Raw genomic sequence first — 57,671 nt, 5'->3', positions numbered from 1 at the left:
CGTGAGGGTAGGACGAGGTCGCGTCATTTCTCATCAGGTTTTTCACCCCTGACAGAACGCTTCGGCGAGAACCGGCCACCTGTACGGGTGGGGCGCGGGTGAACAAGCGGGGCGGGTGGGGCCGGTCGCACGGGCCGAAGTGCGCCGCACGCGCGGCCGACACCGCTCAGTTCGTGGCGGCGGGCGCGCGCAGCAGCCGCAGCGAGCGCCCGGCCAGCAGCGTCGCGCCCTGCGGACAGGGCTCGCCGCCGCCCTCGACGGCGGTGTCGACCACCGTCTCGTACGCCTCCTCCGGCGCGGCCCAGGGCTCGCCGGGGAGGGTGAACAGCACCGGTTCGTGACCGGCGTTGAGCAGCAGCAGGAAGCTGTCGTCCAGCGTCGGCCGCCCGGCCTCGTCCCGTTCGGACATCGCGGTGCCGGACAGCAGCATGCCCAGGCAGGCGGTCGGGGTGAACCAGTCGGCCTCGGTCATCTCCTTGCCCAGCGGCGTGAACCAGGCGAGGTCCGGCTGGCCGCCCGGGGCGGCGGCCCGGCCGGAGAAGAACGCCCGCTGCCGCAGCACCGGGTGGGCCCGGCGCAGCCGGATCAGCCGGGCGGTCAGCTCGGACAGCCCGCGCCAGCGGGGATCCGCCAGGAGCGACCAGTCCAGCCAGCCGAGCTCGTTGTCCTGGCAGTAGGCGTTGTTGTTGCCGCCCTGGGTGCGGCCCAGCTCGTCCCCGGCGGTGAGCATGGGGACGCCGGTGGAGAGCAGCAGCGTGGCCAGCAGGTTGCGCAGTTGGCGCAGCCGCAGGGCGTTCACCTCCGGGTCGGTGGTCTCGCCCTCGACGCCGTGGTTCCAGGACCGGTTGTCGTCGGTGCCGTCCCGGTTGGCCTCGCCGTTCGCCTCGTTGTGCTTGCGGTCGTAGCTGACCAGGTCGCGCAGCGTGAAACCGTCGTGCGCGGTCACGTAGTTGACGGAGGCGTACGGGCGGCGGCCGCCGCGCTGGTAGAGGTCGGAGGAGCCGGACAGCCGGTAGCCCAGCTCGCGCACGTCCGGGCGGGCGCCGCGCCAGAAGTCCCGCACGGTGTCCCGGTACTTGTCGTTCCACTCGGCCCACAGCGGGGGGAAGCCGCCGACCTGGTAGCCGCCCGGGCCGACGTCCCAGGGCTCGGCGATCAGTTTCACCCGGCTGAGCAGTGGGTCCTGGGAGACGGCGGCGAGGAAGGGGTGGTCCATGTCCACGCCGTCGGTGCCGCGGGCGAGGGCGGCGGCGAGGTCGAAGCGGAAGCCGTCCACGCCCATCTCGGTGACCCAGTACCGCAGCGAGTCGGTGACCAGCCGGACCACCTGCGGGCGGCGGGTGTCCAGGGTGTTGCCGCAGCCGGTGAAGTCCGCGTAGCCGCGCGGGCGGTGCGGGGCCGGGCGGTAGTAGGCGGTGTTGTCGATGCCGCGCAGCGAGAGCATCGGGCCGAGTTCGGAGCCCTCCGCGGTGTGGTTGAACACCACGTCGAGGATCACCTCGATCCCGGCGGCGTGCAGGGCGCGGACCATCCGCTTGAACTCGCCGACCTGGCCGCCGCGCGAGCCGGCCGCCGAGTAGCCGGCGTGCGGGGCGAAGTAGCCGATCGTGTTGTAGCCCCAGTAGTTGACCAGGCCGCGCGACTGGAGGTGGTCCTCGCTGGCGTACTGGTGCACCGGCAGCAGCTCGACGGCGGTCACGCCGAGGCGGGTCAGGTGGGCGACGGCGGCCGGGTGGGCCAGGCCCGCGTAGGTGCCGCGGAGCTCCGGCGGGATGTCGGGGTGGCGCATCGTGAAGCCGCGCACGTGCAGTTCGTAGAGCACCGTCTCGGCCCACGGGGTCTTCGGGCGGTGGTCGTCGTACCAGTCGTCGTCATCGTGGACGACCACGGATCTGGGCACGTAGCGGGCCGAGTCGCGGTTGTCCCGGACGGTGTCGGCGACGTCCGCCTCCGGCCAGTTGCGGACGGCGGCGCAGACCGCGTCGTGGCTGGTGTAACAGCCGTCCACGGCACGGGCGTACGGGTCGAGCAGCAGCTTCGCCGGGTTCCAGCGGGCGCCGGTCCACGGGTCCCACCGGCCGTGCACGCGGAAGCCGTACCGGGTGCCGGGGCGGACGCCGGGCAGGAAGCCGTGCCAGGTCTGGAAGTCCTGCTCGGTGAGGCGGTGCCGGCCCTCCCGGCCGTCCTCGTCGAACAGGCAGAGGTCGACCGCCTCGGCGCCGGCCGCCCAGAGCGCGAAGTTGGTTCCCTGGCGGCCCTGTTGGTCGGTCCGGAAGCGGGCGCCGAGCGGCTGCCAGCTGCCGGGCCACGGTGGCTCGGCGGTGTCCCCGCCGGGCGGCCGCACTCCGGCTTCCAGCTCCTGCCCTGACGCCATGGCCGCACCCTCCCTGGACGGGGTGTCCCGGACCCCGTTCACTTCCTCTTTCCCGGATTGCGCAGATCGGAAGCGGCTGAACGGGGGCTTACCGGCGGATGGCGGCCGATGGATGGGGGGATTTCGCGCGGCCGCGCGTGTCCCCGCCGCGATTGCCCTCGTTGTTCCCGGTATCGGGCGTTCCCGCTACCGGACGTTCCCGGCACCGGGACTTCCCGGTAGCGGGCGCCCCCGGTACCGGACCTTCCCGGTACCGGACGTGGACAGTGGGAGGCCCCGGTATGCGGCGCCGAGGACGGGTGTGGGCGCGGCGGGCGGCGGCGGTGGCCTGGGGCCTCGCCGTCCTGACGGGGTGCGGCGGCTCCCCGGCGGCCCCCGCGCAGGACGCCGCCGGGCCCGGGGCGCACACCCCGCCCCCGCCGCCGTCCCGGGCGGTCGTCACGGCGCTGCCCGCCGACGGCGCCCAGGACGTGCCGCCGGAGGGCCCGGTCCGGGTGACGGCGGCGCAGGGCCGGCTGGTCACCGTCCGGCTGGCCGACGGCAGGGGCACCGAGATCCCCGGCACGATCGCCCCGGGCGGCGCCGCCTGGACGCCCGACGGCCCGCTGCCGCTGGGCACCGCGTACACCCTGGACGCCGTCGCCGAGGACGACCAGGGCCAACGGGCGGCCCAGCACTCGGCGTTCTCCACGATGGCCCGGGCGCACACCTTCGTCGCCTTCTTCACCCCGGAGGACGGCTCCACCGTCGGTGTCGGCATGCCGGTGTCGTTGCGCTTCAGCCGGCCGATCACGGACCGGGCAGCGGTGGAGAAGGCCGTCCAGGTGAGCGCCGACCCGCCCGTCCCGGTGGCCGCGCACTGGTTCGGCAACCAGCGGCTGGACGTCCGCCCGCAGCAGTACTGGGCGGCCGGCACCAAGGTGACGGTGGCGCTGCGACTGAAGGACGTGCAGGGCGCGCCGGGCGAGTTCGGCACCCAGACCAAGGACCTGCACTTCACCGTCGGCCGGGCGCAGGTCTCCACCGTCGACCTGGACGCGCACACCCTGACCGTCCGGGCCGGGCAGGGCGGCAAGGTGCTGCGGGTGCTCAAGGTGTCCGGCGGCAGCCGTGACCACTCCACCTACCGGGGCGTCATGGTGGTGTCGGAGAAGTACAAGGTGACCCGGATGAACTCGCAGACCGTCGGGATGGGCGACGAGTACGACATCAAGGACGTGCCGCACGCGATGCGGCTGACCAACTCCGGCACCTTCGTGCACGGCAACTACTGGGCGGATCCCGGGGTGTTCGGCGCGGCCAACACCAGCCACGGCTGCATCGGCCTGGCCGACGCCAAGGGCGGTGCGAGCAAGGACTCCCCGGCGGGCTGGCTGTTCGAGCACACCATCCCGGGGGACGTGCTGGAGGCGAAGGCCTCGGCGGGGGACTTCGTGCCGCCGCAGAACGGCCTCAACGGCTGGAACATGCCGTGGGAGCAGTGGGTGGCGGGCAGCGCCCTCGGGCCGGTTGCCGGGCCGGTCTCCGGGCCCGCGGCCGACCCCGTCGCGCAGTAGTCGATCTTCACCGCCGATTCACCCCCGATCCACCCACCTCCCCCCGGGATCCGCTCGGACGGCCCGGCTATCCTGCTCCGGCGCGCCCCGGTCCGGCGCGAAAGATCGGCGCCCGGTGCAACTCATGGGGGCACTCAACGCGTCAAGAGAGTGGATACCGGGAGGGGAGAAACCGTGAAGACGGGGAAGACGGCCGACGCCGCGATACGTACCACCAGCCGCTACGGGCGCAGGGGTGCGATGGCGCTGGTCATGGGCGGGGTGCTGCTGCTCACCGCGGCCTGCGGCGACGACAAGGGCGGAACGGGCGGCGGGGGCGACAACGCGGCGTCCGCGGCGACGGCGGGTGCGGGCGGGACGGCGGCCCCGGCGGGCGCGTCGGGCGAGCCGAAGGCCTCCGCCGCGGTGCTGGCCGTCGAGCCGAAGGACGGCGCCCAGGACGTCGCACCGAGCAACGCGTTGCAGGTGTCCGTCTCGAACGGCAAGCTCACCACGGTCGAGGTGACCGACAAGAACGGCAAGCCGGTCGACGGGGCGATCACCCCGGACGGCATCGGCTGGAAGCCCGCCGCCGCGCTCACCGTCGGCATGGCGTACAAGGTGAACGCGCAGGCCAAGGACGCCGACGGCCTGGTGACCGCGTCCACCACGACGTTCACCACGCTGACGCCGGACAAGAAGGTCTCCACCAACGACAACATCAGCGACGGTGCCACCTACGGCGTCGGCATGATCGTCTCGGTGAACTTCAGCAAGACCGTCAAGAACAAGGACGCCGTCCTCAAGGGCATCACCTTCGAGACGAACAACGGCACCGAGGTGAAGGGCCACTGGTTCGGCGACAACCGGCTGGACTTCCGCCCGGCCGAGTACTGGAAGCCGGACACCAAGGTCACCATCAAGTACCGGCTGAAGAGCGTCGAGGTCGCCCCGGGCGTCTACGGCGACGTGGACAAGGACGAGCCGTTCACCATCGGCCGCTCCCAGATCGCCACCGCCGACGCCAAGACGCACCAGATGACGATCGAGCGGGGCGGCAAGAGCACCACCGTGCCGGTCACCCTGGGCGCGGACGCGACGCCGTCCTGGGGCGGGACGATGGTGATCATGTCCAAGGAGAAGGTCACCCGGATGAACTCGCAGACGGTGGGCCTCGGCGGCGAGTACGACATCCAGGACGTGCCGCACGCGATGCGGCTGACCACCTCCGGCACCTTCGTGCACGGCAACTACTGGGCCAGCCCGTTCGGCAGGACCAACGCCAGCCACGGCTGCGTCTCGATGGCGGACGAGAAGGGCGGCAGCGACACCTCCGTCGCGGGCAAGTTCTTCAACGACTCGATGGTCGGCGACGTGGTCAAGATCGTGAACACCAAGGAGAAGACCGTCGCGCCCTCCAACGGGCTGGGCGGCTGGAACATCGCCTGGGCGAACTGGTAGATCCTGCCCGCCGACCGACCGGATAGTCCCGGTTCGTCGGCGCGGTGCGGACGAGCGGCCCGATCCTCACCCGTTGGGGTCGGGCCGTTCGCGTTTTCGGAGCGCACCGGGCCCCGGATGGCGCAACCTTTCCGGAGGCCGGCGCGTGTAGTGGTCGGGTCCGCCGTGTGCGCGGGGGTCTTGTGCGGGGTTTCGGGTCGTGGGGTGCGGTCCGTGGGGTTCGGTCCGTGGGGTTTCTTTCGTGGGGTTTCTGAGGGAGGGATCGACGTTGAGGTCGATACGCAGAGTGGTGGCCGTCGGTCTGGTGGGCGGCGCGATGGCGCTGACCGCCGCGTGCGGCGGCGGGAGTGGCGGGAGCGGTAACGGGGGCGGGAGCGCGGCCAAGGCGGACCTGGGGGCCGGAGCGGCCGCCGGAACGGCCTCCCCGGGCGCCGCGGCGGCGAGCAGCGCGGCGCCGAAGGTGTCGCAGGCCGTGGTGAACATCGAGCCCAAGCCCGGCACGGTGGACGTCGCGCCCGACGCGCTCAAGGTCGGCGCGACCGGCGGCAAGCTCACCACTGTCAAGGTCAGTGACAAGACCGGCGCGGAGGTGCCCGGCACCATCGCCGCCGACGGCTCCAGCTGGACCCCGTCGGCCGGCCTCGCCGTGGGCAGCACCTACCAGGTCAGCGCGATGGCCGCGGACGCCAACGGTGTGGTCGCCAGCGCGGACAGCAACTTCTCCACGCTGACGCCGACGGCCCTCGCCAAGGCCGCCGACAACGTGGACAACGACGCGACGTACGGCGTCGGCATGATCGTCTCGGTGAACTTCAGCAAGGACGTCAAGAACAAGGACGTCGTCGCGAAGGGCATCACCTTCGAGACCGACAACGGCACCGTGGTCAAGGGCCACTGGTTCGGCAACCGCCGGCTGGACTTCCGCCCCGAGCAGTACTGGAAGTCCGGCACCAAGGTGACCGTGCACTACCGCCTCAAGAGCGTCGAGATCGCCCCTGGGGTGTACGGCACCGACCGGGACGAGCCCTTCACGATCGGGCGATCTCAGATTTCGACGGTTGACGCCGCCGCGCACCGGATGACCGTCGAACTGGACGGCAAGCCGTCGGACATCGACATCACCTCCGGCTCGCCCGAACACCCGACCTGGAACGGCACGATGGTCGTCATGTCCAAGGAGGGCGTGGTGCGGATGCAGTCCAGCACCCTCCCCGGCATGAGCGGCTCCCCGTACGACCTTCAGGTGCCGCACTCGATGCGGCTCACCGACAGCGGCACCTACCTGCACGGCAACTACTGGAGCAAGCTCATCGGCGAGGACAACGTCAGCCACGGCTGCGTCGCCCTCAAGGACGTCGAGGGCGGCGGCGAATCCACCTCGATGGGCAAGTTCTACGCCGGCTCGCTCGTCGGCGACGTGGTGGTCGTGAAGAACTCCACCAAGAAGGAGACCCTCGACCCGGCGAACGGCCTGAGTGGCTGGAACGTGCCCTGGAGCGCCTGGTAGGCCGACCGGTAGCCGCCCTGGTCGGGGCGGTTCCGTGGCAACCCGGGATTGACGCGGACGCGCCCCGGGTTGCCTGCTCTCCACCCTCTCCCCACCGTCTGCCGGCCCCCTCCAGGCCTCTGCCTGGCACTCTCCGCGGGGTCTCCTTGCACGCGGCATATGCCGACTCGGAGGAGATCGTTTGCTCATTGTCCGTACGCGGCCGCTTGCGTTCCGCAATGATGGACCGCATGGCGGGTTGGGGCGAAACAGATCAGTCATCAGTTCCCGGGGCCGGATTGGTCGCCGAGGCGTCGTGGATCGATGTCCAGGGCGCGCTGGCGGCGCTGGAGCGGCTCAGCTCGGAGGAACTGGAGGAGATGTATTGCGGCAGGCTGAGCGATCAGTCCGTGCCGAACGAGGTACGACTGCCGTCCAGGCCGGAGACCGGCCCGGTGGCCCGCCGGCTGGTGCTGTCGGTCCTGGAGTCCTGGGACCTCCACCAGCACCTGGAGGCCGGTGAGTTACTCACCAGCGAACTGGTCTCCAACGCCGTCCGGCACGCCGCCGGACGCACCATCGGACTCCAGGTGATCCGCAAGCCGGGCTGGCTCCGCGTCGAGGTCCGCGACTCCTCCCGGGCGCTGCCCTGCATGATCCTCGCCGAGCCGAAGCCGGTGACCGAGCGAGGGCGGGGGCTGCGGGTCATCGACGACCTGGCCGACCGCTGGGGCGCCGACCTGCTGCCGCGCGGCAAGGGCGTCTGGTTCGAACTGAAGGTCCGCGAGCGGCACTGATCGTTCCGGGCTTTCCCGGGTCTTTCTCGACTGTCCGGGTCTTTCTCGGTCGTCCGGGCCTTCCGGGCTTTCCCGGGAAAACGCGCAGGGCCCCCGAAGTCGCCGTGGTCCGGCGGATGGGGGCCCCTGCAAGTCATCGCGCCGGCCAAGGGGGTGCGTGCCGCACGATGGGCGTCGGCCGTGCCAGGTCGGGCCAGCCGAAGTCTCCACGCCCAGGCCGGCGTGCTGTGCCGCCCGCCGTTGGGCTGCTTCGACTATCGCACGAATCTCAGCATGTGGGCAAACCAGGTGACTTGGATTAAAAGGTTTGTAACCTAGTTCACCTTTGGATTTTGCATAGGTTCACGCTGTTGCCTGTGAATATTCACCATCCTCGCCGTCGGGCCTCCGGTGCTTCGTCGCCCGGCCGCCAATTCCTCCGTGAGCCCCACCCCGCCGGAACTGCCGGGTAGCATCGGGCCCGTGAACCTGTACTGGCACGTCGTACTGCCACCGCTCAGCGCCTGATCGGGCGCACACGCCGGCGGCTCGACCCCCGTGCTCCCTGCCGCGGCCCCCTTCGGCCGCCAGGGGTCCGCAGCGTGCGCCCGGTGCGAAACCAACTCCCCTGACGGTCTTCGACGACGGAAGTTCACGACTGTGCCGAACCGCACCTCCACGCCCGCGCCCACCCGGCCCACCGCCACCCCCGCCGCCCGCCGCGCCGGCCCGCTCGGCGGGCCGGTCCCGATCCTGGTCGCCGCACTGCTGTGGGGCACCACCGGGACGGCCAGCTCCCTCGCACCCGACGGCGCCCCCTCGGCGGGCATCGGCGCCGCCGCGCTGGTCCTCGGCGGACTCCTCCTCTTCCTCTCCACCCGCAGCGCCCGCGCGCTGCCCCGGGCCTGCGGCCGCCGGGAGCGGTGGCAACTCGCCGTCGGCGCCGTCGCGGTGGTCGGCTACCCGGTCACCTTCTACCCGGCGGTGACCCGCGCCGGGGTGGCGGTGGCCACCGTGATCGCCCTGGGCAGCGCCCCCGTCTTCGCCGGCCTGCTCGGCTGGCTCACCCGGCAGGGACGACCGAGCGGCCGGTGGGCCGGCGCCACGGTGACGGCGGTCGTCGGCTGCGCCGTCCTGGTGCTGGGCCCCGAACTCACCGGCGGCGGCGCGGCGGTGGACGCCGTGGGGGTGGCGCTGGCCGCGCTCTCCGGCCTCTCGTACGCGGTGTACTCGCTCATCGGCGGGAGGCTCATCTCGCGCGGGCACCCGTCCGCCGGGGTGATGGGGGCGATGTTCGGCGCGGCCGCGCTGCTCGTCCTGCCGGTGCTGTTCCTCGGCGACCTGCGGTGGCTCGCCTCGCCGCGCGGTGCGGCGGTGGTGCTCCACCTCGCGGTGATCACCACCTTCCTCGCCTACCGCCTCTTCGGCCACGGCCTGCGCCGCACCTCCGCCCAGACCGCCACCACCCTCACCCTCGCCGAACCCGCCGTCGCCGCCCTCCTCGGCGTCGCCGTCCTCGGCGAACGCCTCCCCGCAGCCTCCTGGTGCGGCCTCGCCATCCTCGGCGCGGGCCTCGCCGTCCTCACCGTGCCCGTGGGCACCCGCCGCCGCTGAACTGCGGGCGGCCCCACGTGCAGGAAGTCGGCCGGCGGTCGGCGGGCCAACACGCCTTGCTTTCCGGACTCTTGCGCCGAGCCGCTTGCCGCCGGGCGCCCCGCTTGGTGGGCTTGGCCGCATGGAAGAGACCGCGAACAGCCGACCGCAGGCGACGTACGACCGCATCGGGGTCGGCTACCGCTCCATCCGGCGGCCCGATCCCCGACTGCACGCCCTGATCGGTGCCGCCCTCCGGGGGGCCCGGTCGGTGGTGAACGTCGGTGCGGGCGCCGGATCCTACGAGCCCGAGGGCGCCGCCGTCACCGCCGTCGACCCCTCCCAGGTCATGCTCGACCAGCACCCGGGGCGCCGGAAGGTCAAGGCCGGCGCCGAGCAGCTGCCCTTCCCCGGCGGCTCCTTCGACGCGGCGATGGCAGTCATGACCGTCCACCACTGGGCGGATCCCGAACGGGGCCTCGCGGAGCTGCGGAGGGTCGCCCGGCGGCAGGTCGTGTTCACCTGGGACCCGGCCCACCGTCCGCAACTGTGGCTGCTGGAGGAGTACCTGCCCGAGATCCGGGAGCTGGAGGAGAGCCGCTTCACACCGCTGGCCCAGGTCGTCGACGCGCTGGACGCGCACACCGTGCTGCCTTTCCCCGTCCCGCACGATTTCACGGACGGTTACCAGATCGCCTACTGGCGGCGGCCCGAGTTCTACCTCGACCCGGTCGTCCGGCAGGCCAGCTCGACCTTCGCCGAGTTGCCGGCCGCAGTGGTGCAGCCGGCGATCGCCCGCTTGCGCGCCGACCTCGAATCCGGTGCCTGGCACCGGCGCCATGCCGAACTCCTCGACCAGGAGCACATGGACTACGGGTACCGGCTGCTCATCGCGGGGGAGCTCTCCTCGGAGTAGGAAGTCGGACGGGTCGACTTCCTGCGCGGGAGGTGCGTGGGGGTGCGCTGAAGAGGTAGACCGGTCTGCATATTCCGCGCATGGAATGTAGACCGGTCTACATAATTTTCCCCACCGGGGGCCGGGGCGCGCTCGGTTGTTCAGGCGCGTTCAGATGCCGAGGTGGGTGGCGATGCCGGCGAGGACGCAGTCGAGGCCGGTTTCGAACTGCCAGGTGGGGTCGTCCTTGCGGGTGGCCTCGTGGAGGTAGCGCTGGTAGGTGGGGTAGCGGCCGGTGCCCATCAGGAAGGACATCCGGGGGGCGAGGCCGGCGCGGGTCTCGTCGCCGTCGGACCAGCCGTGCTCGCGCTGGAGGGTGCGCAGGGCGAGCTCGGCGGCGACGGAGCCGTGGACGTAGCCGGTGACGGTTCGGAAGACCGCCATGGTGGTGTCGGCGTCCAGGCCGTGGTCGGCGAGGGCGGCGAAGGCGCGTTCGGGGATGGCGAGCTGGTTGGGGGTGAGGGGGACGGCGCCGGCGCGGACGATCCACGGGTGGGCCAGGTTCATGGCGCGCAGGTGGAGCGCCAGGGTGCGCATGGTGTCGCGCCAACCGGTGGAGGGAGTGCCCGGGGAGAGTTCGCCGTAGACGAAGTCGACCATCAGGTCGATGAGTTCGTCCTTGCCGGAGACGTACCGGTAGGCGGCCATCGGGGCGACGCCGAGGGTGGTGGCGAGCCGGCGCATGGTGACGGCGTCGAGGCCTTCGGCGTCGGCGATCGCGATCGCGGCCTCGGCGATCCGCTGCGGGGTGAGGGTGGTGCGCGGCGCGGGGGCCGGGCGGGCGAGGCGCTCCCAGAGTGAGGCCGGGGGCGGGGGCTTGGTCTGGTCGTCGTCCCCGGTGGGGGCCTGCTGGGCGGGCATGACGGCGGGCTCCTTCCGGTCGGGGCTCTTACCGTACCACCGGCGTGTACGCCGTATCGGAAGTGGACGGCGTACACGTCGATGTGTACGTTGTATCCAGCAGATACGGTGTACACATCGTCCCGGAGGGGGATTCCCATGGCTACGGAGAGCGCGGACATCGCGGAGAAGGGCCTGCGGGTCGCGGTCGTCGTCGGCAGCACTCGGAGCGGCCGGTTTGCGCCCGTCGTCGCCGACTGGCTGCTCGGCCACCTCGGCGCGCGCGGCGACATGACCGCCGACCTGATCGATCTGGTCGAGACCCCGCTGCCGACCACCTTCCCGTCCTTCGGTGGTGAACTGGAGCCGGGCGCCGCCGAGTTGCTCGCCGCCGTCACGCCCCGCCTGGAGGCCGCCGACGCCTTCGTGGTCGTCACGCCCGAGTACAACCACAGCTTCCCGGCCCCGCTGAAGAACGCCATCGACTGGCACAACAGCCAGTGGCACGGCAAGCCGGTCGGCTTCGTCTCCTACGGCGGACTCTCCGGCGGTCTGCGCGCCGTCGAGCAACTGCGAGTGGTGCTCGCCGAGTTGAACGCCATGACGATTCGCAACACGGTCAGCTTCCACGGCGCCGCCCAGTGCTTCGACGCCGACGGCAAGCCGCTCGACCCGGCCGCCGACGCCGCCGGCAAGACCATGCTCGACCAACTCGCCTGGTGGGCGGAGGCGTTGCGGGACGCCCGGCGCCTCCGCCCGTTCGCGGCCTGAGCGGGCACCCTCGGGATGCCCCCGAACGCCCCCGAACGCCGAGAGCCCCCGGACGGGTCCGGGGGCTCAGGCGACAGCGGGTGTGATCAGCACTCGATGACGTTGACGGCGAGGCCGCCGCGCGAGGTCTCCTTGTACTTGATCTTCATGTCGGCGCCGGTCTCCTTCATCGTCTTGATCGCCTTGTCGAGCGAGACGTGGTGCCGGCCGTCGCCGCGCAGGGCCATCCGGGCGGCGGTGACGGCCTTGACGGAGGCCATGCCGTTGCGCTCGATGCAGGGGATCTGGACGAGGCCGCCGACCGGGTCGCAGGTGAGGCCGAGGTTGTGCTCGATGCCGATCTCGGCGGCGTTCTCGACCTGTTCGGGGGTGCCGCCGAGGACCTCGGCGAGGCCGCCGGCGGCCATCGAGCAGGCGGAGCCGACCTCGCCCTGGCAGCCGACCTCGGCGCCGGAGATGGAGGCGTTCTCCTTGAAGAGCATGCCGATGGCGCCGGCCGCGAGGAGGAAGCGGACGATGCCGTCCTCGTCGGCGCCCGGGATGAAGTTCAGGTAGTAGTGCAGGACGGCGGGGATGATCCCGGCCGCGCCGTTGGTCGGAGCGGTGACCACCCGGCGGCCGGAGGCGTTCTCCTCGTTGACCGCCATCGCGTAGAGGGTCACCCACTCCATCGCGTTGGCCGGGCCGATGCCCTCGGCGCGCATCGCGCGGGCGGCCGCGGCGGCGCGGCGGCGGACCTTGAGGCCGCCGGGGAGGATGCCCTCGCGGGACATGCCGGCCCGCACGCACTCCTGCATGACCTGCCAGATCTCCAGCAGCCCGGTCCGGATCTCCTCCTCGGAGCGCCAGGCCTTCTCGTTCTCCAGCATCAGGCCGGAGATCGACAGCCCGGTCTCCCGGGTGAGCCGCAGCAGCTCCTCGCCGGTGCGGAAGGGGTAGCGCAGCGAGGTGTCGTCGGGCTTGACCCGGTCCGCGCCGATGGCGTCCTCGTCGACGACGAAGCCGCCGCCGACCGAGTAGTAGGTCTTCTCCAGCAGCGTGGAGCCGTCCGCCGCGTACGCCCAGATGGTCATGCCGTTGGCGTGGTACGGCAGCGAGCGGCGGCGGTGCAGGACCAGCTGGGTGCCCGGGTCGAAGTCGATGGGGTGGGTGCCGAGGAGGTTGAGCCGCTTCTCGGTGGTGATCCGCTCGACGTCCTTGTCCGCCTGGTCGACGTCGACCGTGCGGGGGGAGTTGTTCTCCAGGCCGAGCAGGACGGCCTTGGGGGTGCCGTGGCCGTGGCCGGTGGCGCCCAGCGAGCCGTACAGCTCGGCGCGCACGCTCGCCACCTCGGCGAGCAGGTCCTCGGACCGCAGGCGCCGGGCGAACATCCGGGCGGCGCGCATCGGGCCGACGGTGTGGGAACTCGACGGGCCGATGCCGATGGAGAAGAGGTCGAAGACGCTGAGGGCCACGGGGGGACGTCCTTGTCTGTCTCGTGGAAGGACTGGCGGGCGGGGGACGACACGGGTCGGGGCACCGCGCGCACTGTCCAGTGTGCGCGGTGCCCCGGGATCCCAGGTGCCGCGGCGGGGTGAGGCCGGTCACCCCGCCCGAACGATCACCGAGGTGATCAGAGGTTCGGGTAGAGCGGGTACTTCTCGGCCAGCGCGGTGACGCGGGCCTTGAGCGCGGTGGCGGCGTTCTCGTCGAAGGCGGGCTTGAGCGCCTCGGCGATGATGTCGGCGACCTCGCGGAAGTCCTCGGCCTGGAAGCCGCGGGTGGCGAGCGCGGGGGTGCCGATGCGCAGGCCGGAGGTGACCATCGGCGGCCGCGGGTCGTTCGGGACGGCGTTGCGGTTGACCGTGATGCCGACCTCGTGCAGGCGGTCCTCGGCCTGCTGGCCGTCGAGCCGGCTGTTGCGCAGGTCGACCAGGACGAGGTGCACGTCGGTGCCGCCGGACAGCACCGAGGCGCCGGCCTCGGCGACGTCGGCCTGGAGCAGGCGCTCGGCGAGGATCTTGGCGCCCTCCAGAGTGCGCTGCTGGCGCTCCTTGAACTCCTCGGACGCGGCGACCTTGAAGGCGACGGCCTTGCCGGCGATCACGTGCTCCAGCGGGCCACCCTGCTGGCCGGGGAACACCGCGGAGTTGATCTTCTTGGCGTACTCGGCCTTGGACAGGATGACACCGCCGCGCGGGCCGCCCAGGGTCTTGTGGGTGGTGGTGGTGACCACGTCCGCGTACGGCACCGGGTTGGGGTGCAGACCGGCGGCGACCAGGCCGGCGAAGTGCGCCATGTCCACCATCAGCAGCGCGCCGACCTCGTCGGCGACCCGGCGGAACGCGGCGAAGTCCAGCTGGCGCGGGTAGGCGGACCAGCCCGCGATGATCAGCTTCGGCTGGTGCTCCTTGGCCAGGCGCTCGACCTCGGCCATGTCGACCTGGCCGGTCTTCTCGTCCACGTGGTACGCGACCACGTTGTAGAGCTTGCCGGAGAAGTTGATCTTCATGCCGTGGGTCAGGTGACCGCCGTGGGCCAGGTTCAGGCCCAGGATGGTGTCGCCCGGCTTGATCAGCGCGAACATCGCGGCGGCGTTGGCCTGGGCGCCCGAGTGCGGCTGGACGTTGGCGTGCTCGGCGCCGAACAGGGCCTTGATGCGGTCGATCGCGATCTGCTCGACCACGTCGACGTGCTCGCAGCCGCCGTAGTAGCGGCGGCCGGGGTAACCCTCGGCGTACTTGTTGGTGAGTACCGAGCCCTGGGCCTCCATGACCGCCACCGGGGCGAAGTTCTCGGAGGCGATCATCTCCAGGGTGGTCTGCTGGCGGTGCAGCTCGGCGTCGACCGCGGCGGCGATCTCCGGGTCGAGGGAGTGCAGGGACTGGTTCAGAACCGTCATGGTGTGGTCTTCCCGGGAGGAGAGAGACGGGAGCAGAGAGGGGGGAGCCTGGCGGGGCGGCCGCCGCGCTGCGGCCGCCCCGTCACGAGCGGGTCAGCCGCCGATGAAGGCGGTGTACTCGTCCGCGCTGAGCAGTTCGTCGGTGGACTCCACCTGGACCTTGAACAGCCAGCCGCCCTCGAACGGGGCGCTGTTGACCAGGCTGTTGTCGTCCAGGACGTCCTGGTTGATCTCGACGATCTTCCCGGTCACCGGGGAGAACAGGTCGCTGACCGACTTGGTGGACTCCAGCTCGCCACAGGACTCGCCCGCGGTCACGTCGGCGCCGACCTCGGGCAGCTGCACGTAGACGATGTCACCGAGCGCGTCGGCCGCGTGGGCGGTGATGCCGACGGTGGAGACACCGCCCTCGACGGCGGTCAGCCACTCGTGCTCCTTGGTGTACTGCAGGTGCTGGGGGTTGCTCATGGCGTCATTCTCCAGGATGGGAAGCGGGTACGACGAAGCGGGCCGCCGCACGGACGGCTTCGACGCGGATCAGGCGTGGTGCGGGCACGGGCCGGACCTGGATCAGGCGTGGCTCAAGCCCGGGTCCACCGGGTTTGCGGGAGGGCGGGGCCTCAGCGGGCGCGCTTGTAGAACGGCAGCGCCACGACCTCGACCGGCTCGTGCTTGCCGCGCACGTCCACCGCGACGGCGGTGCCGGGGGTGGCGTGGGCCGCGTCCACGTAGGCGATCGCGATCGGCCGGCCCAGGGTCGGGGACGGGGCGCCCGAGGTGATCCGGCCGATCGGGGCGCCGTCGGCGGAGACCACGGTGTACTCGGCGCGCGGGACGCGCTTGCCCTCGGAGACCAGACCGACCAGCACCCGCGGCGGGTTGGCCTCGGCCTCGGCGGCGGCCTTCTCCAGCGCCTTGCGGCCGACGAAGGCGCCCTCGTTGGTGGTCTTGTCGAAGCGCACGACCCGGCCCAGGCCCGCGTCGAACGGGGTCAGGTCGGTGGAGAGCTCGTGCCCGTACAGCGGCATGCCGGCCTCCAGGCGCAGCGTGTCGCGGCAGGACAGGCCGCACGGGACCAGGCCGCGGCCCTCGCCGGCGGCGGTCAGCGCCTGCCAGACCCCCTCGGCGTCGCCCGGGTTGCAGAAGATCTCGAAGCCGTCCTCGCCGGTGTAGCCGGTCCGGGCGAGCAGCACGTCGCGGCCGGCGACCTGGGCCGGGAGGATCGCGTAGTACTTCAGGCCGGGCAGGTCGGCGTCGGTGGTCCCGGCCAGGATCGCGGTGGCCTCCGGGCCCTGGACGGCGATCAGCGCGTAGGTGTCGCGGTCGTCCGTGACGACGGCGTCGAAGCCCTTGGCGCGGGCGATCAGCTCGTCCAGCACCAGCTGGGCGTTGGAGGCGTTGGCGACGACCAGGAAGGCGTCCTCGCGCAGGCGGTAGACGATCAGGTCGTCCAGGATGCCGCCGTCCTCGGCGCAGATCATGGTGTAGCGGGCGCGCAGCACGCCCAGCGCGGAGACGAAGCCGACCAGCGCGTGGTCCAGCATCTCGCCGGCCTGCTGGCCGGTGACGGTGATCTCGCCCATGTGGGAGAGGTCGAACAGCCCGGCCCGGGTGCGGACGGCGAGGTGTTCCTCGCGCTCGCTGCCGTAGCGCAGCGGCATGTCCCAGCCGGCGAAGTCGGTCATGGTCGCGCCGAGGGCGCGGTGCAGCGCGTCGAGCGCGGTGAGGCGGAGGGACGACATGGCCTGGAACTCCTCGGTCGGGGCACTCATGGGTGCACGCGCCGGAACCGGACCCGCTCGGGGGCCGACCCTGCGCGCGGGCATGCGGCGGCGTGGGTCTCCCCATCTGTCGTCGAACCTGAGAGCTTCACCGCCCACGCGCCCGCAGCTGTTTCCAGCATCCAGGACAGCATGGTGGCTTGCACCGTGGGTGGGCGCGCGACAGGGCCGTGCGCCACTTTCCAGATGTGCCTAACCCGTGCGGTAAGGGGGCCTGAGAGATTCCGGGGAGGAGTTGCTCCTTCGGCGCCGGCTGTGCCGCCTGACGGGGCACTCCGGGCTCTCCCGCGCGGGTTCGAGCGGCCGGTATGGAGTTGTCGGTCCGCCGGCGCGCCGCGCCGTCGAACGCGCACATCATGGCACGTCCGCGCCGACGACGGGAGAGGGGACCCGGTCACACCCCGCCACTTCGGACACAGCCCTAGACTGCTGCGCGTCGGCGCAGCAGAGGGCGGCCGACCGGCAGAGGGCGGATCAGGCGCGCATGGGGTACCCGGTGGAGCAGCAGCAGGGGTGGGGCGGGCCGGAGTCGGCGCCGCCGGGCGGCGGGTGGCCGGCCAACGAGCTGGAGCAGGTGCTGACCGCCGCGCTGGGCGACCCGGGTGCGACGCCGCGGGTGATCGAGGTGCTGGCCCGCAGCCAGGTGTGGATCCCGCTGCCGGCCGGCGGCGACCCGCAGGGGCCCGCGCTGGACCTGCCGACCATCGAGCTGGCCGGCGAGCCGTACGTGCCGGTGTTCTCCTCGCAGGAGGTGTTCCTGCGGCAGGCGCCGGGGATGGCCTTCGCGGTGGCGCCGGTCTGGGAGTTCGCCCGCGGGCTGCCGCTGGGCGTGGGCATCGCGGTCAACCCGGAGGCGGCGGTGGGCATCCCGGTGCCGCCGCAGGGTGTGGCGGAGCTGCGGCGCGGCCCGCGCGAGGAGCGCCTGGCCGACCAGGATCAGGGCCTGAACCAGGGACAGAACCAGGGCCGGGGACAGAACCAGGGCCAGGGCCCGGAGGCGCCGACCGGTGGCCGGGTGGCGCTGCGCGAGCCGGTGCCGGGGGAGGACCCGGAGCACTTCCTGGCCGCCTGCCGGGCCGAACTGTCCGCCCTGCCCGGAGTGTTGACGGCGCGCCGGGCGCTCGCCAGCATCGAGGGCGAGCCGACCGTGATGTTCGTGGGCGTCCAGCTGGACCAGACGGCCCCGGCCGACCCGGGCGCGGTGAACGAGGCGCTCGGCCGCGCGCTGGGAACCGCGCCGCTGCCGGGGGGCGTCCACCTCGTACTGCTCGATCTCGCCGATGACCCGGTGGTCGAGTGGCTGCTCACCCGGGTACTCCCTTTCTACGCGCGGGGTTGAGCGGGGTTCGTATCGGAGGCACGTCGCCGTGGCGGTGGTCGGTGCCGCGCCATAGGGTGCGTGCAGACGGCCGACGGGCCGGCAGGCTTGAGGAAAGAGGCGCGGCGAGGTGGGCGCATGAGTGCGGGAGCGGTAGCGGGCGGTGCACCGGGGCCCTGGGGCCAGGCACCCGCCGGGCGCCCCGGAGCGGATCCGGGCGCGCTGGAGCGCGCCCTGCGCGAGGTCGCGCCGGAGCGCTACGAGGCGTACGAGCAACTGCTGCACGCACTGGCCGACGGCCAGGTCTGGATGCTGCTGTGGCACGGCACGCCGGGCAGCGCGGACGCCCAGTACGGGAACATGGAGATCAGCGGCCACGGCTACGCGCCGGCCGTCACCTCGTCCGAGCAGCTGGCGTCGTCCGGCTGGGAGCGGGCCCACGAGGTCATCTCCGGGCGGGAGATCGCCGCTTCGCTGTACCGGACCCGCTGGGGCCTGTGGCTCAACCCGCACGCGCCCGGCGGCGGGGTCGGGGTGCCCTGGGCGGACCTGCGGCGGATCGCCGCGGGCCTGGAGCGGCTGCCGGCCGGGCCGTTGAAGCTGAGCGAGCCGCAGCTGAACGCCCAGCCGTTCTTCGCGCTGCTGGAGCGGCAGGCCGGTGAGGTGCGCGCGGTGCGGGCGCTGCGCCGGGCCTGGGTGCAGCCGGCCGTGGGGGAGCCGTACCTGGCGATCGGCCTGGAGCTGTACGAGAGTTCACCGCCGGCGGTGGAGGCCGTGCGGGCGCTGATGCAGCGGGCGATCGCGGTGGCCCCGGAGGGGCTGGCGGTGTCCACGGTGGCGATGGCGGACGAGTACGACCCGGTGGCGCTGTGGATGCGGGCCCACGCGCGCCCGTTCTTCGACCGGGAGGCGGGGCGGCCGCCGACCGGCCCGTACCCGCCGGTGCCGCCTCCGCCGTACCCCGCGCAGCAGGGGCCGGGCTACGGCTACGGCACGCAGCAGCCCGCGCCGGGCTGGACCGGGCAGCCGCAGCAGCCGTGGCCCGGATACCCGGGGCGCTGACAACCAAAACCTTTTTCCAGAAGCCGACTTGATCTTGCATCAGGTCGGCTTCGGTGCTTTCCGGGCGAACTTCCGGCCGTTACCGTCGATCACCTTGACATGCCAGTTGCGGCCGTGTGAAGAGGGATATGCCGAAGACGTAGGAGGTGCATGCGCACAGATCACAGTTGGGCATCTGTCGGTTGTCAGGGCTGGCGCAAGCCAGTTCGGATGGCAGAGAGTTCTGCGCAACGCACCGCGCGTACTGGGAACCCCACGAAGGTGAACGCGCACGCCGACCGCCAGAACCACGCGAAGCCCATCCCGCGTTGGGGCAGTACCCGTGCACGACGTACTGCCGCGAACACCCGTTCCAAGCACCTCCGCACGTCCGCAGCCGTACCGCCGAACCGGTGACCGGCGCCCGTGGGCCGGCCACCGTCGGCGAGGGGACCAACTGACCATGACCGCACCCATCGCAACCACCGGGAACGAACCGGAGGCACCCGCCCCCGCGAGCCCGGCCAAGAAGATCGAGGGCCGCTCCCTCGGCCAGATCGCCTGGACCCGCTTCAAGCGCGACAAACTCGCCGTCGCCGGCGGCGTCGTGGTGATCCTGCTGATCCTGCTGGCCGTACTGGCCAAGCCCATCGAGGCCCTGTTCGGCCTCGACCCCGACGCCCTGAACCAGGACCTGCTCGACGCCAACCTGGGCGGCATCCCGCTCGGTGACTGGGGCGGGATGAGCTGGGACCACCCGCTCGGCGTCGACCCGCTCCAGGGCCGCGACCTGCTCTCCCGCGTGATCGAGGGCTCCTGGGTCTCCCTGCTGGTCGCCTTCGGCGCGACCCTGCTGTCGAACACGATCGGCACCGTGCTCGGTGTCATGGCCGGCTACTACGGCGGCTGGGTGGACACCGTGATCAGCCGCATCATGGACGTCTTCCTCGCCTTCCCGCTGCTGCTCTTCGCCATCGCGATCTCGACCTCGCTGCAGGGCGGCGCGTTCGGCCTGCACGGCCTCCCGCTGCACATCATGGTGCTGATCTTCGTGATCGGCTTCTTCAACTGGCCCTACATGGGCCGGATCGTGCGCGGACAGACGCTGTCGCTGCGCGAGCGGGAGTTCGTCCACGCGGCCCGCAGCCTGGGCGCCCGCGGCCCGTTCATCCTGTTCAAGGAACTGCTGCCGAACCTGGTCGGTCCGATCCTGGTCTACTCGACCCTGCTGATCCCGACCAACATCCTCTTCGAGGCCGGCCTCAGCTTCCTCGGCGTCGGCATCCAGCCGCCGCAGGCCTCCTGGGGCGGAATCCTCCAGGACGCGATCAAGTACTACCAGGTGGACCCCCAGTACATGGTGGTCCCCGGTCTGGCGATCTTCCTCACCGTGCTCGCCTTCAACCTGCTCGGCGACGGGCTGCGTGACGCCCTCGATCCCAAGAGCAACTGACGCAACGTCAGGCCCTCCCTCCTTCCCATCCTCAAGGGGTTGATCTCACCCATGCGCAGGTCCCGTACCGTCGCCCTGACCGCGGCGGCAGCCGCCGCGGTCCTGATCGTGACCGGCTGCACCTCCGGCAGCAAGGGCTCCGGCTCGTCCTCCTCCGCCAGCGGCAGCAGCGCCGGTGGCGGCGGTGCCGACGCCGCCACCAAGGGCGTCGTCAACGCCTCGGACAAGAAGGGCGGGACGGTCACCTACGAGATGAAGGGCGCCCCGGACTCCTTCGACCCGGGCAACACGTACTACGCCTACATCTACAACTTCTCGCGCCTGTACGGGCGTCCGCTGACCACCTTCGCCCCGGGCGCCGGTTCGAACGGCAACAAGCTGGTCCCGGACCTCGCCGAGAGCCTGGGCAGGGTCAGCGCGGACGGCCTGACCTGGACGTACAAGCTGCGCGCGGGCCTGAAGTTCGACGACGGCACCGCGATCAGCTCCAAGGACGTCAAGTACGCCGTCGAGCGCTCCAACTTCGCGCCGGACGTGAACTCCAACGGCCCGACGTACTTCCACGACCTGCTGGTCGACAACGAGACCCCGTACCAGGGCCCGTACAAGGACAAGACCGGCGGCCTGAACTCGATCGAGACGCCGGACGACCAGACCATCGTCTTCCACCTGAAGCAGCCGTTCGCGGACTTCGACTACCTGGTCGGCTCCCCGCAGACCGTCCCGGTCCCGCAGGCCAAGGACGACGGCGCCGGCTACGTGAAGCACGTGGTCGCCTCGGGTGCCTACAAGTTCGAGTCCTACGAGGACGGCAAGCAGCTCACCCTGGTGCCGAACACCAACTGGGACCCGAGCACCGACCCGATCCGCAAGCAGCTCGCGGACAAGATCGTGGTCCGGATGGGCATGGAGCAGTCCACCATCGACAAGGACCTGATCGCGGGCAACGCCCAGGTGGACCTGGTCGGCAGCGGCGTCGACCCGCAGACCCAGGCGCAGATCCTGCAGAACCAGAAGCTCAAGGCGAACACCGACAACGCCTACGGCGGCCGCCTGGCGTACGTCGCGATCAACAGCAAGGTCGCGCCGTTCGACAACCTGGAGTGCCGCAAGGCCGTCCAGTACGCGATCGACAAGGTCTCCGTGCAGACCACGCTCGGCGGCCCGATCCGCGGCCAGATCGCCAACACGGTGATCCCGCCGGACGTCCCGGGCCACCAGGACTTCAACACCTGGGCGACCAACGGCAACAAGGGTGACGAGGCCAAGGCCAAGGACGCCCTCAAGGCCTGCGGCAAGCCCGACGGGTTCAGCACGGTGATCACCGCCCGCACCGAGCGCGACCCGGAGGTCCAGGCCGCGACCGCGATCCAGGCCGCGCTGAAGAAGATCAACATCAACGTCGAGATCCAGAAGTACGCGCAGGGCAAGTACTTCTCGGACGCCGCCGGTGTCCCGCAGTTCACCCAGGACCACAACATCGGTCTGATGATGATGCAGTGGAGCGCCGACTGGCCGACCGGCTACGGCTTCCTGCAGCAGATCTCCGACGGCCGCGCCATCAAGGCCTCCGGCAACAGCAACCTGGCCCAGCTGAACGACCCCGAGGTCAACAAGCTGCTCGACGACGCGATCACCAACACCGACCAGTCGGCGCGCGAGAAGATCTACGGCCAGATCGACAAGAAGATCATGGACCAGGCGGTCTACGTCCCGCTGACCTACTTCAAGGTCTTCCTGTACCGCCCGGACAACGCCACCAACCTGGTGTCCACCTCGGGCTTCTCGGGTGAGTACGACTACCTGAACATCGGCACCACCAAGTAAAGAGCCTGGCTCCACATCCCTGAAGGCAGGTGAAGGCAGCGGCCGCCCGCCGCCGTCCGGAAGACCCCGGACGGCGGCGGGCCGCCGGAGCCGCCCAACTGTGTTTGCCTACATCATCCGCAGGATCTTCGCGGCAGTCGTGCTGCTGCTGGTGGTCAGCGCGGTCACCTTCGCGATCTTCTTCCTGCTCCCGCGCATCGCCGGCGAGACCACCGACCAACTGGCCACGCAGTACGTCGGGAAGAACCCCTCGCCCGAGGCGATCGCCGCGGTCAAGAAGAACCTCGGGTTCGACCAGCCGCTGTACACCCAGTACTGGAACTTCCTCAAGGGCCTGGTCAGTGGCGCCGAGTACAAGTTCGGCCCGGACCCGGTCACCTGCCACGTACCGTGCTTCGGCTACTCCTTCAAGAACCACCTGGAGGTCTGGCCCGAGCTGATCAAGCGCGTCCCGATCACCCTCTCGCTCGCCGTCGGCGCGGCCGTGCTCTGGCTGGTCTCCGGCGTCGCCACCGGCGTCGTCTCCGCGCTCAAGCCGCGCTCGGTCTTCGACCGGATCGCCATGGGCATCTCCCTCGCCGGCGTCTCGCTGCCGGTCTTCTTCACCGGCGCGGTGCTGCTCACGCTGTTCAGCTACGAGTGGCCGATCCTGGACAACCTCCAGTACGTCGACTTCGCCGACGACCCGCTGATGTGGGCCCGCAACCTGATCCTCCCGTGGATCTCGCTGGCCTTCCTCTACTCCGCGCTCTACGCCCGGCTCACCCGCGCCGGAATGCTGGAGACCATGAGCGAGGACTACATCCGCACCGCCCGGGCCAAGGGCCTGGTCGAGCGCAAGGTCGTCGCCCGGCACGGACTGCGCGCCGCGCTGACACCCGTCATCACCATCTTCGGCATGGACCTCGGCCTGCTCCTCGGCGGCGCCCTCATCACCGAGCAGGTCTTCTCGCTCCAGGGCGTCGGTGCCTTCGCCGTCCAGGCGATCGCCGACAACGACCTGCCCAAGATCCTCGGCGTCACCCTGCTCGCCGCCTTCTTCATCGTCGCCTGCAACCTCGTGGTCGACCTCCTGTACGCACTCGTCGACCCCCGGGTGAGGCTCTCGTGACCGAGCTCCAGAAGACCGAGGCGGTCGCCGCCCAGGCCCCGTCCGGCGACCCCTTCCTCTCCGTCCGCGACCTGCGGATCCACTTCGACACCGACGACGGCCTGGTCCGCTCGGTGGACGGGGTCAGCTTCGACCTGCACAAGGGCCGCACCCTCGGCATCGTCGGCGAGTCCGGCTCCGGCAAGTCCGTCACCTCGCTCGGCATCATGGGCCTGCACCGCACCAAGCGGGCCCGGATCACCGGCGAGATCCGGCTGGACGGCGAGGACCTGATCGCGGCCGGCCCCGAACGGGTGCGCCAACTGCGCGGCCGCGAGATGGCGATGATCTTCCAGGACCCGCTGACCGCGATGCACCCCTACTACACCGTCGGCGCGCAGATCGTCGAGGCGTACCGGGTGCACCACCCCCAGGCGTCCAAGAAGCAGGCCCGGGCCCGCGCGGTCGAGATGCTCGACCGGGTCGGCATCCCGCAGCCCGACCGCCGGGTGGACGACTACCCGCACCAGTTCTCCGGCGGCATGCGCCAGCGCGCCATGATCGCCATGGCGCTGGTCAACGACCCCTCGCTGCTGATCGCCGACGAGCCCACCACCGCCCTGGACGTCACCGTCCAGGCGCAGATCCTGGACCTCATCCGCGACCTCCAGGAGGAGTTCGGCTCGGCCGTCATCATCATCACCCACGACCTCGGGGTGGTCGCCGAACTGGCCGACGACATCCTGGTCATGTACGGCGGCAAGTGCATCGAGCGAGGCCCCGCCGAGACCCTCTTCGACGCGCCTGAACACCCCTACACCTGGGGCCTGCTGGGCTCCATGCCGCGCCTGGACCGCGAACTCCAGGACCGCCTCGTCCCGGTCAAGGGCACCCCGCCCAGCCTGATCAACGTGCCGTCCGGCTGCGCCTTCCACCCGCGCTGCCCGTACGCCGACCGGACCGGCGGGCGCTCCATGAGCGAGCTCCCGGTGCTGGCCGAAGCCTCGCCCGGCCACTACGCGGCCTGCCACCTCCCGGCCGCCGAACGGCACCGCATCTTCGCCGAAGAGATCGCGCCCCGGCTGTGAGCCCGGCCTCGTACCACCTTTCTGGAGAGAACCGATGACGGACACTCAGGCGGCGACGGCCACCGCGCCCGCGCCCGCCCCCGACCGCGAGCCGCTGCTCCGGGTGACCGGCCTGACCCGGCACTTCCCGATCCGCGGCGGGCTGCTGCGCCGCCAGACCGGCGCGGTGCGGGCCGTCGACGGCATCGACTTCACCGTCAACGCCGGTGAGACGCTCGGGGTCGTCGGCGAGTCCGGCTGCGGCAAGTCGACGATGGGCCGACTGGTCACCCGGCTCGACGAACCGACCGGCGGGAAGGTCGAGTTCGAGGGCACCGACATCACGCACCTGGGCGTCGGCGCGATGCGGCCGCTGCGCCGCGACATCCAGATGATCTTCCAGGACCCGTACTCCTCGCTCAACCCGCGGCACACCGTCGGCACCATCGTCGGCGCGCCGTTCCGGTTGCAGAAGGTGGAGCCCGAGGGCGGCACCAAGAAGGCCGTCCAGGAACTGCTGGAACTGTGCGGGCTCAGCCCCGAGCACTACAACCGCTACCCGCACGAGTTCTCCGGCGGCCAGCGCCAGCGCATCGGCATCGCCCGGGCACTCGCCCTCCGGCCGAAGATGATCATCGCGGACGAGCCGGTCTCCGCCCTGGACGTCTCCATCCAGGCCCAGGTGGTCAACCTGCTGGACGACCTCCAGCGCGAACTCGGCCTGACCTACCTGATCATCGCGCACGACCTCTCGGTGGTCCGGCACGTCTCGGACCGGGTCGCGGTGATGTACCTCGGCAAGATCGTCGAGATCGCCGACCGCGACTCGCTCTACGCGAGCCCGCTGCACCCGTACACCAACGCGCTGATGTCCGCGGTGCCGGTGCCCGACCCGCGCCGGCGCCAGCGGGCCGGCCGCGAGCGGATCCTGCTCACGGGCGACGTCCCCTCGCCGATCAACCCGCCCAGCGGCTGCCGCTTCCGCACCCGCTGCTGGAAGGCCCAGGACGTCTGCGCAAGCCAGGAGCCGCCGCTGACGGCGCTGAAGACCGGGCACGAGGTGGCGTGCCACTTCCCCGAGCCGGGCGAGGGGAACTAGGGCGCGGGTGGGGCGTCGGCCCGCACGCGCGATGCGCCGCACCGGAACACCGGCTTTGATCAGCCGGTCGTTCCGGTGCGGCGCATCGTGGCGTCCGGGACCCTCATCCCGGTCGGGGTGGTGAGGTTCTGATCACGCGTCAGGGTCGGCGCCCTGGCCGGCGGGCAGCCGGGTCGCCGCGGGCATCGCGAGACCGGCCGCGAGGAAGACGGCCGCCAGCGCCACCCACCCGTACTGACCGGCCCCGACGACCGCGACCAGGGCGACCGGCGCGGCCACGTTGGCGGCTCCGCGGCCGATGGCCAGGACTCCCTGGTACTGGCCGGTGGCGTGCTCGGGAGCGAGCTGGAAGCTGAGCCCCCATTCGCCGGAGACCTGGTACATCTCCCCCCACGTGTGGGCGATCATCCCCAGGCCGAGGACGGCCGTCGCGACCAGGGTGTTCCCCCACCCGGCGGCGCCGTACAGCAGGCAGGCGCAGCCGAGGAAGAACCCGCCGAGGCGGGAGATCCGCCCCCACAGGCCCGGGGTGGTGTCGTTGCCCTTGGAGCTCACCTGGACCTGGAAGATCACCACCAGGACCGTGTTCAGGACGATCAGGGCGCTGAACAGCCAGGCGGGTGCCTTGGTGTGGGTGACCAGCCACAGCGGAACGGCGATCTCCATGAGGGCGCCGTTCAGCGACAGCACGGCGTTCAGCCCGGTGAACCGCAGGTACCGGAGGTCCTTGAGCGCCGCCCCCAGCGGCCGCTTCTCGCTGTGCGCGGGAGGCGGGTGCCGCACGGGCATCCGGTTCAGCACGAGGGCCGACCCCGCGTAGGCCAGCGCCGCGACGACCACCATCGCCTCGTACGCGGCCCGGGTGTCCAGGTACAGGGCCAGGCCGGCGGCTCCCGCACCGAGTGAGATCCCGACGTTGCTCACGACCTGCTGGTGCGCGCGTGCGGTCACCCGCTCCTCGGCCGAGGCGATCAGGGCCACCAGGGCGGGCAGGACCGTGCGGCAGCCCCGCTGCACGATGCCCACCGCGCACGCCGTGACGGCGAACGGCCAGAAGGAACCGACGGCCAGGTAGCACAGCACCGCCGGCCCCGCGGCGACGGTGAGGACGAGCAGGACCCGCCGCGGCCCGATGCGGTCGGAGAGGTGTCCGATCGGCAGGGCCGCCAGCAGGCCGGCCAGGCTGGCGACCGTGAGCCCGATGCCCACGTCCACCATCCGCAGACCCACCACCCGGGTGAAGAACAGCACGCTGACGGTGGCGAACAGCCCGTCCCCGAGGGTGGTCAGGAACGTGGACAGCGTCAGTCCGCGCACCGGCCCGGCCGGCGGGACCGCCCTGGCGAGGGCCAGCCGGGCAGCGCTCGTCCGGCTCGGGGGAGCCGTGGTATCCGTTTTCGTCACGTGGCGGCAGCCGCCTGGAAGGTGACCGGCAGCGTCGCCAGGTAGCGCATGGTCGCGGTGCGCTGGCGCAGCGGCTCCCCGGCCGTCCGCAGGCGTGTGGGGCGCCGCAGAATGGCCTTGATCAGCGCCTGCAACGTCACCTGGGTGAACAGGTTTCCGACGCAGGTGTGCGGGCCCCGGCCGAATGCCATGTGCTGGTTCGGTGTCCGGTCCAGAATGATTTCGTCGGGGCGCGTGAATTTTTCGGGATCGCGGTTTGCCGCGCCGAAAAGCACCACGACGACGTCTCCGCGCTTGAGCTGGACGGACCCGATGACGACGGGCTCGGTGACGATGCGGCTGGTCCCCTGAACCGAGGCGTCGTAGCGCATGAGTTCGTCGAAACCACTCGACAGCAGCGCCGGGTCGCGCATCGCCTCGAATTTGTCGGGGTTCTCCAGAAGCGCCAGCATGGCATTTCCGGCACCGGCGACGATCGAGCTGTAGCCGGATTGGAAGACGACTCGCACGGTGTTCCGGACGAAGGAGTCGGCGACATCCACCTCGGCGCGGTTGCCGGCGACATGGGCCAGCAGTCCGGGGCGCGGATTGGCCGTGAACCAGGACTCGACCATTTCGCTCAGCTGCCCGCGCGCCTCGATGCCGAGTTTCCTGAGTTCCACACCGGTCTCGATTCCGTCCCCGGCGGTTTCGGGCGCCAATCCGGCGTCCATGCTCCGCACGATGGCGTCCGATATCGCGGCGAAGGTCCTGACGTCCGGCTGCTCGATGCCCATGAGCTCCGAGATGGTCGCCAGGGCGAGCGGCTCGACGACCTCCGACATGAGGTCGAACTCCGCCCTGCCCTCCAGTCCGTCGAGCAGCGACCCGACGAGGGCCTCGCCCTGCTCGCCGACGGCCTCCAGGTCCTGGGCGCGCAGGGCGTTCATGAAGAGGCTGCGGAGCGGCCCGTGGTCCGGCGGGTCGAGGGTCTGCAGGCTCAGCCACGGCTCGGAGACCGACTCGCCGGCACGCCGCCAGTCCGTCGCGAACACCGCGGGGTCCTGCAGCACCATCTGGCAGTCGCGGTACCGGGTCAGCACCCAGCTCTGCATCTTCTCGTGCCAGTGCACGGGCTCCGACGCGCGCAGCTCCGCGTAGACCGAATAGGGATCGGCGAGCGTGGAGCTGTCGAGGGGGTCATAGCGGACCGGGAGTTTCATGGACAATTCCTAGGATTCTTGAACGGCCTGCCTGTGAGGCCCATGTTCTCGCTGGGCCAAGAGCGTGCGCCGGACCCGGACGCATCCGGGTCCGGCGCCAATTCTCGCCGACGATACCGGGCTCTGCCGCGGTTCGGGCAATATAATTAGTCGTTGTAACGCATGGAAATTCACCTACCCGAGCTAAATGTCCTGGCCATTGGCGCACGGACTGTCGACGTTCGGACATCGGGGATGCCGGTGCAATCGGCATCAGGGATTTCAGTCGTTGTAGCGCACGGAAGTCTCCTCTCCGGTTGTTCATGTTCGAAGCCCCAGTGCTTCTCTCGATGGAAATGAAACTACCACCGCCATTCGGCCTCGTCCATGAGTTATTTCCGGGATCAATTTCCCAAACCAGCCAACCCGGGCAAAGGGTGCATCGAATTCGGGAGGGAAATGCGAATTGTATTCTCCATACCGTACGACCCGCAGTATTTCGCGAATATGTCGAAATTTGGTGTTCACGTCAACTCTGCGCAGAGTGTCCGGACCGGCGGCGGTCGTCGCCCGGGCCCGCGCGTCCGAGGAGGGGCCCCGGACCGCGGCCGCACGCGGAGGGGGGGAGGGTTCCGAACGGGTCATAGTTGTTCGGTGACCTCGCAGATCTTCCCCTCCGACGTGCAGCAGTCGCTGGACCTCGTCGGCATCTTCGTCTTCGCCCTCTCCGGAGGGCTGCTCGCCGTCCGCAAGAACATGGACATCTTCGGCATCGGGGTGCTGGCCGAGGTCACCGCGCTCGGCGGCGGCGTGATCCGGGACCTGGTGATCGGGGCGACGCCCGTCGCGGCGTTCAGCAACCTCGGGTACTTCATCACCCCGCTGATCGCCGCGCTGGTGGTGTTCTTCCTGCACCCCGAGGTCGAGCGGATCAACCGGGCGGTGCAGACCCTGGACGCCCTCGGCCTCGGCCTGTTCTGCGTCACCGGCACCGCCAAGGCGCACGACTTCGGGCTCGGCGCGGTGTCGGCCGTCGCCCTCGGCATGGTCACCGCGGCCGGCGGCGGGGTGATCCGCGACGTGCTGGCCGGCGAGATCCCCTCGCTGCTGCGCTGGGACCGGGAGATCTACGCCGTCCCGGCCCTGGTCGGCGCCGCCCTGGTGGCGGTGCTGATCGGCGTCGACCGGCTGACCGGCGCCACCGGCACCGCCGCCGCGCTCACCGCCTTCGGGCTGCGGATGCTCGCGCTGAAGTACGGCTGGCGCGCCCCGCGGGCCTGGCGCCGCAACGGTTCTCGCACCAGCGAGGAGTAGGCGAGCCGCCGTACGCGAGCGAGATGGCCTCCGCCGTGCAGAGCAGTTCCGGCACCATCCGGGCGAGTTCGGCCGGCGGCACCTGGCTCGCCGGGGCGCTCAGCGCGCAGGCCGCGACCGTCCGGCCGCCGCTGCCCGCCACCGGCGCGGCCACGCAGGTCACCGGCTCCCGGTGCTCGGCCGACTCGGCCGCCCAGCCTCGCAGCCGTACCGCCGCCAGTTCGGCCGGCAACTCCTCGGCGGGGGTACCGTCCTCGGGCAGCCCGGCCAGCAGCACCCGGCCGATCGCCGTCCCGCCGGCCGGCGCCCGCCGCCCGATCCGGGACGCCCGGGCGGCGCCCGGCCCGGCCCAGCTGCCGGCCACCTCGTCCAGGTACAGCACCTCGCCGTCCTGGAGCACGGCCAGCTGGACGGTGTAGCCGCAGCGCGCGTTGAGCGCCGCCAGGTACGGCGCGGCGACCTGCCGGACGTCGATCTCCTCCAGCGCCCGGTGGGCCAGCGAGAGCACCCGGCCGCCGAGGCGGTAGCGCAGGTCGGGCTGGCGCTGCGCGAAGCCGTGCTCCTCCAGGGTGCGCAGCAGCCGCAGCGCGGTGGACTTGTGCACCCCGATGCTGGTCGCGGCCTGCTCCAGGGTGACCGGTCCGTCGCCGAGCGACCCGAGCAGGGTCAGGGCGCGGTCGACCGACTGCGACATGGCGCACCGCTCCTGTCCGCGCCGATGGGAAGTGAGAGTGGGACGTGATCCCGGGCCGTGCCCGCGGGCCGGGCCGGGGCCCGTCCGCGGGAGGCGTCCGTCAGGCTAACCGCTCGGCCGCGCGCCGGGTCAAACGGGTGCCGGACACCGGTGTCCGGTGGGCGCGCGGTCCGGGAACCGCCCGGGTGACGCCCGGGAGTCGTCCGGTGGCCGCCCGGTGGCCGGATCGGTGCGCACACCGGGACGGGGCCCGGGGAGCGCCCTCTACAATCGGATGGTTATGCCATACCTGGACCATGCGGCGACCACGCCGATGCTGCCCGAGGCGATCGCCGCGATGTCGGCGCACCTGGGGGTGGTCGGCAACGCCTCGTCCCTGCACGCGGCCGGCCGCCGGGCCCGCCGGGTGGTCGAGGAGGCCCGCGAGTCGCTGGCCGACTCACTGGGCGCCCGCCCGAGCGAGATCGTGCTCACCGGCGGGGGCACCGAGTCCGACAACCTCGCCGTCAAGGGCCTGTACTGGGCCCGCCGGGACGCCGACCCGGCCCGCACCCGGGTGCTGTGCAGCCCGGTCGAGCACCACGCGGTGCTGGACGCGGTGCACTGGCTCTCCGAGCACGAGGGCGCCGACGTCGAGTACCTGCCGGTCGACCCGCTCGGCCGGGTGCACCCGCAGGCGCTGCGCGAGGCCATCGAGCGGGACCCGTACTCGGTCGCGCTGGTCACCGTGATGTGGGCCAACAACGAGGTCGGCACCGTCCAGCCGGTGCATGAACTCGCCGCCGTCGCCGCCGAGTACGGCATCCCGATGCACGCCGACGCGGTGCAGGCGCTCGGGCAGGTCCCGGTCTCCTTCGCCGGGTCGGGGCTCACCGCGCTCACCGTCACCGGGCACAAGATCGGCGGCCCGTTCGGCATCGGCGCGCTGCTGCTCTCGCGCGGTGCCGCGCCCGTCCCGCTGCTGCACGGCGGCGGCCAGGAACGCGACGTCCGCTCCGGCACCCTGGACGCGCCCGCCGCCGCCGGCTTCGCCGCCGCCGCGGCCCTCGCGGTCGAGCGCCAACCGGAGCACGCGGTCGTGCTCGGCGCGCTGCGCGACGAGCTGATCGCCGCCGTGCTGGCCGCCGTCCCCACCGCGGTGCTCAACGGCGACCCGGCCGCCGAGGGGCGGCTGCCCGCCAACGCGCACTTCTCCTTCCCCGGCTGCGAGGGCGACGCGCTGCTGATGCTGCTCGACGCCCAGGGCATCGAGTGCTCCACCGGCTCGGCCTGCTCGGCCGGGGTGCCGCAGCCCAGCCACGTGCTGCTCGCGATGGGCGTCGACCCGGCGCTGGCCCGGGCCTCGCTGCGGTTCTCGCTCGGGCACACCTCGGTGCGCGAGGACGTGGCGGCGCTGGTCGAGGCCATCGCCCCGGCCGTCCAGCGGGCCCACAACGCGGGGCTGGCCTCGGTGCGGAGGTAGTTCCTTCGCGCGGCCGGGCATGGACGGCGGCCCCGTACTCTTGTAGTCACCATGACTGACTTCCCGGGTGCCCCGACCGCTCCGTCCACCGGCCGTCTGCGCGTGCTCGCGGCGATGTCCGGCGGCGTCGACTCCGCCGTCGCCGCCGCCCGCGCCGCCGAAGCGGGGCACGAGGTGACGGGCGTCCACCTGGCGCTGTCCGCCAACCCGCAGTCCTTCCGTACCGGGGCCCGCGGCTGCTGCACCATCGAGGACTCCCGGGACGCGTGGCGGGCGGCCGACGTGATCGGCATCCCGTTCTACGTCTGGGACCTCGCCGAGCGCTTCCGCGAGGACGTCATCGACGACTTCGTCGCCGAGTACGCGGCCGGCCGCACCCCCAATCCCTGCCTGCGCTGCAACGAGAAGATCAAGTTCGCCGCGCTGCTCGACAAGGCGATCGCGCTCGGCTTCGACGCGGTCTGCACCGGCCACTACGCCCGGATCGTCGACCTGCCGTCCGGGGAGCGCCAGCTGCACCGCGCGGTCGACGCGGCGAAGGACCAGTCGTACGTCCTCGGCGTGCTCGACGCCGACCAGCTCGCCCACTCCCTGTTCCCGCTCGGCGACACCACCAAGGACGTCATCCGCGAGGAGGCCGAGCGCCGCGGCCTGGCCGTCGCCAAGAAGCCGGACAGCCACGACATCTGCTTCATCGCCGACGGCGACACCCAGGGCTTCCTGGCGAAGCACCTCGGCACCGCCACCGGCGACATCCTCGACGCCGACGGCACCAAGCTCGGCGAGCACGACGGCGCGTACGGCTTCACCATCGGCCAGCGCAAGGGCCTGCGGATCGGCCGCCCGGCGGCGGACGGCAAGCCCCGCTACGTCCTCGACATCTCGCCGGTGAACAACACCGTCACGGTCGGCCCGCTGGAGGGTCTGGACGTCACCGGGCTCACCGCGATCCGGCCGCGCTGGTGCGGCACCGAGCCGCTCGCCGACGGCCGGTACACCGCCCAACTGCGCGCCCACGGCGAGGAGGTGCCGGTGAGCGCGTCGGTCGTGGACGGTGAGCTGCGGGTGCAGCTGGACAGCGCGGTGCGCGGCATCGCCCCCGGCCAGGCCGTCGTGCTGTACGACGGCACCCGGGTGGTCGGCTCCGCCACCATCGCCAGCACCGAGCGCCCGGCCGTCCGGGCGTAGTCCGGTTTCCCGGGCCCGGCCGTCCGGTGCGGACGGCCGGGCTGTTCAGTGCTGCGGAACGGGGTTGTCCGGGGAGTCCAGCCACACGCGCTGGCCCGCCAAGGTGACCGTCGGGCCGAACCGGTCGTGGTCCGCCCACCACCGGTAGGCGGCTTCCAGTTCGTCCCAGAGGTTCCGGCGGCCGGACTGGTACACCTCGTACTCCGTGCGGTCCCGCTCGTCGTCGGCGGAGGCCCACGACAGGGTGTCGCGGCTGTCGAGCCACAGCGTGTATGCGCTGTTCTCGTAGCGCTCCGCCCGCCAGAACGTACCGGGTACGGCCGCCCCGATGACGAACTGTTCGAACCACCCGCCCGTGTCTGGAGGGGACAGGCTGATCGTCCACACTCAGCCGCCTCGGGTATACCGGGCGGCAGTTCCCCGAGGGCACGTGACCGCCCTCGGGGATGCCTCTGCTGTCACCGTGGATTGCGTTTGGCCGGTGGGTTACTGCCGTCGCCTGTGCCGCCGGCCCGGCGGCACGGGCGGGGGTCAGTGAGAGCGCTTGATCAGGACCAGGGCCGCGACGACGATGTGCAGCCCGGCAGCGGCGGATACCCCCAGGGCAGCCCAGACCCGGTCGGGATCGGGAACGGACGGCGGCGCGTCTTCGGGATCGAAACCGTCGTCCGGCGGCTGCCGGCTCACCGGGAGGTCGGCTTGGGCGTTGGGAGGTCGGCGTGCACGACCTTCCCGAACGGGCGGGGACTGACGCCCCAACGGCCCTGGGTGAGCCGGTGGACCATCGCCAAGCCTCGACCCGACGTGGCGTCGGGCCCGGCCTGGATCATCACGGGCATCGAGCAAGAGCCGTCACCGACGAGGATGCGGACGATTCGGTCGCTCGGGCGGCGCACGGCGACAATCATGCGTGTCTGACAGCCGGTCCTGACGGCGTTGGCGGCCAACTCGCTGGTGATCAGGGAGGCATCGTCCACCAGATCGTCCAGCCCCCACTCCCGCAGCTTCGCCGCGACGAACCGACGCGCGGCGCCCACCGACTCGGCCTGGTACGGCAGGCGGATGGTCGCCGGTGTGGTGAAGCGAGCGGTATCCGGTGTAGCGACGGCAGTCAGCAGCGTTTCCCCAGTGCAGCCGATCACGTTGGTCGGCAAAGCGGTGAGTGGAGACATCAAGATTCGCTCCCGTGGATGGATCAGGGCGGCTGATGCTCATTCAACGGTCACGTTGCGGTCGCAGGAGACTCCGATCCGGTGACTCCAAATCGGAGTCAGGGCTAGCACCGTGGACCTACGATCAGTACACGCTGTAAGGGGAGCGAGACCATGGGTGTTCAGCCGAGTGTGCGTGAAGTGGCCGCCGGGCTACTCCAGGACGAGCGTCTGCTGCGGGCGTGTGCGACCCGCGACATGGGCGCCGTATTCCGGCTCCTCAACGCGCGCGGCATCAGTACCCGGCGGATTGCAGCCGCTGTGGAGATCAGCCAGGGACGGCTTTACGACTACATGAACGGCAAGACCAGGGTCGAGAAGTTGGCGTTGTTCGAGCAGATCGCCGACGCCTTCCACATTCCGGGGCAACTGCTCGGTCTTGCCCGCAGGTCATGGGAGCCGGACGCCGCTCCTGGACCCTCGCCCCTTGCGCAGGCTTTACCGGAAGCCGACGGCGATGACCTGGCCACCGTGGATGCCTTTCGCCGTGCAGATCGGCAGGCGGGAGGTGGACGCCTGTACTCGGCTGTGGTTCACCATCTCTCCGGCAAGGTTGCGCCGCGTCTGGTCGATGTTGCGAGCGGCCCGCAGGTGTTCGCTGCTGCCGCTGCGCTCACTGAGATGGCCGGCTGGATGGCCCACGACTCCGGCCGTGACGACCTGGCCGCCCGGCACTTCGCTCGCGCGCTCCCTCTCGCCCGCGCCTCCGGCGATCTGCCGTTGATGGCACACGTAGCAGCCAGCACCAGCCACCTTTCCCTCCAGGCCGGCGATTCGGCGGAGGCCGTGCACTGGGCTACCGTCGGCATCGAAATAGCCTGCCAGGGCCCGCATCTGCCAGGCCTCATGGCTCGGCTGAACACCATGATGGCCCGAGCGTTGGCAGCCTCTCGGCAGCACGGTCCGGCGGCGCGCGCACTCGACCACGCTCACACCGCACTTGCGGTTGGAGCCGATGATGAGCATCCGTGGTTGAGCCCTTTCGACGACGCTACCCTCGCCAGCGAGTCCGCGTTGGCGTTCAGCGACCTGGGCCGCTCCAAGCATGCCCTTCGATGCGGCGAGCAGGCTGTGGTCCTACGGGAAGAAGGCCGCGCGCGTTCGCTCACATTCAGCCGCATCACCCTCGCACGCATCCACGCCGATTGCGGCGACTTGGACGCCGCAATCGGCGTCGGAACAGAACTTCTGACCACCAGCCCGACCCTCGGGTCCGTCCGGGTCGTCCATCAGATGGATGACCTCGGCGAACTCTTCGGGCGGTACCGCGAGTACGGCCCGGTGCGTGAATACCTGGCACGATTCGATGAGGCGCGCAGAGCCCGGCTGCTCCTGCTCGCCGACATCATCCCGTCGCCTCGGGGAGGTTCAACGTGAGACCCGCACCCACCGACACCGACGCCTGGCACGCCTACCTCGCGGAGGGCAATGCCCAGCAGGCTCGCAAGCGCGTCTCTGCGGACGTGATCCTGCGCGACCAGGCCGGTCGCATCCTGACCGTCAACCCGACCTACAAGGAGGGTTGGGACCTGCCCGGAGGGATGGCTGAGGCCAATGAGCCGCCGGACGAGGCCGCAGTGCGGGAACTGCGCGAGGAACTGGGCCTGGAGATCACCGTCCACCGCCTGCTGGTCGTGGACTGGGTTGCCCCGCACGGCCCGTGGGACGACCAGATCGCGTTCATCTTCGACGCGGGCACCCTCTCGTCCGACCTGGCCGCGCGGGTGCGGCCGCACGATGACGAACTGTCCGAGGCCGTCTTCCTGTCCGCGCCGGAGGTCGCCGACCGGCTGCGAACCCGCCAGCGGAACCGGCTGAACGCGGCGGTGAGAGCGATCGCGGATGGCGGCTCACGGTATCTGCGGGACGGGGTGGAGGCGTGGTGATGGATCCGGCACAGGAGAGGGACGGCCATGGTTGAGAACGGGCAGGCCAAGGGCACGGCGGGCTATCTCTTCGAGGCGGGGATGCTCAAGCGGGCGAAGCGGTCGGGCTGGTGGATCGCCGGAGTGAAGGATCCCGAGACGATCGCGGAGCACTCCTTCCGCACTGGTGTCGTCGGCGCGGTTCTCGCGATGATGGAGGGTGTGGACCCGGCCAAGGTCGCTCTGCTCTGCCTCTTCCACGACACGCAGGAGACCCGGATCGGCGACATCCCGCACGTCGGCCGGCGCTACCTGGACGCTGCCTCGAACGAGCGGGTGACTGCCGACCAGGTCAGTGCCGCGCACCCGGCTGTCGTCTCGGGTGTCCAGGCGATCGTGGCGGAGTACGAGAACGCGGACAGCCCGGAAGTCGGCGTGGCGCACGACGCGGACAAGCTCGAATGCCTGCTCCAGGCGGTCGAGTACCGCGAGCAGGGGTACCAGAACGTGCAGCCGTGGATCGACAGCAGTCTCGGCAGCCTCAAGACCGAATCCGCCCGCCAACTCGCCGAGGCGGCACTGTCGATGACCTCGCTGGAGTGGCAGCAGGTCTACCTCGCGTAGCGTGCATCCCGAACTCGTGAGCGAGCACTCACCGCAGTGAATCTATGACTGTCCGTCAAATTCGCTGATCTGTCGGCGTAAACTGCAATGGCCACCGCCCAGTTGGGCGGTGGCCATTCCCGCGTACGCCCGTAAACTTGGCGGTTCCGGCGCACGCGCACAACACCTCGGCCAGTATGCCAGCCCGGACGCGCTCCGGCTCGCATATCGGCCACGAAAGGCCGAACGTGCCCGTCGCCGTCACCACCGAAGCCCTCGCCCTCTCCCGCCCCACCGGCACCCCGCCCGCCAACGAGTACCGGATCCGCGTCGGGCAGTGGATGCAGAGCGTCCCGACCGGTGGGCCCTGGAAGTCCCTCGGGCCGTCCTTCGTCCTCTTCCTCATGCACGCGGCGCAGAAGGCCGACGCGGACGGCACCAACCTCCACTGCCCGCCGTCCAACCTCTGGTTCTCCCGGGCCTGCCGGGTCTCCAAGGACTCCGTCCCCGGCTTCTACCGGGCCGCCGAGGCTGCCGGGGTCATGGCCCTCGTCCACGGCCCCTCCGGCGCCCGGGTGCGCGGCTACGCCGTCACCGTGCCCCTGGGCGGCGTCCCCGACTGGGACGCCGCCCTCGCCGTCCTGCGCGCCGACGCCCGGCGCGTCAAGCAGGAGCAACTCCGCTGCGCCGCCGGTAAGTCCGCACGTGCGGAGTCGGTGAAGTCCGCACCTGCGGCGCTGCCGAGGCCGCGCTGCGGCGCCGGTAAGTCCGCACGTGCGGAGCCGGACAAATCCGCACGTGCGGGCTCGTCGCTCCGCACGTGCGGACGCAACCAGGAAGTCCCTTACCAGGACAAGAAGACGGTTGCTGTCGTAGTGACAGGTACCACTTCGCGCGCGAGCGAACAGCCCGCACCGGCACCGCTGCCGCCGCCACCCGACCCCACGGGCTGGGAGCGGATGACCGAGCACCTGCCGCCCGACCTCCAGGAGCCCGCCCGCGCCGTCCCGGAGGACGACCTGCTGCGCCGGTTCACCACCACGGCCGTCCGGGCGGGCTGGGCGTCCCCGGGTTGGCTGGCCGCCCGCCTGGCGTCCCACCGGCCCGAGAACCCACCCGGCGCCGACCCCGCGGATCGTCTCGCCGCCGGTCTGGTCGCCGTCCTGGGTGTCCTCTCGGACCGACATGCCCACCCGGGCCGGGGGATCCTGGCCTCCTGCACGTGAGCGGCAGCGTCGGCCAAGGGGGGCGATCGCCCTGTCGACCCGGCCGGATCGAACGCTCCTGGCACACTCGGAGTGCCGGCTGCGCGGCTTCCTCGCACGGGACGACGCGACTGCCCGGGCCCGGGAGGTGGACCACTACCAGCTCTCAGCAGTCCGACGGCCGAATCGGCAACTCACCGCGGCCGCCGGCACGCCCTCCGGAGAGGACGGCATGACCTTCTACGAGCAGCACCGCGACTTCATCGAGGAACTGGAGCGGATCGCCCCGGAAGGCGTCCGGATCGAATGGTCCGGCGACACACTGATCATCCAGGCGTCGCCGTCCAACATCCATCAGCTCAACGTGGCCCAGGTGCGCAGGCAGTTCGAGCAGCATGCTCCGGACGGCTATCTCCCCAGCGAGCGGAGCGAGATCGTCAGCCCGGACGTCTCCAAGGGGCGCGAGCCGGACCTGACCTACCTCCCGCTGGACGTCCTCTCCCAGCCGGGCAACAAGGCTCCCGCCGCAGAAGCCCTGATCGCGGTGGAGATCGTATCGCCGTCCAATCCGGGCAACGACTGGATGGACAAGCTGCACGACTACGCCGTGATGCGCATCCCGCTGTATCTGATCGTGGACCCGCGCCAGCAGACGGTGACGCTGTTCTCCGAGCCGAACCACGACCGGTATCACACCCGCAGTGACCGGAAGTTCGGCGACGTGATCAGCATTCCGGAGCCCTTCGGCTTCCCGCTGAGCCTGGCGAAGCTCGTCCCGTACCAGGACTGATGGTCGGAGGGAGCCGGCCGAGGCCTAAAGCCGGTGAGCGGTCCCGCCGGGGCGTGATAGACCAGACGCACTATGAACATCACTGTCTTCTGCTCCGCGTACTCGCTCGACGACCGCTACACCGCTCCCGCCGCCGAATTCGCCCGGCTCCTCGGCGAGGGCGGGCACACCCTGGTGTGGGGCGGCTCGAACGCCGGGCTGATGGGGCTGCTGGCCGACGAGGTGAAGGCGGCGGGCGGCAGGCTGGTCGGGGTGCTCGTCGAGATGCTGAGGCACAAGGGGTACGTCGGTGCCGACGAGCTGGTCATGACCCGCGACCTCGCCGAGCGGAAGGCGGAGCTGGCGGCCCGGGCGGACGCGATCGTCGTGCTGGTCGGCGGGCTGGGCACGCTCGACGAGGTCACCGAGGTGCTGGAGCTCAAGAAGCACGGCATGTTCGACAAGCCGGTGGTCGTCCTGGACACCGAGGGCTTCTACACGGGCCTGCGCACGCAGCTGGAGCGGATGGACACCGAGGGCTTCCTGCCCCGCCCGCTCGCCGAACTGATCCGGTTCGCCGACTCCCCGGCTCAGGTGTTTGAGCAGCTCAAGGCCTGATTAGATCAGCACCATGGCTGCACATCTGATCACCGGCGCCGGCTCCGGCATCGGCGCCGTCCTGGCCGAGCGCCTCGCCGAGCGCGGCGACGACCTCTGGCTGTTCGCCCGCGACGCCCGCCGCGCCGCCGAACTGCGCGAGCGCTTCCCCGGGGCGAAGACCCTGGTCGGCGACCTCGGCGACCCGGCCAAGCTCTCCTGGGCCCTCGGCCACCAGGCGCTGCCCGTCGAGCTCGACTCCCTCCTGCACGTCGCGGGCATGGTCGAGCTGGGCACGGTCGGCGAGCTGCCGGTCAAGGCCTGGCAGGAGACGCTCAACGTCAACCTGGTCGCCCCCGCCGAGCTGACCCGGCTCCTGCTGCCCTCGCTGCGCCTGGTCAAGGGGCACGTGGTGTTCGTCAACTCCGGTGCCGGGCTCTCGGCCCATGCCGAGTGGTCGGCCTACGCCGCGAGCAAGCACGGCCTCAAGGCGTTGGCCGACGCGCTGCGCCAGGAGGAGCACCCGAACGGCGTCCGGGTCACCTCGGTCTACCCGGGCCGCACCGCCACCGCGATGCAGGCCAAGGTGCACCAGCAGGAGGGCAAGGCCTACGACGAGGACCGCTTCATCGCCCCGGAGTCGGTGGTGAAGGCGATCCTCGCCGCCCTGGACGCCTCCCGCGACGCGGAGCTCACCGACATCACCGTCCGCCCCGGGCGCTGACCTGGAGCCGGTGGCGGCGCACTAGGCTCGGGCGGGTGAGCACCGGAGACACCTTCCCCGACCTGCGCGGCGCCGCCACCGGCGTCGGTTCGCTGCCCGGCACCGACGCCCGGGAGGCCGCCAAGACCTCCACCGGCGCGCTGGAGCAGCTGCCGTTCCTGCCCGAACTCCCCGCCCGGGGGCCGGGCGCCGACATGATCGGCCGTGGCGCCGGCCTGCTGGTCGAGCTGTTCGCGCAGACCGAGCCGAGCGGCTGGCGCTTCGCCGACCGGCCGGGCCGGGACACCCGGCGCGCCCACTCCTGGCTGGGCGAGGACCTGGACGCGCTGGAGGAGTTCACCCAGGGCTACCAGGGCGCGCTCAAGCTCCAGGCCGTCGGGCCGTGGACGCTGGCGGCGGGCATCGAGCTCAAGTACGGCGAGAAGGCGCTCTCCGACCCCGGCGCCTGCCGGGACATCGCCGGCTCGCTCACCGAGGGACTGCGCCGCCACCTGGCGGACGTCCGGCGGCGGGTGCCCGGCGCGCAGCTGGTCCTCCAGCTCGACGAGCCCTCGCTGCCCGCCGTGCTGGCCGGTTCGGTGAAGACCGCCAGCGGCTTCCAGCGGCTGCGCCCGGTGGACCGGCAGGTCGCCGAGGAGGTGCTGCGCGAGACGATCCGCGGCCTGGACGTGCCGGTCGTGGTGCACTGCTGCGCTCCGCAGGTCCCGGTCCCGCTGCTGCGCCGGGCCGGGGTGGCCGGGGTCTCCCTCGACTTCTCCCTCCTCACCGAGCGGGAGGACGACGACCTCGGCGAGGCGGTCGAGGCGGGCACGGCGATCCTCGCTGGTGTCGTGCCCTCCACTGACCAGGAGGTGTCCGACCCGGCCGGTAGTGTCCAGGGTGTCAGGACCTTGTGGCGCAGGCTCGGGTTCGCCCCGGAGCTGCTGGGCCGCCGCGTGCTGGTGACGCCGACCTGCGGGCTGGCCGGGGCGTCCCCGGCGTACGCGCGCAAGGCGCTGTCGCTTGCGGCGCGGGCGGCGCAGAGCCTGGTGGACAACCCGGAATGAGAACGTAGGAGGGCTTGCGGTGGTGGCTGTCGAGGGCTGGGAGGACGTCCCTGCGGAGGTGCGCAGGCGGCACGCCGAGCTGGTCGTGGAGATCACCGAGCACCGCGCCCGGTACTACGTGCAGGACGCCCCGGTCGTCAGCGACGCCGAGTTCGACGTCCTGATGCGCGAGCTGGAGGCGATCGAGGCCGCGCACCCGGCCCTGGTGACGCCGGACTCGCCGACGCAGGAGGTCGGCGGCGACGTCGCGGAGGGCTTCACCAAGGTCGAGCACCGCGAGCGGCTGCTCAGCCTCGACAACGCCATGGACGACGAGGAGCTGGCGGCCTGGGCGGACCGGGTCGCCCGCGAGCTGGACGGCATCGACTACCACTACCTGTGCGAGCTCAAGGTGGACGGCCTGGCCGTCAACCTCACCTACGAGCGCGGCCAGTTGGTCCTCGCCGCGACCCGGGGCACCGGCCGGGTCGGCGAGGACATCACCGCCAACGTTCGCACCATCAAGGAGATCCCGCAGCAGCTCACCGGCGACGACCTGCCCGAGCTGGTCGAGATCCGCGGCGAGGTCTACCTGCCGACCGAGGCCTTCGAGGAGCTGAACGCCTCGCTGGCGGCGGAGAACGAGCGCCGCCGGGCGGAGAACGAGGAGCGCGCCAAGGAGGGCAGGCGTCCGCAGGCGCTGGTCCACCTGTTCGCCAACCCCCGCAACGCCGCCGCCGGTTCGCTGCGCCAGAAGGATCCGCTGGTCACCGCGTCCCGTCCGCTGCACATGGTGGTGCACGGCATCGGCGCCCGGGTCGGCTTCGACATCGACTGCCAGTCGCACGCCTACGACCTGCTGCGCGCGTGGGGCCTGCCGACGGCCCGGCACAACAGGGTGGTCGGGACGCTGGACGAGGTGCGGGCGTTCATCGGGCACTTCGGCGAACAGCGGCACTCGGTCGAGCACGAGATCGACGGCGTCGTGGTCAAGGTGGACGAGATCGCCCTGCAGGGGCGGCTCGGTTCCACCTCCAAGTCCCCGCGCTGGGCGATCGCCTGGAAGTACCCGCCGGAGGAGGTCACCGGCAAGCTGGCCGCGATCAAGGTCGGCATCGGCCGCACCGGCCGGGCCACCCCGTACGCGGTGCTGGCCGAGCCGGTGAAGGTGGCCGGCTCGATGGTGCAGTACGCGACGCTGCACAACCAGCAGGTCGTCAAGGCCAAGGGCGTGCTGCTCGGCGACACCATCGTGCTACGCAAGGCCGGTGACGTCATCCCGGAGATCCTCGGCCCGGTGGAGAGCCTGCGGGACGGCACCGAGCAGGAGTTCGTGATGCCCTCGCACTGCCACGAGTGCGGGGCCGAGCTGCGCCCGATGTCCGAGGGGGACATCGATCTGCGCTGCCCCAACGCGCAGTTCTGCCCGGCGCAGATCCGCGAGCGGATCGCCTTCCTGGGCGGCCGTTCCTCGCTGGACATCGAGGGCCTGGGCTATGTCGCGGCGACGGCGCTGACCCAGCCGCTGGAGCCGGCCGAGGCGCCGGTGCGGGACGAGGGCGACATCTTCGGCTTGACGATGGAGCAGTTGCTGCCGATCGAGGTGCTGGTCCGCGACCAGAAGACGGGCATGCCCAAGCTGGACGACCGCACCGGCAAGGAGAAGAAGGCCACCTTCTTCGCGAACCAGAAGGGCGAGCCCAAGAAGACGGCGGGCGTGCTGCTGGAGAATCTGGAGAGGGTGAAGGAACGTCCGCTGTGGCGCTTCCTCAACGGCCTCTCGATCCGGCACGTCGGGCCGGTCGCGGCGCAGGAGCTGGCGCGGGAGTTCCGGGACCTCGACCGGATCTTCTCGGCCACCGAGGAGGAGCTGGCCGCCGTCGAGGGGGTCGGGCCGATCATCGCCCGCTCCGTCGTCGAGTGGTACCAGGAGGAGTGGCACCGGGGGATCCTGGAGAAGTGGCGCGCGGCCGGCGTCCGCTTCACCGAGGAGCCCGCCGACGAGGAGGAGGCGGAGCGCCCGCTGGAGGGCCTGACCGTCGTGGTCACCGGCACCCTGGCCGGGCACACCCGGGACGGGGCCAAGGAGGCGCTGACCTCGCGCGGCGCGAAGGTGACCGGTTCGGTATCGAAGAAGACAGATTTTGTCGTGGCCGGCGACAACCCCGGGTCCAAGTACGACAAGGCCGTTCAGCTCGGACTGCCCGTCCTGGACGATGCCGGCTTCGCCGTGCTGCTCGCCGACGGAGCGGCCGCGGCCCGTGCCCACCTCGGCCTGCCCGAGGTCGGGAAGGCCCCCGCCGAGGCCGCTCCGGAGGCCGACCCGAGCGGAGCGTGACCGAGCTCGTCTTGTTATCGTCCTGATGCAACGTCACCGGGTGTCGCGCCGTGGAAGCGGGCATTGTGTCACTGTGCGACACCCGGGCGCGGTGGCGCGTTTCCGGTTGTCCGAAAGTCTGCCCACCGGGTGGACCCCGGCATACCCTGGAGCGCAACAGAGTGTCAGCAGGGGTGGGGGCACCGGCTGAGCCGGTGCTCCGCGGGGTCGCTCCACGCCCGGCAGCTGTCGGTACCGGCACGGTGCCTCACCGTAAGGCGGCCTGACGGGGCGGGCCCGACGGAGGACAGGGCTTATGGATCATACGACCGGCGGTGCGCCCACACGCCCGCCGCAGGGGGTGGCAGGTGCGGTCCTGCTGCTCGGCGTGCTGCTGGCCGGTGCCGCGCCGCTCATCCCGCTGGCCGTCCTGGTCTACCGGTACGAGCCCGAACTGCTGCCGCTGTTCGCGGTGCCGCTGGCGGTGCTGGTCGCCGCCTGGCGGATCGCCCGCGACCGCGCCCGTGACCAGCTGACCGACCCGCTGACGGATCTGCCCAACCGTCAGGCCCTGTTGATGGCCGCCCAGGAGGCGATCGCAGAGCGCGCGGAAGGCTACAGCGTCGGTCTCATCCTGCTTGATCTCGATCGCTTCCGATCACTCAACGACACCCTCGGTCACACCGCCGGCGACCGGCTGCTGGTGCACATCGCCCGCCGGCTGCACCGCGCGCTGCGCTCCGGAGGCCCGGCCGGCAGCGCCACCCGGGAGTCCATCGACGACGTCTTCGCCGGCCTGCCCCGGAACTACCGGCGCGGCCGCCCGATGGTGGCCCGGATGGGCGGCGACGAGTTCGCCGTGCTGCTGCCCGGCATCAACTGCCCGGACAGCCTGGAGCGGGTCGCCAAGGCGCTGATCGCCGAACTCGCCGCGCCGATCCGGCTGGACGGACTGCTGCTCGTGCTGGAGGCCAGCGCCGGCGTCTGCGTCTACCCGCAGCACGCCCAGGACGCCGAGGCGCTGCTGCGCCGCGCCGACGTGGCGATGGGCCACGCCCAGCGCGGGTGCAGCGGCGTCGCGCAGTACGACGAGACCCAGGACGCCGACACGCCGTACCGGATAGGGCTGCTCGGCGACCTGCGGCGGGCCCTGGAGACCGGCGAGGTGCAGCTGCACTACCAGCCCAAGGTGGCCTTCGACGGCCGGGTGGTCGGCCTGGAGGCGCTGCTGCGCTGGGAGCGCCCCGGCCAGGGCCGGGTCTCGCCGGACGAGTTCGTCGGGCTCGCCGAGTCCAGCGGCCTGATGCCCCGGCTCACCGACTACGTGCTGGAGGCCGCCGTCGGGCAGCTCGCCTACTGGCGGGAACAGGGCCTCCAGGTGCAGGTCGCGGTCAACGTCTCCCCGCGCGACGTGCTCAACCCCGGCTTCGCCCAGCGCGTCGCCGGCCACCTCGTCCGCCACCAGGTGCCGGCCCACGCGCTCCAGCTGGAGATCACCGAGCGGCTGCTGCTGGACGACTCCCGCCGGGCCGCCGACACCCTCGCCGAACTGCGCGGCTACGGCGTCGGGATGTCCCTGGACGACTTCGGCACCGGCCACTCCTCGTTGGTGCGGCTGCGCAGCCTGCCGGTCGGCGAGCTGAAGATCGACCGCTCCTTCGTCTCCCGGATGGTCGCCGACGACCACGACGCGGCGGTGGTGCGCTGCTCGGTGGAGCTCGCCCACTCGCTGGGCCTGACCGTGGTCGCCGAGGGCGTGGAGGACGACGAGACCTGGGAGCGGCTGCACTGCATGGGCGTGGACGCCGTCCAGGGCTGGCTGGTGTCGGCGGCGCTGCCGGCCGAGCAGGCCACCGCCTGGCTGCGGGTGCACCGCACCGGCGCCCCGCCGGTGGAGCGGCTGGTCCCCCCGCCGGGCCGGCTGCCGTCGGCCCTCCACGCGGTGCAGGGGGGCCAGGGCCTGCCGGTCCAGCCGGTGCTGCCGCCGGCCGGCCAGCCGGTGGTCCAGCAGGCCATCGCGCCGGTGCTGCCCCCCGTGCTGCCCCCGACCCTCCCGCAGGCCGTGCAGGCCGTGCAGGCCGTTCAGACGGTCCAGGCCGCGCCCGCGCCCCAGCCCGTGTCGGCCGCGCAGATCGAGATCAAGGCGCCGGGCCCGCAGAGTTGGGCCCGCACCAGGCCGCAGTGACGGGCGCGCAGGCTTACTCGTTGGCCGGTGGCCGGGCCGGGCCCCATAGGATGGGGTCCAAAGACCACGAGGACGGAGCACCGGACCGGTTGCTCCTGCCCGGGCCCGGCACCGCCTGCGCGCGGCGTCGGGCCTCACCAGAACTCACCCTGAGGATCGCTGCATGCCTGGCATCACGCGCGAGGAGGTCGCCCACCTCGCCCGGCTGTCGCGTCTTGAGCTGAAGCCCGAAGAGCTGGACCACTTCGCCGAGCAGCTCGACGTGATCATCGGCGCGGTCGCCCGCGTTTCCGAGGTCGCCGGACAGGACGTCCCGCCGACCTCCCACCCGCTCCCGCTGACCAACGTGATGCGCGCGGACGAGGTGCGGCCGTCGCTCACCCCGGAGCAGGCGCTGTCCGGCGCCCCCGCCGCCGAGGAGCAGCGTTTCCGTGTGCCGCAGATCCTCGGGGAGGACTGACCGAGATGACCGAGTTGATCAAGTACACCGCCGCTGAGACGGCCTCCGCCATCGCCAAGGGCGAGGTGTCCGCCGTCGAGGTGGCGCAGGCGCACCTGGACCGCATCGGCGCCGTCGACAAGAAGGTCAACGCCTTCCTGCACGTCGATACCGAGGGCGCGCTGAACGCCGCCAAGGCCGTCGACGAGAAGCGCGCCAAGGGCGAGGAGCTGGGCCCGCTGGCCGGCGTCCCGCTCGCGCTGAAGGACGTCTTCACCACCAAGGGCGTGCCGACCACCTGCGGCTCCAAGATCCTCGAAGGCTGGATCCCGCCGTACGACGCCACGCTGACCACCCGTCTCAAGGACGCCGGCGTGGTCATCCTCGGCAAGACCAACATGGACGAGTTCGCGATGGGCTCCTCCACCGAGAACTCCGCCTACGGCACGACCGGCAACCCGTGGGACCTCTCCCGCATCCCCGGCGGCTCCGGCGGCGGTTCGGCCGCCGCGCTGGCCGCCTTCGAGGCCCCGCTGGCGATCGGCACCGACACCGGCGGCTCGATCCGCCAGCCCGGCGCCGTCACCGGCACCGTCGGCGTCAAGCCGACCTACGGCTCGGTCTCCCGCTACGGCCTGGTCGCCTTCTCGTCCTCGCTGGACCAGGGCGGCCCGTGCGCCCGCACCGTGCTGGACGCGGCGCTGCTGCACGAGGCCATCGCCGGGCACGACCCGCTGGACTCCACCTCGATCGACGCGCCCGTCCCGGCCGTGGTCGAGGCCGCCAAGCTGCGCGACGTGCGCGGCATGCGGATCGGCGTGGTCAAGGAGTTCGCCGGCGAGGGCTACCAGGCCGGCGTGATGGAGCGCTTCAACGAGTCGGTGGAGCTGCTGCGCGAGCTGGGCGCCGAGGTCGTCGAGGTCTCCTGCCCGTCCTTCACCCTGGCGCTGCCCGCGTACTACCTGATCGCGCCCAGCGAGGCCTCGTCCAACCTGGCCCGCTTCGACGCGATGCGCTACGGCCTGCGGGTCGGCGACGACGGCTCCCGCTCGGCCGAGGACGTCACCGCCCTGACCCGCGAGGCCGGCTTCGGCCCCGAGGTCAAGCGCCGCATCATCCTCGGCACCTACGCCCTCTCCTCGGGCTACTACGACGCCTACTACGGCTCGGCCCAGAAGGTCCGCACGCTCATCTCGCGCGACTTCGACGCCGCCTTCGCGGGCGTGGACGTGCTGGTCTCGCCGACCACGCCGACCACCGCCTTCCCGATCGGCGAGCGCGCCGACGACCCGATGGCGATGTACCTGGCCGACCTCTGCACGATTCCGTCGAACCTCGCGGGCAACGCGGCCATGTCGCTGCCCTGCGGTCTGGCCCCGGAGGACAATCTCCCGGTCGGCCTGCAGATCATCGCACCCGCGATGGCGGACGACCGCCTGTACCGGGTGGGCGGCGCCGTCGAGGCCGCACTCAACGACAAGTGGGGGCACACCCTGCTGGAGGAGGCACCGGCACTGTGAGCAAGATCGAGAAGGCCAAGGCCCCGTCGTCCCTCAAGGCACCGTCGTCCCTGAAGGGCTTCAAGCACAGCAAGCCGGGCCTCTGGCTGTCCATCGGCACCAGCGCCTTCGGCGCGGTCTCGGTCGTCAAGGACGTGCGGAAGGCCCGCGAGGAGAGCGACACCCTCAAGCTGGTCAACGCCCTGGTCGGCGCCGCCGCGCTGATCACCGGTACCGCCCTGCTGGTGCGCGAGCTGCGCCAGCTCGGCTCCGACGACGTCCTGCTGGGCTGAGCTGAGCGCCCCGGCCCGGCCCCGCGCGAGCGGCGGCCGGGCCCGTACCTCCCAAGTCTTTTAGTGAAGGGGACGCTGTGAGCGTCATGAACCTGGTCTCCTACGAGGACGCTCTCGCGTCGTACGACCCGGTGATGGGCCTTGAGGTCCACGTCGAGCTGGGCACCAAGACCAAGATGTTCTGCGGTTGCTCGACCGAGCTGGGCGCCGAGCCGAACAGCCAGACCTGCCCGACCTGCCTGGGCCTGCCCGGCTCGCTGCCGGTGGTCAACGCGATCGGCGTGGAGTCGGCCGTCAAGATCGGCCTGGCGCTGAACTGCGAGATCGCCGAGTGGTGCCGGTTCGCGCGGAAGAACTACTTCTACCCGGACATGCCCAAGAACTTCCAGACCTCGCAGTACGACGAGCCGATCGCCTTCAACGGCTACCTCGACGTGCAGCTGGAGGACGGCTCGACCTTCCGCGTGGAGATCGAGCGCGCCCACATGGAGGAGGACACCGGCAAGTCCAGCCACGTCGGTGGCGCCACCGGCCGCATCCACGGTGCCACCCACTCGCTGCTCGACTACAACCGGGCCGGCATCCCGCTGATCGAGATCGTCACCAAGCCGATCGTCGGTGCCGGCGAGCGCGCCCCCGAGGTCGCCAAGGCGTACGTCGCCGAGCTGCGCGAGCTGATCAAGGCGCTGGGCGTCTCCGAGGCGCGGATGGACAAGGGCCAGATGCGCTGCGACGTCAACCTGTCGCTGCGCCCCAACGGCACCGAGACCTTCGGCACCCGTTCGGAGACCAAGAACGTCAACTCGCTGCGCAGCGTGGAGCGGGCCGCCCGGTTCGAGATCCAGCGGCACGCCACGGTGCTGACCGACGGCGGCACGATCATCCAGGAGACCCGGCACTTCCACGAGGAGGACGGCAGCACCACCTCGGGCCGGATCAAGGACAACGCCGAGGACTACCGCTACTTCCCCGAGCCGGACCTGGTGCCGATCGCCCCCGCCCGCGCCTGGGTCGAGGAGCTGCGGGCGGGCCTGCCCGAGCTGCCGCGGGTGCGCCGGGCCCGGCTGCAGGCCGAGTGGGGCCTGTCCGACAAGGACATGCAGTCGGTGCTGAACGCCGGCGCCGTCGAGCCGATCCAGGAGACCATCGCCGCCGGCGCCCCGGCCGACCAGGCCCGCAAGTGGTGGATGGGCGAGCTGGCCCGCCGGGCCAACGAGACCGGCACCGAGCTGAGCGAGCAGCCGATCACCCCGGCGCAGGTCGCCCGGGTCACCGCGCTGGTCGCCGAGGGCAAGCTGAACGACAAGCTGGCCCGTCAGGTCATCGAGGCCGTGCTGGCCGGCGAGGGCGAGCCGGACGAGGTCGTCGAGAAGCGCGGCCTGGCCGTCGTCTCGGACGACTCCGCGCTCGGTGCGGCCGTCGACCAGGCCATCGCCGAGAACGAGGCGATCGCCGCCAAGATCCGGGACGGCAAGGTCGCCGCGGTCGGCGCGCTGGTCGGTGCGGTCATGAAGGCCACCCGCGGCCAGGCCGACGCGGCCCGCGTCAAGGACCTGATCCTGGAGCGGCTGGCCGTGGAAGGACAGTAGGCGGAGTCTGGAGCGGCTGGCCGTGGAAGGACAGTAGGCGGAGTCTGGAGCGGCTCGCCGTCGAGGGGCAGTAAGCACAACCCAGGGAATCTGGGCATCTTTGCCTGAGGTCCTAAGGCGCCTAAGGCGCCTAAGGCCCTCTAAGTAAGGCCTAAGGCCCGGTCTCACCTCTAAAACGAGGTAAGACCGGGCCTTTGTCGTTCCCCGGGCCCCGATCTAAGGCATCCGGGGCCCGGAAGATCGGTAGGGCTTCCGATGCGGCACCCCCCGCTGGGAGAGGAAGCTCTTACTCGACAGCGAAACGCAGTGAGACCCACAGGGGGAACCGAAAGTGATCGAGTACGAGCTCATCCAGCAGCACGCCCACGAGCTGGCCGTCCGCGCCGAGCACGAGCGCCTGGTCCGGGAGGCCAAGGAGGGACGCCGCCTGCGGCAGCGTCCGGTGGCCGCCCGCTTCCAGCGGCGCCCCGCGCGCCAGCGCGAATGCTGACGGACCGGCACCACGACGGTGCCGAGGGAGTTTCGGAGGGGGAGGCGCAGCAGGGGAGCGCCTCCCCCTCCGGGCGTTCGCCAGGGGAGATAACCCCTCGGCCCGCCACCTCCGGCTATGGCATGCTCGCCTCCATGCAGCAGATATCGGTGAGTCCCGTCTTCGTCGGCCGCGGCAGCGAGATCACCGAACTGACCGACGCGCTGCGCCGGGCCGGCTCCGGCAGCCCGCAGGCCGTGTTGATCGGCGGCGAGGCGGGCGTCGGCAAGACCCGGTTGCTGGAGGAGTTCCTGCAGCGGGCCGCCGCCGGGGGAGCGGTCACCACGCTCGGCGGCTGCCTGGAGATCGGCGCCGAGGGCCTGCCGTACGCCCCGCTGGCCGCGGCGCTGCGCCGGCTGCACCGCTCGCTGGGCGCCGAGCTGGAAGCCGCGGCGGCCGGCAGCGAGGGGCACCTGGCCCGGCTGCTGCCCGAGTTCGGCGAGGCCGACGGCGAACCCAACGACGAGTACGGCCGGGCCCGGCTGTTCGAGCACACCGCGAGGCTGTTCGAACGGCTCGGCGCGGAGCGTACCCTCGTGTTCGCCGTCGAGGACCTGCACTGGTCCGACCGCTCCACCCGCGAACTGCTCGCCTTCCTGGTCCGCACCCTGCACCGGTCCCGGGTGCTGCTGGTCGCCACCTACCGCTCCGACGACCTGCACCGGCGCCACCCGCTGCGCCCCTTCCTGGCCGAGCTCGAACGGCTGCGCACCGTCCAGCGGCTGGAGCTGGAGCGGTTCGGCCGTGGCGAGGTCGCCGCCCAGCTGGCCGGCATCCTCGGCACCGCCGACCCCGACCGGAAGCTCGTGGACCGCATCCACCGCCGCTCCGAGGGGAACCCGTTCTTCGTCGAGGAGCTGGCCACCGCCTTCGAGGACGGCTGCGGCGCCGGGCTCACCGACTCGCTGCGCGACATCCTGCTGGTCCGGGTGGAGAGCCTGGACGAGGAGGCCCAGCGGGTGGTGCGGATCGCCGCCGAGGGCGGTTCGCACGTCGAGCACGCCCTGCTGGCGGCCGTCCTGCACGACGACGAGGAGGCGCTGATCGAGGCGCTGCGGGCGGCCGTCGGCGCCAACATCCTGCGCCCGGACGGCGAGGGCGAGGGCTACCGCTTCCGGCACGCGCTGGTCCGCGAGGCGGTCTCGGACGACCTGCTGCCCGGTGAACGGCACCGGATCAACCGCAAGTTCGCGCTCGCCGTGGAGGCGAAGCCGCAACTGGTCTCCTGCGACGCCCTGCCCGCCCGGCTGGCCAACTACTGGTACCACGCGCACGACCCGGCCCGCGCCCTGCCGACCGCCCTGGACGCCGCCCGGGCGGCCCGGCGCCGCAACGCCTTCGCCGAGCAACTGGGCATGCTGGAACGGGCCCTGGAACTGTGGGACATGGTCTCCGAGGAGGTGCTGGCGCACACCCTGCGCCCGTACGACTGGGCCGAGACCTACCCGCCCGGCTCCTGCGACCACAGCACCGCCGACGGGGACTGCGACCGGATCCAGCTGGTCGACGTACTGGCCGAGGCGGTGGTCGCGGCCCGGCGCTGCGGCGACCGCGAGCGCGGGCTGAGCCTCGCCAGGCGGGGGCTGCGGCTGGTCGACGAGGCCGTGCACCCGGTGCGCGCGGCCTGGTTCCGGATCAACCGGGCCCGGATGCTGGGCAATCTGCGCCGCTCCGGCGACGACGAGGAGATCCTCCACGCGCACCGGCTGGTCGACCACCTGCCGCCGTCCGCCGTCCAGGCCGAGGTGTTCGCGCTCGGCGCCGGGGTGGCGATGCTCAAGAAGCCCGGCCCCGAGCACATCGAGCTGGCCGAGCGGGCCATCCGGATCGCCCAGGAGGTCGGCGCGCACTCCGTCGAGGTGCACGCCCGGATGACGCTCGGCGGCCTGCGCTACGACGTGCACGGCGACGCCGACGGCGGGCTGGCCGAACTGGCCGGGGCGGTCGAGGCGGCCCGCCGGCTGGGCGTGCCCGACCTGCTGCTGCGCGGCGTCAACAACCTGGCCAGCATGCAGCGCGGGGTGGGCCGGGCCGAGGAGGCGGTGGTGCTGGCCCGCGAGGGCCTGGTCTACGCGGACGGCAACGGCCTGCTGCGCAACATCGGCACCATCCTGACCGGAAACCTGGCCGAGGCGCTGACCGACCTGGGGCGGATCCGGGAGGCCGCCGAGGTGCTCGACGCCTGCGAGCTGACCAGCCTGACCGGCACCCACGCCGAGTTCCTGGACCGGATGCGCGGCGACCTCGCGCTGCTGCGCGGGGACCTGGCCGGCGCGGCGACCATGCTGGCGCAGGCCCGGTCGGCCAACCGGGTCGGCCAGCTCCAGCACAGCGTGCCGATCAGCCGGCTGGCGGTGCGGATCGCCGCGCTCGCCGGCCGGCCGCTGGAGGCCCGGGAGGAACTGCTCGCCGCGCTGGCGGAGGAGGGGCGGCTCGGCCACGAGTCCGACGTGTACCCGCTGCTGGTCGAGGCCGCCACGGTGGAGGCGGACAGCCGGGGCCTGCCGGAGGCCGCGCCCGGCCGGGCCGAGGCGCTGGCCGCGATCGCCGCGCGGGCGGCCCGGCTGCGGCCGCGGGCGCCGGTACACCACGGCTGGGCCCGGCTGCTGGAGGGCGAACTGGCCCGCGCCGAGGCCGCCGACACCCCGGAGCACTGGGCTGCGGCGGTCGCCGCGCTGCGGCCGACCGGGTTGCCGTACCCGCTGGCGGTCGCCCTGCTGCGGGCCGGCGAGGCCGAGGTGCTGGCCGGGCGGCGCGAGGCCGGGGCCGAACTGCTGCGCGAGGCGCGGGAACTGGCCACCGTCCGGGGCGACCGTCCGCTGCTGGCCGAGGTCGCGGGCCTGGCCGACCGGGCCGGGCTGACGCTGACCCCGGTGGCGGCCGCGCGGCCGGCCGCCGGGCCGACCGCGACCCCGCCCGCCGGGGAGTCGTTCGGCCTCACCCCCCGTGAGCGGGACGTGCTCCGGTTGCTGGCACGCGGCTGGAGCAACCGGCAGATCGCGGAGGAGCTGTACATCTCTCCGAAGACCGCGAGCGTGCACGTTTCCAACATCCTGGGCAAGCTCGCGGTCACCGGCCGGGGCGAGGCGGCGGCGCTGGCGCACCGGTTGCGGCTGTTCCCGGACGATCCGGCTTAGGACAGGGACTGGGCCCTGTCCGGCCCGGGCCTCCCGCTGACCCGTGCGCCCGGCGCCGGGCCCCCCGACCGTCTCCGGTCCGGGCGGCCCGGCGCCGGGCGCCGTCGCGTGCTCCCGTGCGCGCCGCGTGAGCCCCCGGCCGCGCGCCGCCGCCAACCGGGCCGATCCGCCGGAATCGGGTGCATTTCCCCACCCCCTCGCCATTACTCTAAGTTGAGTGCATGTGTCATTGAGTGACGGATTTGGTGTAGGGTCCCGATCGGGAACATCGGTGCGGTGTGGTGACCGGAAGGCCGCCCACCCCCTGGGCCTCCGTCCTGACGGGGCGCCAGGCCACCGCGTACGGCCAAGAGGCGCGCGGCCGGTGGCCCGTGGCCGGGGCGCCAGGCCCCGGGCCGGAGGGGGAGAGGCCGAGTGAGCTCCACCGATACGGTGCTGCCCGGGGCCGGACGGCCGGGCGTGCCACCCGCCGACGCGTCCGAGCCCGACACGTCCACGCCCGGCGCGGCCGAGGCCTGCGCGTCCGCCCCCGGCCGGCGCGGCCCGCTGGGCCGGCTCCGGGAGAGCCGGACGCTGCCCGGACTCGTCCTCGGCACGCTCTGCCTGGCCTACGCCCTGGGCGCCGCCACCGGCTGGGGATCCTTCCAACTCTCCATCTTCATGGGCGACTTCGGCCTGGCCGCGGCGGCGCTCGCGGCCGCGCTGTCCTGCCTGGTGTACGGCTGCACGGCGGGCGGGCGCGCCCGCCCGGCCTGGCTGCTGTTCGGCCTCTCCTCGCTCATGGTGGCCTGCGGCAACGGGACCTGGGGCTGGTACGAGCTGGTCGCCCGCAGCCCGCTGCCGCAGGACTCGCTCGCCGAGTACGCCTTCCTGCTGTTCTCCCCGCTCGCCATCACCGGCGTCCTGGTGCTCGCCCAGCGCCCGCGCTCGGCCGCCGGCTGGCTCTGCCTGCTGCTCGACGGCTGGCTGATCGCCGGCTCGCTGTTCACCCTCAGCTGGAGCCTGGCGCTCGGCCGGATCGCCGCCGGCGAGGCCGGCTCGCCGCTGCGGCTGGCCCTCAACCTGGCCTACCCGGTCCTGGACATCCTGCTGGTCAGCCTGGTCGTCGGACTGCGCTTCGGTGGTCGGGACGGCAACCGGGCTGCCGTGCACACCGCGATGGTGGCGCTGGCCGTCACCGTCCTGTGCGACGCCCTGTTCACCTCCCCGGAACTGCGCAGCAGCTACCGCTCGGGCGAACTGCTGGACGCCGGCTGGTTCTCCGGCAGCCTGCTGCTGGCCTGGGCGCCGTGGTCGCCGCGCTGGCGCCGCCCGCTGCGCGAGCACCCCTCGGCCGGAGGCCTGCCGCGCCGCCGGGTGGCCACCACCTTCAGCGCGCTCACCCCGTACGCGGCCGCCGCGGTGTGCACCGCCGGGATCCTCTACAACGCCCTCGGCGGGCGGGAGTTGGACCGGGTGGTGGCCGCGGCGGCCTGCACCGTCGGCCTGGCGCTCATCCTGCGCCAGGGCGTGATGCTGCTCGACAACCTCTCGCTCGCCCAGGAACTCGCCCACAAGGAGGCGCACTTCCGCTCCCTGGTGCAGGGCTCCAGCGACGTCATCATGATCGCCGGTGCCAACGGCGTGCTCTCCTACGTCTCCCCGGCCGCGCTCGGCGTCTACGGGCGGGACCCGGAGGAGCTGGTCGGCGGCAACCTGCTGGACCTGGTCCACCCGGAGGACGTGGACCGGGTGCTCGCCGAGGTCCGCCGCTACCTGGCGAGGGTCCGGCTCACCGCCCACCGCTCCCCGGGCACCGCCGAGCCGTCCGCCCGGGTGGAGTGCCGGATCAGCTCCGGCGGCGGCGAGTGGCTGCACGTCGAGTCGACGGTCAGCCGGCACCGCGACGGCCTGATCCTCAACAGCCGGGACGTGACCGAACGCGTGATACTGCAGGCCCAGTTGCAGCACAACGCCTTCCACGACCCGCTCACCGACCTGCCCAACCGGGCGCTGTTCGCCCAGCGGCTGCGGGCCGCCCTCGGCGCCCGCGGCCAGCAGGGCGAGGGCGGCGCCGGGGTCGCGGTGCTCTTCCTCGACCTGGACGGCTTCAAGGCGGTCAACGACACGGCCGGCCACCAGGTGGGCGACGAACTGCTGGTGCAGGCGGCCCGCCGGCTCCAGGGGGCCGTCCGCTGCGGGGACACCGTCGCCCGGTTCGGCGGCGACGAGTTCGCCGCGCTGGTCTGCGGCCCGCTGGGCCGGCTCCAGGTCCAGGAGCTCGCCGAGCGGCTGCGGATCGCGCTCTCCGAGCCGTACTGGATCGGCGGCGCCGAACTCGGTGTCGCCGCCAGCATCGGCATCGCCTTCGGCACCCCCGAACGCGGCCCGGCCGCCGACCCGAGGGCGGCCACCGACGAGCTGATGCGCAACGCCGACCTCGCGATGTACCGGGCCAAGTCCGAGGGCAAGGGCCGGGTGGTGCTCTACAACCCCGCGATGCGGGCCGATCTGGAGCGCCGCACCGAACTGGAGGAGCGGCTGCGGGCCGCCGTCCGCGAGGGCGGCTTCACCCTGCTCCACCAGCCCGTGGTGGACCTCGCCAGCGGCGCGGTGACCGGCGTCGAGGCGCAGGCCCGCTGGCGCTCGGCGGGCGGCCTGCTGCTCACCCCGGCCGAGTTCCTGCGCTCGGCCGACCACGGCGACGCGGCCACCCGGTTCTCCCGCTGGCTGGTCCAGGAGGCGGTGATGGCCGCGGCCGACCGGCGCGGCCAGTCCGGTCGCAGCCGCAGCGGCCCCGCGCCCGTCCCGGTCGCGGTCCGGCTCTCCACCGAGCGGCTGTGCTCGCCCGGCCTGTACGAGACGGTGGCCGCGGCGCTGCGCGACAGCCGGCTGCCGCCCGGCGAACTGGTGATCGAGGTGGCCCGGATGGGCCCGGACTCGCTCGCCGACGAACTCGGCCGCCGGCTGGCGGCGTTGCGTCGGCTCGGGGTGACCACCGTGCTGGCCGGCTACGGCGCCGGCAGCGGCTCGTTCGGCGAGCTGGCCCGGCTGCCCCTGGACGGCCTCAAGCTGGACCGCACGCTGGTGCAGGACCTCGGGGAGTCCGCGCTCAGCCGCACGCTCGCCGGGCACGCCCTGCGGCTCGGCCACGACCTCGGTCTGGTCACCGGCGCCGAGGGGGTGGATCTGCCCCGCCAGGTCGCCGCGCTCCAGGAGCTGGGCTGCCGGCAGGGCCAGGGTTCGGCCTTCGCGCCGCCGCTGGACGAGACCCGGCTGCGCCGGGCGCTGGTGCGCCGGGGCTACCCGCTGCCCAGGCCGCTCGGCTCGGTCTCGGCCCGGCGCGCGTACCTGGCCGCGGAGGCCCGGACGGGTGGCCGCGGGGAGGGCGGCGGGGGGCGTGTCGTGCATCACCACGGTGCCCCCGACCTGCCCGAACGCCGCGCGGTGAGCGGTCCAGGGTCGGGTCCGCATGGCGAGACGGTCATCCCACCTGCTTGACACGCGCCCCCGGACAGGAGGAGGGTCGTTGCCATGCGCACCCGAATTCTCGTACTTGGCGGGCGCGTCGGCTGAGCGGGCTCACACGCCCCGCTTGTGACAGACCGACGCGCCACCCCTCGCATGCCCTTGGCACGAGGGGTTTTTTGTTGCACTGACGCTGTTCCACCACCGCAAGACCCCTGGTCCCGACCGCCCGATCCGCTCCGATTTCCGGGGAGGAAGCGGGACGATTGGGGCAGAGCCGGCGATCGGCCCGAAACCGGGACCCCACCCTCGCACCACCGGGGCCCGCAACCACCGGGCCGGCACATTCCGAGAAGAGACAGGCAGATGACTGAGCACGCCGCATCCCCCCGCCGCGGGGACGCCACGGCCGCCCACGCTCCCGCTCCCCAGCACGTCGTCGAAACCATGACCGGCGCCCAGTCGCTCATCCGCTCGCTGGAGGCCGTGGGCGCGGACACCGTCTTCGGCATCCCGGGCGGGGCCATCCTTCCCGCGTACGACCCGCTGATGGACTCGGCCAAGGTGCGCCACATCCTGGTCCGGCACGAGCAGGGCGCAGGCCACGCCGCCACCGGTTACGCCCAGGCCACCGGCCGGGTCGGGGTCTGCATGGCCACCTCCGGTCCGGGCGCGACCAACCTGGTGACCCCGATCGCCGACGCCTACATGGACTCGGTGCCGATCGTCGCGATCACCGGCCAGGTCTCCTCCAAGGCGATCGGCACCGACGCCTTCCAGGAGGCGGACATCTGCGGCATCACCATGCCGATCACCAAGCACAACTACCTGGTCACCGACCCCGCCGAGATCCCCCGGGTGATCGCCGAGGCGTTCCACATCGCGGCCACCGGCCGCCCCGGCCCGGTCCTGGTCGACATCGCCAAGGACGCCCTCCAGGCCACCACCACCTTCCGCTGGCCGGTCGAGCTCTCGCTGCCCGGCTACCGCCCGGTCACCAAGCCGCACGCCAAGCAGATCCGCGAGGCCGCGAAGATGCTGGTGGCCGCCAAGCGCCCGGTGCTGTACGTCGGCGGCGGCGTGATCAAGGCGCAGGCCACCGCCGAGCTGCGGATCCTCGCCGAGCTGACCGGCGCCCCGGTGGTCACCACCCTGATGGCGCTCGGCGCCTTCCCCGACAGCCACCCGCAGCACCTGGGCATGCCCGGCATGCACGGTTCCGTCCCGGCCGTCACCGCGCTGCAGAAGGCCGACCTGCTCTTCACCCTCGGCGCCCGCTTCGACGACCGCGTCACCGGCAAACTGGACGGCTTCGCCCCGCACGCCAAGGTCGTCCACGCGGACATCGACCCCGCCGAGATCGGCAAGAACCGCCCCGCCGACGTGCCGATCGTCGGCGACGCCCGCGAGGTGCTGGCCGATCTGATCGTGGCCGTCCAGGCCGAGTTCGACGCCGGCCACAAGGGCGACTACTCGCAGTGGTGGGACAAGCTCGACGCGTGGAAGAAGACCTACCCGCTGGGCTACGAGCCCGCCCCGGGCGGCCGCCTCTCCCCGCAGCAGGTCATCGAGCGGATCGGCCGACTGGTCGGCCCGGAGGCGATCTACGCCGCGGGCGTCGGCCAGCACCAGATGTGGAGCTCGCA

The 57,671-nt window shown here is 72.0% G+C and carries 46 protein-coding genes, 1 pseudogene and 1 riboswitch; of the genes and pseudogenes, 35 read left to right on the top strand and 12 right to left on the bottom strand.

All coding sequences use genetic code 11. The features are described 5' to 3' along the window. Positions 1-166: 166 nt before the first annotated feature. Entirely contained in the window at positions 167-2,374 is a 2,208-nt protein-coding gene (gene glgX, locus ABT015_RS30230) for a glycogen debranching protein GlgX (RefSeq protein WP_350884683.1), read from the bottom strand. A 281-nt stretch (positions 2,375-2,655) separates the two neighbouring features. Between glgX and ABT015_RS30225 the strand changes: the two genes are divergently transcribed. From ABT015_RS30225 to ABT015_RS30200, 6 genes are all read left to right on the top strand, one after another. Next, positions 2,656-3,930, top strand: coding sequence for a L,D-transpeptidase (locus tag ABT015_RS30225; protein ID WP_350884681.1), 1,275 nt, complete (start codon positions 2,656-2,658; stop codon positions 3,928-3,930). A 174-nt stretch (positions 3,931-4,104) separates the two neighbouring features. Further along, entirely contained in the window at positions 4,105-5,370 is a 1,266-nt protein-coding gene (locus ABT015_RS30220; protein ID WP_350884679.1) for a L,D-transpeptidase, read from the top strand. A 268-nt stretch (positions 5,371-5,638) separates the two neighbouring features. Further along, positions 5,639-6,877, top strand: a complete 1,239-nt coding sequence (locus ABT015_RS30215) for a L,D-transpeptidase (protein ID WP_350884677.1) — start codon at positions 5,639-5,641, stop codon at positions 6,875-6,877. Positions 6,878-7,155: 278 nt separating this feature from the next. After that, positions 7,156-7,653: an ATP-binding protein gene (locus tag ABT015_RS30210; protein WP_244293363.1), complete on the top strand. Its 498-nt coding sequence runs from the start codon at positions 7,156-7,158 to the stop codon at positions 7,651-7,653. 639 nt (positions 7,654-8,292) lie between these two features. Next, positions 8,293-9,246 carry a DMT family transporter gene (locus tag ABT015_RS30205; RefSeq protein ID WP_350884675.1) on the top strand — a complete coding sequence of 318 codons (954 nt, stop codon included), beginning with the start codon at positions 8,293-8,295 and terminating at the stop codon, positions 9,244-9,246. Positions 9,247-9,367: 121 nt separating this feature from the next. Further along, a complete protein-coding gene (locus ABT015_RS30200) occupies positions 9,368-10,141 on the top strand; it encodes a class I SAM-dependent methyltransferase (protein WP_350884673.1) in 774 nt (257 codons plus the stop codon). Positions 10,142-10,291: 150 nt separating this feature from the next. Here ABT015_RS30200 and ABT015_RS30195 read toward each other — a convergent pair whose 3' ends face one another. After that, positions 10,292-11,041, bottom strand: coding sequence for a TetR/AcrR family transcriptional regulator C-terminal domain-containing protein (locus ABT015_RS30195; RefSeq protein WP_350884671.1), 750 nt, complete (start codon positions 11,039-11,041; stop codon positions 10,292-10,294). Between the two features lie 138 nt (positions 11,042-11,179). Here ABT015_RS30195 and ABT015_RS30190 point away from each other — a divergent pair, with 138 nt between their 5' ends. After that, positions 11,180-11,791 carry an NADPH-dependent FMN reductase gene (locus ABT015_RS30190; RefSeq protein ID WP_350884669.1) on the top strand — a complete coding sequence of 204 codons (612 nt, stop codon included), beginning with the start codon at positions 11,180-11,182 and terminating at the stop codon, positions 11,789-11,791. A gap of 86 nt (positions 11,792-11,877) precedes the next feature. On the opposite strand, the gene ABT015_RS30185 is transcribed toward ABT015_RS30190, so the two are convergent. The 4 genes from ABT015_RS30185 to gcvT all read right to left on the bottom strand — a co-directional run bounded on the left by ABT015_RS30185 (position 11,878) and on the right by gcvT (position 16,414). Further along, positions 11,878-13,245 (bottom strand): L-serine ammonia-lyase, encoded by a 1,368-nt coding sequence (locus tag ABT015_RS30185; RefSeq protein ID WP_350884667.1) that lies wholly within the window; start codon positions 13,243-13,245, stop codon positions 11,878-11,880. A gap of 158 nt (positions 13,246-13,403) precedes the next feature. After that, positions 13,404-14,672, bottom strand: a complete 1,269-nt coding sequence (glyA, locus tag ABT015_RS30180) for a serine hydroxymethyltransferase (RefSeq protein ID WP_350884665.1) — start codon at positions 14,670-14,672, stop codon at positions 13,404-13,406. 93 nt (positions 14,673-14,765) lie between these two features. Continuing rightward, positions 14,766-15,140 carry a glycine cleavage system protein GcvH gene (gcvH, locus tag ABT015_RS30175; RefSeq protein ID WP_350884663.1) on the bottom strand — a complete coding sequence of 125 codons (375 nt, stop codon included), beginning with the start codon at positions 15,138-15,140 and terminating at the stop codon, positions 14,766-14,768. 152 nt (positions 15,141-15,292) lie between these two features. After that, positions 15,293-16,414, bottom strand: coding sequence for a glycine cleavage system aminomethyltransferase GcvT (gene gcvT / locus ABT015_RS30170; RefSeq protein WP_350884661.1), 1,122 nt, complete (start codon positions 16,412-16,414; stop codon positions 15,293-15,295). Positions 16,415-16,645: 231 nt separating this feature from the next. Continuing rightward, a riboswitch (glycine riboswitch) is annotated at positions 16,646-16,751 on the bottom strand. Between the two features lie 186 nt (positions 16,752-16,937). Here gcvT and ABT015_RS30165 point away from each other — a divergent pair. From ABT015_RS30165 to ABT015_RS30135, 7 genes are all read left to right on the top strand, one after another. Continuing rightward, a complete protein-coding gene (locus ABT015_RS30165; protein ID WP_350884659.1) occupies positions 16,938-17,792 on the top strand; it encodes an enhanced serine sensitivity protein SseB C-terminal domain-containing protein in 855 nt (284 codons plus the stop codon). A 117-nt stretch (positions 17,793-17,909) separates the two neighbouring features. Continuing rightward, a complete protein-coding gene (locus ABT015_RS30160; RefSeq protein ID WP_350884657.1) occupies positions 17,910-18,833 on the top strand; it encodes an enhanced serine sensitivity protein SseB C-terminal domain-containing protein in 924 nt (307 codons plus the stop codon). A 442-nt stretch (positions 18,834-19,275) separates the two neighbouring features. Continuing rightward, positions 19,276-20,265: an ABC transporter permease gene (locus ABT015_RS30155; protein ID WP_350884655.1), complete on the top strand. Its 990-nt coding sequence runs from the start codon at positions 19,276-19,278 to the stop codon at positions 20,263-20,265. A gap of 51 nt (positions 20,266-20,316) precedes the next feature. Continuing rightward, positions 20,317-22,092 (top strand): ABC transporter substrate-binding protein, encoded by a 1,776-nt coding sequence (locus ABT015_RS30150; protein ID WP_350884654.1) that lies wholly within the window; start codon positions 20,317-20,319, stop codon positions 22,090-22,092. Positions 22,093-22,192: 100 nt separating this feature from the next. Beyond that, complete coding sequence (locus tag ABT015_RS30145; RefSeq protein WP_350884652.1) at positions 22,193-23,203, top strand: ABC transporter permease; 1,011 nt, start codon at positions 22,193-22,195, stop codon at positions 23,201-23,203. Continuing rightward, positions 23,200-24,270, top strand: a complete 1,071-nt coding sequence (locus ABT015_RS30140) for an ABC transporter ATP-binding protein (protein ID WP_350884650.1) — start codon at positions 23,200-23,202, stop codon at positions 24,268-24,270. The genes ABT015_RS30145 and ABT015_RS30140 overlap by 4 nt, the downstream gene beginning before the upstream one ends. Positions 24,271-24,304: 34 nt before the next feature. Then, a complete protein-coding gene (locus ABT015_RS30135; protein ID WP_350884648.1) occupies positions 24,305-25,348 on the top strand; it encodes an ABC transporter ATP-binding protein in 1,044 nt (347 codons plus the stop codon). A 132-nt stretch (positions 25,349-25,480) separates the two neighbouring features. Here the strand turns inward: ABT015_RS30135 and ABT015_RS30130 are convergent, their stop codons facing one another. Next, complete coding sequence (locus ABT015_RS30130; protein ID WP_350884646.1) at positions 25,481-26,752, bottom strand: MFS transporter; 1,272 nt, start codon at positions 26,750-26,752, stop codon at positions 25,481-25,483. Next, positions 26,749-27,954 (bottom strand): cytochrome P450, encoded by a 1,206-nt coding sequence (locus tag ABT015_RS30125; protein WP_350884644.1) that lies wholly within the window; start codon positions 27,952-27,954, stop codon positions 26,749-26,751. Before ABT015_RS30125 ends, ABT015_RS30130 begins: the two co-directional genes overlap by 4 nt. A gap of 633 nt (positions 27,955-28,587) precedes the next feature. Here ABT015_RS30125 and ABT015_RS30120 point away from each other — a divergent pair. Next, positions 28,588-29,247: a trimeric intracellular cation channel family protein gene (locus ABT015_RS30120; RefSeq protein WP_350884642.1), complete on the top strand. Its 660-nt coding sequence runs from the start codon at positions 28,588-28,590 to the stop codon at positions 29,245-29,247. Here the strand turns inward: ABT015_RS30120 and ABT015_RS30115 are convergent. Continuing rightward, entirely contained in the window at positions 29,153-29,941 is a 789-nt protein-coding gene (locus tag ABT015_RS30115) for an IclR family transcriptional regulator (RefSeq protein WP_350884640.1), read from the bottom strand. The genes ABT015_RS30120 and ABT015_RS30115 overlap by 95 nt on opposite strands. Before the next feature lie 280 nt (positions 29,942-30,221). Between ABT015_RS30115 and ABT015_RS30110 the strand changes: the two genes are divergently transcribed. Further along, positions 30,222-31,403 carry a cysteine desulfurase family protein gene (locus tag ABT015_RS30110; RefSeq protein WP_350884638.1) on the top strand — a complete coding sequence of 394 codons (1,182 nt, stop codon included), beginning with the start codon at positions 30,222-30,224 and terminating at the stop codon, positions 31,401-31,403. 51 nt (positions 31,404-31,454) lie between these two features. After that, on the top strand, positions 31,455-32,591 hold the full coding sequence (gene mnmA / locus ABT015_RS30105; protein WP_350884635.1) for a tRNA 2-thiouridine(34) synthase MnmA: 1,137 nt from the start codon (positions 31,455-31,457) through the stop codon (positions 32,589-32,591). 45 nt (positions 32,592-32,636) lie between these two features. Here the strand turns inward: mnmA and ABT015_RS30100 are convergent, their stop codons facing one another. The 3 genes from ABT015_RS30100 to ABT015_RS30090 all read right to left on the bottom strand — a co-directional run bounded on the left by ABT015_RS30100 (position 32,637) and on the right by ABT015_RS30090 (position 33,763). After that, positions 32,637-32,978 carry a hypothetical protein gene (locus tag ABT015_RS30100; RefSeq protein ID WP_350884633.1) on the bottom strand — a complete coding sequence of 114 codons (342 nt, stop codon included), beginning with the start codon at positions 32,976-32,978 and terminating at the stop codon, positions 32,637-32,639. A gap of 144 nt (positions 32,979-33,122) precedes the next feature. Then, positions 33,123-33,278, bottom strand: coding sequence for a hypothetical protein (locus tag ABT015_RS30095; protein ID WP_350884631.1), 156 nt, complete (start codon positions 33,276-33,278; stop codon positions 33,123-33,125). Beyond that, positions 33,275-33,763 (bottom strand): ATP-binding protein, encoded by a 489-nt coding sequence (locus ABT015_RS30090; RefSeq protein WP_350884629.1) that lies wholly within the window; start codon positions 33,761-33,763, stop codon positions 33,275-33,277. Before ABT015_RS30090 ends, ABT015_RS30095 begins: the two co-directional genes overlap by 4 nt. 153 nt (positions 33,764-33,916) lie before the next feature. On the opposite strand from ABT015_RS30090, the gene ABT015_RS30085 reads away from it, so the two are divergent. The 18 genes and pseudogenes from ABT015_RS30085 to ilvB all read left to right on the top strand — a co-directional run. Continuing rightward, positions 33,917-35,179 (top strand): helix-turn-helix domain-containing protein, encoded by a 1,263-nt coding sequence (locus tag ABT015_RS30085; RefSeq protein WP_350884626.1) that lies wholly within the window; start codon positions 33,917-33,919, stop codon positions 35,177-35,179. Continuing rightward, a complete protein-coding gene (locus ABT015_RS30080; protein ID WP_350884623.1) occupies positions 35,176-35,688 on the top strand; it encodes an NUDIX domain-containing protein in 513 nt (170 codons plus the stop codon). The genes ABT015_RS30085 and ABT015_RS30080 overlap by 4 nt, the downstream gene beginning before the upstream one ends. Positions 35,689-35,715: 27 nt before the next feature. Further along, positions 35,716-36,291 carry an HD domain-containing protein gene (locus ABT015_RS30075; protein WP_350884621.1) on the top strand — a complete coding sequence of 192 codons (576 nt, stop codon included), beginning with the start codon at positions 35,716-35,718 and terminating at the stop codon, positions 36,289-36,291. Positions 36,292-36,518: 227 nt separating this feature from the next. Then, on the top strand, positions 36,519-37,496 hold the full coding sequence (locus ABT015_RS30070; RefSeq protein WP_350884619.1) for a hypothetical protein: 978 nt from the start codon (positions 36,519-36,521) through the stop codon (positions 37,494-37,496). 211 nt (positions 37,497-37,707) lie between these two features. Next, positions 37,708-38,265: a Uma2 family endonuclease gene (locus ABT015_RS30065; RefSeq protein WP_350884617.1), complete on the top strand. Its 558-nt coding sequence runs from the start codon at positions 37,708-37,710 to the stop codon at positions 38,263-38,265. Between the two features lie 72 nt (positions 38,266-38,337). Further along, entirely contained in the window at positions 38,338-38,862 is a 525-nt protein-coding gene (locus tag ABT015_RS30060) for an LOG family protein (protein ID WP_350884615.1), read from the top strand. Positions 38,863-38,875: 13 nt separating this feature from the next. Next, on the top strand, positions 38,876-39,565 hold the full coding sequence (locus ABT015_RS30055) for an SDR family oxidoreductase (protein WP_350884613.1): 690 nt from the start codon (positions 38,876-38,878) through the stop codon (positions 39,563-39,565). A 35-nt stretch (positions 39,566-39,600) separates the two neighbouring features. Further along, the gene (locus ABT015_RS30050; RefSeq protein ID WP_350884611.1) at positions 39,601-40,611 is read left to right on the top strand and encodes a methionine synthase; all 1,011 of its coding nucleotides are present in this window, start codon (positions 39,601-39,603) and stop codon (positions 40,609-40,611) included. Between the two features lie 22 nt (positions 40,612-40,633). Next, a complete protein-coding gene (gene ligA / locus ABT015_RS30045) occupies positions 40,634-42,928 on the top strand; it encodes an NAD-dependent DNA ligase LigA (RefSeq protein ID WP_350884711.1) in 2,295 nt (764 codons plus the stop codon). A 358-nt stretch (positions 42,929-43,286) separates the two neighbouring features. After that, positions 43,287-44,774 (top strand): annotated as a pseudogene (locus ABT015_RS30040) (putative bifunctional diguanylate cyclase/phosphodiesterase); the annotation flags it as partial. 481 nt (positions 44,775-45,255) lie between these two features. Beyond that, positions 45,256-45,552 (top strand): Asp-tRNA(Asn)/Glu-tRNA(Gln) amidotransferase subunit GatC, encoded by a 297-nt coding sequence (gene gatC, locus ABT015_RS30035; RefSeq protein ID WP_030057414.1) that lies wholly within the window; start codon positions 45,256-45,258, stop codon positions 45,550-45,552. A 5-nt stretch (positions 45,553-45,557) separates the two neighbouring features. Then, a complete protein-coding gene (gatA, locus tag ABT015_RS30030; protein WP_350884606.1) occupies positions 45,558-47,051 on the top strand; it encodes an Asp-tRNA(Asn)/Glu-tRNA(Gln) amidotransferase subunit GatA in 1,494 nt (497 codons plus the stop codon). After that, positions 47,048-47,323 (top strand): hypothetical protein, encoded by a 276-nt coding sequence (locus ABT015_RS30025; protein ID WP_350884604.1) that lies wholly within the window; start codon positions 47,048-47,050, stop codon positions 47,321-47,323. Before gatA ends, ABT015_RS30025 begins: the two co-directional genes overlap by 4 nt. A gap of 77 nt (positions 47,324-47,400) precedes the next feature. Next, positions 47,401-48,912 (top strand): Asp-tRNA(Asn)/Glu-tRNA(Gln) amidotransferase subunit GatB, encoded by a 1,512-nt coding sequence (gatB, locus tag ABT015_RS30020; RefSeq protein WP_063347730.1) that lies wholly within the window; start codon positions 47,401-47,403, stop codon positions 48,910-48,912. A 331-nt stretch (positions 48,913-49,243) separates the two neighbouring features. Continuing rightward, complete coding sequence (locus ABT015_RS30015) at positions 49,244-49,402, top strand: hypothetical protein (RefSeq protein WP_159398431.1); 159 nt, start codon at positions 49,244-49,246, stop codon at positions 49,400-49,402. A 134-nt stretch (positions 49,403-49,536) separates the two neighbouring features. Continuing rightward, the gene (locus ABT015_RS30010; RefSeq protein WP_350884602.1) at positions 49,537-52,578 is read left to right on the top strand and encodes a helix-turn-helix transcriptional regulator; all 3,042 of its coding nucleotides are present in this window, start codon (positions 49,537-49,539) and stop codon (positions 52,576-52,578) included. 546 nt (positions 52,579-53,124) lie between these two features. Beyond that, positions 53,125-56,058 carry a putative bifunctional diguanylate cyclase/phosphodiesterase gene (locus ABT015_RS30005; RefSeq protein WP_350884709.1) on the top strand — a complete coding sequence of 978 codons (2,934 nt, stop codon included), beginning with the start codon at positions 53,125-53,127 and terminating at the stop codon, positions 56,056-56,058. A 333-nt stretch (positions 56,059-56,391) separates the two neighbouring features. Then, positions 56,392-57,671 (top strand): biosynthetic-type acetolactate synthase large subunit (gene ilvB, locus ABT015_RS30000; protein ID WP_350884600.1); only part of this gene is annotated, 1,280 nt, incomplete at its 3' end.

Source organism: Kitasatospora sp. NPDC094016 (genome assembly GCF_040304045.1).
Taxonomy (GTDB): domain Bacteria; phylum Actinomycetota; class Actinomycetes; order Streptomycetales; family Streptomycetaceae; genus Kitasatospora.
This window is presented reverse-complemented; position numbering and strand designations above follow the sequence as displayed.

Coding starts and splice junctions, on each gene's coding strand:
- glgX (WP_350884683.1), bottom strand. CDS start 2,374: ATGGCGTCAGGGCAGGAGCTGGAAGCCGGAGTGCGGCCGCCCGGCGGG.
- ABT015_RS30225 (WP_350884681.1), top strand. CDS start 2,656: ATGCGGCGCCGAGGACGGGTGTGGGCGCGGCGGGCGGCGGCGGTGGCC.
- ABT015_RS30200 (WP_350884673.1), top strand. CDS start 9,368: ATGGAAGAGACCGCGAACAGCCGACCGCAGGCGACGTACGACCGCATC.
- ABT015_RS30195 (WP_350884671.1), bottom strand. CDS start 11,041: ATGCCCGCCCAGCAGGCCCCCACCGGGGACGACGACCAGACCAAGCCC.
- ABT015_RS30190 (WP_350884669.1), top strand. CDS start 11,180: ATGGCTACGGAGAGCGCGGACATCGCGGAGAAGGGCCTGCGGGTCGCG.
- glyA (WP_350884665.1), bottom strand. CDS start 14,672: ATGACGGTTCTGAACCAGTCCCTGCACTCCCTCGACCCGGAGATCGCC.
- gcvH (WP_350884663.1), bottom strand. CDS start 15,140: ATGAGCAACCCCCAGCACCTGCAGTACACCAAGGAGCACGAGTGGCTG.
- gcvT (WP_350884661.1), bottom strand. CDS start 16,414: ATGTCGTCCCTCCGCCTCACCGCGCTCGACGCGCTGCACCGCGCCCTC.
- ABT015_RS30165 (WP_350884659.1), top strand. CDS start 16,938: ATGGGGTACCCGGTGGAGCAGCAGCAGGGGTGGGGCGGGCCGGAGTCG.
- ABT015_RS30160 (WP_350884657.1), top strand. CDS start 17,910: ATGAGTGCGGGAGCGGTAGCGGGCGGTGCACCGGGGCCCTGGGGCCAG.
- ABT015_RS30155 (WP_350884655.1), top strand. CDS start 19,276: ATGACCGCACCCATCGCAACCACCGGGAACGAACCGGAGGCACCCGCC.
- ABT015_RS30150 (WP_350884654.1), top strand. CDS start 20,317: ATGCGCAGGTCCCGTACCGTCGCCCTGACCGCGGCGGCAGCCGCCGCG.
- ABT015_RS30135 (WP_350884648.1), top strand. CDS start 24,305: ATGACGGACACTCAGGCGGCGACGGCCACCGCGCCCGCGCCCGCCCCC.
- ABT015_RS30125 (WP_350884644.1), bottom strand. CDS start 27,954: ATGAAACTCCCGGTCCGCTATGACCCCCTCGACAGCTCCACGCTCGCC.
- ABT015_RS30115 (WP_350884640.1), bottom strand. CDS start 29,941: ATGTCGCAGTCGGTCGACCGCGCCCTGACCCTGCTCGGGTCGCTCGGC.
- ABT015_RS30110 (WP_350884638.1), top strand. CDS start 30,222: ATGCCATACCTGGACCATGCGGCGACCACGCCGATGCTGCCCGAGGCG.
- mnmA (WP_350884635.1), top strand. CDS start 31,455: ATGACTGACTTCCCGGGTGCCCCGACCGCTCCGTCCACCGGCCGTCTG.
- ABT015_RS30090 (WP_350884629.1), bottom strand. CDS start 33,763: ATGTCTCCACTCACCGCTTTGCCGACCAACGTGATCGGCTGCACTGGG.
- ABT015_RS30085 (WP_350884626.1), top strand. CDS start 33,917: ATGGGTGTTCAGCCGAGTGTGCGTGAAGTGGCCGCCGGGCTACTCCAG.
- ABT015_RS30075 (WP_350884621.1), top strand. CDS start 35,716: ATGGTTGAGAACGGGCAGGCCAAGGGCACGGCGGGCTATCTCTTCGAG.
- ABT015_RS30065 (WP_350884617.1), top strand. CDS start 37,708: ATGACCTTCTACGAGCAGCACCGCGACTTCATCGAGGAACTGGAGCGG.
- ABT015_RS30060 (WP_350884615.1), top strand. CDS start 38,338: ATGAACATCACTGTCTTCTGCTCCGCGTACTCGCTCGACGACCGCTAC.
- ABT015_RS30055 (WP_350884613.1), top strand. CDS start 38,876: ATGGCTGCACATCTGATCACCGGCGCCGGCTCCGGCATCGGCGCCGTC.
- gatC (WP_030057414.1), top strand. CDS start 45,256: ATGCCTGGCATCACGCGCGAGGAGGTCGCCCACCTCGCCCGGCTGTCG.
- gatA (WP_350884606.1), top strand. CDS start 45,558: ATGACCGAGTTGATCAAGTACACCGCCGCTGAGACGGCCTCCGCCATC.
- ABT015_RS30010 (WP_350884602.1), top strand. CDS start 49,537: ATGCAGCAGATATCGGTGAGTCCCGTCTTCGTCGGCCGCGGCAGCGAG.